The 57,671-nt window shown below is 58.8% G+C and carries 40 protein-coding genes (1 of these 40 running past the window's edge); 17 read left to right on the top strand and 23 right to left on the bottom strand.

Annotation, left to right across the window (positions count from 1 at the left end; all coding sequences use genetic code 11):
- Positions 1-1,057 carry the 3' portion of a GMC family oxidoreductase gene (locus IV01_RS11655; protein WP_032628900.1) on the top strand. Its footprint begins 626 nt before the window's first position, so the window shows 1,057 of its 1,683 coding nt (coding positions 627-1,683); its start codon lies beyond the left edge, outside the window; its stop codon occupies positions 1,055-1,057.
- Positions 1,058-1,195: 138 nt separating this feature from the next.
- Here the strand turns inward: IV01_RS11655 and IV01_RS11660 are convergent, their stop codons facing one another.
- Positions 1,196-2,623, bottom strand: coding sequence for an aldehyde dehydrogenase family protein (locus tag IV01_RS11660; RefSeq protein WP_032628937.1), 1,428 nt, complete (start codon positions 2,621-2,623; stop codon positions 1,196-1,198).
- 139 nt (positions 2,624-2,762) lie between these two features.
- Between IV01_RS11660 and IV01_RS11665 the strand changes: the two genes are divergently transcribed.
- From IV01_RS11665 to IV01_RS11680, 4 genes are all read left to right on the top strand, one after another.
- Entirely contained in the window at positions 2,763-3,710 is a 948-nt protein-coding gene (locus IV01_RS11665; RefSeq protein WP_032628899.1) for a LysR family transcriptional regulator, read from the top strand.
- Positions 3,711-3,852: 142 nt separating this feature from the next.
- Positions 3,853-4,557 carry an HAD-IA family hydrolase gene (locus IV01_RS11670; protein WP_032628898.1) on the top strand — a complete coding sequence of 235 codons (705 nt, stop codon included), beginning with the start codon at positions 3,853-3,855 and terminating at the stop codon, positions 4,555-4,557.
- 117 nt (positions 4,558-4,674) lie between these two features.
- Positions 4,675-5,958, top strand: coding sequence for an NAD(P)/FAD-dependent oxidoreductase (locus tag IV01_RS11675; RefSeq protein ID WP_080290314.1), 1,284 nt, complete (start codon positions 4,675-4,677; stop codon positions 5,956-5,958).
- A 14-nt stretch (positions 5,959-5,972) separates the two neighbouring features.
- Positions 5,973-6,683, top strand: coding sequence for a cupin domain-containing protein (locus IV01_RS11680; RefSeq protein ID WP_032628896.1), 711 nt, complete (start codon positions 5,973-5,975; stop codon positions 6,681-6,683).
- 901 nt (positions 6,684-7,584) lie between these two features.
- Here IV01_RS11680 and IV01_RS11685 read toward each other — a convergent pair.
- The 14 genes from IV01_RS11685 to IV01_RS11750 form a co-directional block, all read right to left on the bottom strand.
- The gene (locus tag IV01_RS11685) at positions 7,585-8,076 is read right to left on the bottom strand and encodes an Lrp/AsnC family transcriptional regulator (RefSeq protein ID WP_032628893.1); all 492 of its coding nucleotides are present in this window, start codon (positions 8,074-8,076) and stop codon (positions 7,585-7,587) included.
- Positions 8,077-8,114: 38 nt separating this feature from the next.
- On the bottom strand, positions 8,115-8,801 hold the full coding sequence (locus IV01_RS11690) for a hypothetical protein (protein ID WP_032628891.1): 687 nt from the start codon (positions 8,799-8,801) through the stop codon (positions 8,115-8,117).
- Positions 8,802-8,912: 111 nt separating this feature from the next.
- Positions 8,913-10,202 (bottom strand): 4-aminobutyrate--2-oxoglutarate transaminase, encoded by a 1,290-nt coding sequence (gene gabT, locus IV01_RS11695; RefSeq protein WP_032628889.1) that lies wholly within the window; start codon positions 10,200-10,202, stop codon positions 8,913-8,915.
- A 288-nt stretch (positions 10,203-10,490) separates the two neighbouring features.
- Positions 10,491-11,576, bottom strand: coding sequence for an ABC transporter ATP-binding protein (locus IV01_RS11700; protein ID WP_032628888.1), 1,086 nt, complete (start codon positions 11,574-11,576; stop codon positions 10,491-10,493).
- Between the two features lie 149 nt (positions 11,577-11,725).
- Positions 11,726-13,186 (bottom strand): NAD-dependent succinate-semialdehyde dehydrogenase, encoded by a 1,461-nt coding sequence (locus tag IV01_RS11705; protein WP_032628886.1) that lies wholly within the window; start codon positions 13,184-13,186, stop codon positions 11,726-11,728.
- Positions 13,187-13,422: 236 nt separating this feature from the next.
- Positions 13,423-14,220 (bottom strand): ABC transporter permease, encoded by a 798-nt coding sequence (locus IV01_RS11710; RefSeq protein ID WP_080290312.1) that lies wholly within the window; start codon positions 14,218-14,220, stop codon positions 13,423-13,425.
- The gene (locus IV01_RS11715) at positions 14,221-15,150 is read right to left on the bottom strand and encodes an ABC transporter permease (RefSeq protein WP_050507622.1); all 930 of its coding nucleotides are present in this window, start codon (positions 15,148-15,150) and stop codon (positions 14,221-14,223) included. It lies immediately after the preceding gene.
- A 325-nt stretch (positions 15,151-15,475) separates the two neighbouring features.
- Entirely contained in the window at positions 15,476-17,116 is a 1,641-nt protein-coding gene (locus IV01_RS11720) for a methyl-accepting chemotaxis protein (protein ID WP_032628884.1), read from the bottom strand.
- 150 nt (positions 17,117-17,266) lie between these two features.
- Entirely contained in the window at positions 17,267-18,319 is a 1,053-nt protein-coding gene (locus IV01_RS11725) for an ABC transporter substrate-binding protein (protein ID WP_032628882.1), read from the bottom strand.
- A gap of 1,262 nt (positions 18,320-19,581) precedes the next feature.
- Positions 19,582-20,370 (bottom strand): ABC transporter ATP-binding protein, encoded by a 789-nt coding sequence (locus tag IV01_RS0125135; RefSeq protein WP_050507617.1) that lies wholly within the window; start codon positions 20,368-20,370, stop codon positions 19,582-19,584.
- The gene (locus tag IV01_RS11735) at positions 20,367-21,470 is read right to left on the bottom strand and encodes a FecCD family ABC transporter permease (protein WP_050507615.1); all 1,104 of its coding nucleotides are present in this window, start codon (positions 21,468-21,470) and stop codon (positions 20,367-20,369) included. The genes IV01_RS0125135 and IV01_RS11735 overlap by 4 nt, the downstream gene beginning before the upstream one ends.
- A gap of 13 nt (positions 21,471-21,483) precedes the next feature.
- On the bottom strand, positions 21,484-22,626 hold the full coding sequence (locus tag IV01_RS11740) for an ABC transporter substrate-binding protein (RefSeq protein ID WP_032628879.1): 1,143 nt from the start codon (positions 22,624-22,626) through the stop codon (positions 21,484-21,486).
- Between the two features lie 247 nt (positions 22,627-22,873).
- Positions 22,874-24,670 carry a methyl-accepting chemotaxis protein gene (locus IV01_RS11745; RefSeq protein WP_032628929.1) on the bottom strand — a complete coding sequence of 599 codons (1,797 nt, stop codon included), beginning with the start codon at positions 24,668-24,670 and terminating at the stop codon, positions 22,874-22,876.
- Positions 24,671-24,818: 148 nt separating this feature from the next.
- Positions 24,819-26,507, bottom strand: a complete 1,689-nt coding sequence (locus tag IV01_RS11750) for a sensor domain-containing diguanylate cyclase (protein ID WP_032628877.1) — start codon at positions 26,505-26,507, stop codon at positions 24,819-24,821.
- 547 nt (positions 26,508-27,054) lie between these two features.
- Here IV01_RS11750 and IV01_RS11755 point away from each other — a divergent pair.
- The 5 genes from IV01_RS11755 (at position 27,055) to pnuC (ending at position 32,972) form a co-directional block, all read left to right on the top strand.
- The gene (locus IV01_RS11755; RefSeq protein WP_032628927.1) at positions 27,055-27,618 is read left to right on the top strand and encodes a TRAP transporter small permease; all 564 of its coding nucleotides are present in this window, start codon (positions 27,055-27,057) and stop codon (positions 27,616-27,618) included.
- Positions 27,615-28,895, top strand: a complete 1,281-nt coding sequence (locus IV01_RS11760; RefSeq protein ID WP_032628876.1) for a TRAP transporter large permease subunit — start codon at positions 27,615-27,617, stop codon at positions 28,893-28,895. The genes IV01_RS11755 and IV01_RS11760 overlap by 4 nt, the downstream gene beginning before the upstream one ends.
- Positions 28,896-28,946: 51 nt before the next feature.
- Positions 28,947-29,966, top strand: a complete 1,020-nt coding sequence (locus IV01_RS11765; protein ID WP_032628874.1) for a TRAP transporter substrate-binding protein — start codon at positions 28,947-28,949, stop codon at positions 29,964-29,966.
- A 208-nt stretch (positions 29,967-30,174) separates the two neighbouring features.
- Positions 30,175-32,376, top strand: coding sequence for a TonB-dependent siderophore receptor (locus IV01_RS11770; protein WP_032628873.1), 2,202 nt, complete (start codon positions 30,175-30,177; stop codon positions 32,374-32,376).
- A 20-nt stretch (positions 32,377-32,396) separates the two neighbouring features.
- Complete coding sequence (gene pnuC, locus IV01_RS11775; RefSeq protein ID WP_032628872.1) at positions 32,397-32,972, top strand: nicotinamide riboside transporter PnuC; 576 nt, start codon at positions 32,397-32,399, stop codon at positions 32,970-32,972.
- 268 nt (positions 32,973-33,240) lie between these two features.
- On the opposite strand, the gene IV01_RS11780 is transcribed toward pnuC, so the two are convergent.
- Genes IV01_RS11780 through IV01_RS11790 form a run of 3 tightly spaced genes read right to left on the bottom strand, consistent with a single transcriptional unit; the run spans position 33,241 to position 37,214 of the window.
- Positions 33,241-35,277 carry an LTA synthase family protein gene (locus IV01_RS11780; protein ID WP_032628870.1) on the bottom strand — a complete coding sequence of 679 codons (2,037 nt, stop codon included), beginning with the start codon at positions 35,275-35,277 and terminating at the stop codon, positions 33,241-33,243.
- 33 nt (positions 35,278-35,310) lie between these two features.
- A complete protein-coding gene (locus tag IV01_RS11785) occupies positions 35,311-35,919 on the bottom strand; it encodes a hypothetical protein (RefSeq protein WP_032628869.1) in 609 nt (202 codons plus the stop codon).
- Positions 35,916-37,214, bottom strand: a complete 1,299-nt coding sequence (locus IV01_RS11790) for a sialidase family protein (protein ID WP_032628868.1) — start codon at positions 37,212-37,214, stop codon at positions 35,916-35,918. Before IV01_RS11790 ends, IV01_RS11785 begins: the two co-directional genes overlap by 4 nt.
- Positions 37,215-37,366: 152 nt before the next feature.
- Here IV01_RS11790 and IV01_RS11795 point away from each other — a divergent pair, with 152 nt between their 5' ends.
- Positions 37,367-38,587, top strand: coding sequence for an MFS transporter (locus IV01_RS11795; protein WP_050507611.1), 1,221 nt, complete (start codon positions 37,367-37,369; stop codon positions 38,585-38,587).
- Between the two features lie 26 nt (positions 38,588-38,613).
- Positions 38,614-39,777, top strand: a complete 1,164-nt coding sequence (locus tag IV01_RS11800) for a glycerate kinase (protein ID WP_032628867.1) — start codon at positions 38,614-38,616, stop codon at positions 39,775-39,777.
- A gap of 30 nt (positions 39,778-39,807) precedes the next feature.
- On the opposite strand, the gene IV01_RS11805 is transcribed toward IV01_RS11800, so the two are convergent.
- Entirely contained in the window at positions 39,808-40,209 is a 402-nt protein-coding gene (locus tag IV01_RS11805; RefSeq protein WP_032628866.1) for a RidA family protein, read from the bottom strand.
- Between the two features lie 140 nt (positions 40,210-40,349).
- On the opposite strand from IV01_RS11805, the gene IV01_RS11810 reads away from it, so the two are divergent.
- The 3 genes from IV01_RS11810 to IV01_RS11815 all read left to right on the top strand — a co-directional run bounded on the left by IV01_RS11810 (position 40,350) and on the right by IV01_RS11815 (position 46,758).
- Positions 40,350-41,285 carry a LysR family transcriptional regulator gene (locus IV01_RS11810; RefSeq protein WP_032628864.1) on the top strand — a complete coding sequence of 312 codons (936 nt, stop codon included), beginning with the start codon at positions 40,350-40,352 and terminating at the stop codon, positions 41,283-41,285.
- A gap of 168 nt (positions 41,286-41,453) precedes the next feature.
- Positions 41,454-42,404, top strand: coding sequence for an ATP-binding protein (locus IV01_RS0125130; RefSeq protein WP_050507608.1), 951 nt, complete (start codon positions 41,454-41,456; stop codon positions 42,402-42,404).
- 109 nt (positions 42,405-42,513) lie between these two features.
- Positions 42,514-46,758, top strand: coding sequence for an EAL domain-containing protein (locus IV01_RS11815; RefSeq protein WP_032628863.1), 4,245 nt, complete (start codon positions 42,514-42,516; stop codon positions 46,756-46,758).
- 98 nt (positions 46,759-46,856) lie between these two features.
- Here the strand turns inward: IV01_RS11815 and ligD are convergent, their stop codons facing one another.
- Positions 46,857-49,517, bottom strand: a complete 2,661-nt coding sequence (gene ligD / locus IV01_RS11820) for a DNA ligase D (RefSeq protein WP_032628862.1) — start codon at positions 49,515-49,517, stop codon at positions 46,857-46,859.
- A gap of 428 nt (positions 49,518-49,945) precedes the next feature.
- On the opposite strand from ligD, the gene IV01_RS11825 reads away from it, so the two are divergent.
- Positions 49,946-50,482: a hypothetical protein gene (locus IV01_RS11825; protein WP_154232225.1), complete on the top strand. Its 537-nt coding sequence runs from the start codon at positions 49,946-49,948 to the stop codon at positions 50,480-50,482.
- 314 nt (positions 50,483-50,796) lie between these two features.
- Complete coding sequence (locus IV01_RS11830) at positions 50,797-51,780, top strand: GlxA family transcriptional regulator (RefSeq protein ID WP_050507628.1); 984 nt, start codon at positions 50,797-50,799, stop codon at positions 51,778-51,780.
- Between the two features lie 183 nt (positions 51,781-51,963).
- On the opposite strand, the gene IV01_RS11835 is transcribed toward IV01_RS11830, so the two are convergent.
- The 3 genes from IV01_RS11835 to IV01_RS11845 are packed head-to-tail and all read right to left on the bottom strand — an operon-like array spanning position 51,964 to position 57,130.
- Positions 51,964-54,336, bottom strand: a complete 2,373-nt coding sequence (locus tag IV01_RS11835) for a hybrid sensor histidine kinase/response regulator (protein ID WP_032628859.1) — start codon at positions 54,334-54,336, stop codon at positions 51,964-51,966.
- Between the two features lie 28 nt (positions 54,337-54,364).
- Positions 54,365-54,826, bottom strand: a complete 462-nt coding sequence (locus IV01_RS11840) for a response regulator (protein ID WP_032628857.1) — start codon at positions 54,824-54,826, stop codon at positions 54,365-54,367.
- A 45-nt stretch (positions 54,827-54,871) separates the two neighbouring features.
- A complete protein-coding gene (locus tag IV01_RS11845) occupies positions 54,872-57,130 on the bottom strand; it encodes an ATP-binding protein (protein ID WP_032628856.1) in 2,259 nt (752 codons plus the stop codon).
- Between the last annotated feature and the right edge of the window lie 541 nt (positions 57,131-57,671).

Here is a 57,671-nt window from a genome sequence, read left to right as displayed (position 1 = left end):
GCGGCGCAGCAATCTGAAGGTGCTGACCGATTGCCTGGTGGAGCGCGTGCTGTTTAAGTCCCGGCACGCCGTTGGCGCGCGGATTATCCAGGCGGATGGCTCCGCGCGGGATGTGCTGGCCCGGGAGGTGATCGTCTGCGCCGGCGCGATCCACAGCCCGGCGCTGCTGATGCGCAGCGGTATCGGTCCTGCGGATGAGCTGCTGCAATTGGGAATTTTCGTCGTGGCGGACCGGCCAGGTGTTGGAGGCAATCTGATGGAACATCCCTCGATTGCGGTTTCTGCCTTACTGAATAAGGCTGGCCGCACGGCGTTTGTAGACGAGCATCACGAGCAGGCCATCGTGCGCTTTTCCTCGAACCTCCCGGACACGGTACCTTGCGATATGCATGGGGCGATTTTGTCGCGTTCAGGATGGCATTCTCTCGGCTACCGGCTGGGAACGATGTTCTTCTGGGTCAACAAGTCCTATTCCCGAGGCCGCTTGCGGCTGGTGTCCAGCGATCCGGCCGTGGAGCCTCAGGTTGAATTCAATATGCTGTCCGAGCCTCGGGATCTGGAGCGGCTGAAGCAGGCGCTGAGGCTTGGCGCCGAGGTCTTGTCAGTGCCGCAACTGGATGCCGAGCGCAGTGTAGTGTTCCCTTCGAGCTACTCCCCCAGAGTGGCAAAAGTCGCGCAGCCCGGACTGATCAATGGCTGGTTGCGAGGCGCGTTGAGTGCCTTGCTGGATATCGCTGGGCCATTGCGGGCATGGCTCATCCACCGCCTGATCACTCAGGGCGTCACCCTGAAAAAGCTATTGGCCGATGATGCCGCGCTGACTGAATTCGTGCGGCGCAATGTCGGCGGTACATGGCACCCGTCCGGCACCTGCCGCATGGGCGCCAGCGACGACCCGCAAGCCGTAACCCTCAGCGATGGACGGGTGATCGGTGTCACCGGGTTACGGGTCTGCGATGCCTCGCTGATGCCGTCGATTCCCTGTGCCAACACCAATGTGCCGACCATCATGATTGCCGAACGGATTGCGGACTTGATCAAGTCTGAATCACCGTGATTGAACCCGTTGGAGCGAGCGGGCGGTGATCCGACTTGCCCGCGAAAAACGATGACGCGGTATACCTGAAAAACCGTGGCGTCTGATTCGCGGGCAAGTCGGATCGCCGCCCGCTCGCTCCAACGGGTTAAACCAATTTCACGGGTAAAACCCCACAATTGCCTTGGTCTCCAGAAACGCTTCCAGCCCCCATTCGGCATATTCCCGGCCATTGCCCGACTGCTTGTAACCCCCGAACGGCGCGCCGGGATTCCACGCCGGGTGGTTGATGGAAACGCCGCCAACACGCAATTGCAAGGCAATGTTCCGAGCTCGTTGCAGGTTTGATGACTGCACGTAACCGGCCAGGCCAAACACGCTGTCATTGGCCAGCGCGACGGCGTGTTCATCATCCTCATAAGGCAAAATCGCCAATACCGGGCCGAAGATTTCCTCACGGGCGATGGTCATCTGCGCGGTGACTCCGGCAAAGACCGTCGGCTTCACGTAATAGCCATGGTCCAGGCCATCCGGGCGATCCAGCCCGCCGCAGACCAGTTGCGCGCCTTCTTCGATGCCAATGGCGATCATGCGTTGAATGGCCTGATATTGCCGTTCGCTGATCACCGGTCCCAACGTGGTTTGCGGATCAGTGGGTGCGCCGACCTGATGGGCAAGGGCGGCCCTGCGGGCGATCTGCACCGCCTGATCATGCAACGTGGCTGGCACCAGCATCCGGGTCGGGGCGTTACAGGATTGCCCGCTGTTACCGAAACAGCTGTTTACTCCAGCGGTCACAGCTTTCTCCAGATCCACATCATCCAGCAGGATATTCGCCGATTTACCGCCCAGCTCCTGGTGCACACGCTTGACCGTCGGCGCTGCCAGCCGGGCGACTTCCACCCCAGCCCGAGTCGAGCCGGTGAACGACACCATGTCTACTTCCGGATGCGCAGCCAGCGCGGCACCCACAGTAGGCCCGTCGCCATTGATGAGGTTGAATACTCCGGCCGGCACTCCGGCTTCGTGCATGACCTCGGCAAACAGCAAGGCATTAAGCGGTGCGATTTCGCTGGGCTTGATGATCATGGTGCAGCCTGCGGCCAGAGCCGGCGCCACTTTGCAAACGATCTGGTTGATGGGCCAATTCCATGGCGTGATCAGCGCGACCACACCTACCGGCTCCAGATTGATCAGGGTATTGCCGTCGGTTTTCTGAAAAGCAAAGGTGTCCAGGGTGCGCAGCAATTGTTGCAGGTGACGTTTGCCGATGCCGGCCTGCCAGTCGTAGGCCAGAGCCTTTGGCGCGCCGACTTCGGCCATGATGATTTCGGCGATTTCGTCATAGCGCTGCATAAAGGCATCGAGCACCTGCTCAAGCAGAACTTTGCGCTCGTGGGGTGATGTGCGGGCAAAGGCCGGAAACGCCCGGCGGGCGGCCATGACGGCAGCATCCACATCGGTCTGGTTACCCATGGCGATCCGGCTGAAGGCCTGTTCGGTGGCCGGGTTCACCACCGCCAGTTGTTCGTCACCAGCGGGCGTTACCCAGCGACCATCGATATAAAACTTCAGGGTGTTTTCCATCATCAGGCAAGTTCTCATCAGGCGGGCACAGGAGGGAAAGTGCCGGGAGAATGAAGTGCAAGGATTCGCTCGCAAGAATAGGCCCGGTTTTTTGCATCCGGCAATTTACTAATAGTTGCGTCAGGCATAAGCTCAGATCATGTCTAACCTTCGTCGCAAGCTCCCCAGTTCGAGTTCTCTCTTCGTCTTCGAGGCGGCCGCACGCTGTGGCAGTTTCACACGGGCGGCGGATGAATTGTGCGTCAGCCAACCTGCCGTCAGCCGGATGTTGTCCCGTCTTGAGGAGCATCTTGGGGTCCAGCTTTTCGAGCGTACTCGAGGCGGTGCACGGCTGACCGAGAGCGGCAGCATTTTGTATCGTCGGGTACAGGAAGGCTTCAGCACCATCGAGTCGGCCATCAGCGAAATCGAATCCCGTGCCACGGGGATCGAGACCGTTACCCTGTCGGTTTCCACGGCATTCACCACCCATTGGCTGATGCCGCGCATGAGTCGCTTCAGTCAGCGGTTTCCCACTGTCGACATGCGTTATCAATTGATGTCCGGCAGGATTGGCGGGCCTTTGGTGGATGTCGATCTCGGGATGCGCTATATCGAATCAGGCAGCCTGAAAGGCACGGAAACCCTGGTTATTCCGGAAGTAACCCTACCAGTCTGCGAGCCGCAATACCTCAAGCAGGTCTTGCAGGGAACAGGCAAGAAACTGCCGCCGACCTTGATCTGCATGGACAGTCAGGATCGCAATTGGGCACAGGATTTCGGAGCGTCAGAGCGTGCGGAAAACCCGCTGATATTCTCCGATTACGCGGTGGTCGTGCAGGCTGCGTTATTGGGGCAGGGCGTAGCGCTGGGCTGGCTGAATGTGGTGTCCAACAGCTTGAGCAAAGGTGAACTGGTGCCCGCAGCGGATCAGGTTCGGGTCGGTTCTCGACACTGTTGCCTGGTCACGCCAGTCAACCGGCCGGTGCGTCCGGTGGTGGAAAGTGTACGGGATTGGATCATTGCCGAAATGCGCGCCGATATCGCTCAAGTCGATGCGCTTTACCCGAATCTGGGGTTGGCGGCAGTGGTCGATCTGGGGGCCTGAGCACAGGTATGCCGTGCAGGGTGAAAAAACCGTAGGTTATGCTCCGAGGTGTGCGCAAAACGGAATATTTCACGAGGGGGCGGGCAGATAATGGACCTACCCACATAGCTTTACCCTCATGAATTATCTTGCGGAGCGCCTTATGTCATTCAAGCAATTCAAAGCCCTGACGTTCGATGTCGTCGGCACCCTCATCGATTTCGAAGCCGGCATTCTCAATCACGTTTGGGAAGTGGCGGGCGAAGCGGGTAAAGCCCATACCGATGACGACATTCTCAAAGCCTATCGCGAAGCCCGTGCGCAGACTGACTCTGGCTGGTGGCCTGATGACCTGGAGCGCTGCTACCACGTGATCGCCAGCAAACTGAATCTGCCGGATAACGATGAATACGCTAAAGGCCTGGCACAGGCGGTGCAGAACTTTCCGGCGTTCCCGGATTCGGTCGAAGCCCTGAAACGTCTACACAAGCATTTCAAACTGGTCGCGACTACCAACTCGCGGATCTGGGCGCTGGATTACATGGCCAAGACTCTGGGCGAACCATTCGATGTGCGCGTGACCGTTGACGATGTACGTTTCGAAAAGCCGGACCCGCAGTTCTTCGCCTACACCCGTGGCGTGCTTTCGACCCAGGGCATTCTCTTCGAAAACATTCTGCACGTAGCCCAGAGTCAGTACCACGACATTGGCGTGGCCATGCGCCTGGGTTATCAGACCTGCTGGATCGAGCGCCGTTTTGCACAAAAAGGCACCGGCGGCACGTTGGAATCCGATCGCGTCGAACCGCATTACCACTTCACTTCGCTGGCGCAACTGGCTGACGCTGTCGAGAAAGAGCTGGGCTGATACTGCTTTAGCTAGCTGCTGCGAGAGCTGCGCTGACTGTTCTTGTGGCTGCGTTAATGACTCTGGCGCTCTGGTTCATCCCGAGCGCCGCACTTCTTTTTTAGCCGGATGCTGACCATGACTGTGCAGAGCTTGTGGGCGGCGACCGCCCAACTTTCCCCCGCACTGCAATCGCTGGAAGGTGATCGCCAGTGCGACGTGGTGATCATCGGCGCGGGTTACACCGGTCTATCGGCCGCTCACCATATCGCGTCGAGTGGTCGCGAGCCGCTGATCCTTGAGGCTCACACCCTGGCCTGGGGCGCCAGCGGGCGTAACGGCGGTGTGGTTTCGCCCAAGTTTCGAGTCGGCTTCCCGACCCTCATGGCGCGCTTTGGTCGTGACACCGCGTTGCAGATGTACCGCACCGGTTACGCGGCAGTAGACAGCGTGGTGGAAATGGTTGAGACCCTGGGTCTGAGCGAAGCGCGCTTGCATATGGGAGGGCACATCGCCGCAGCCCACAACGTGCATGCGCTGAGCGGGCTGGAGTCCACCGCGAACTGGATCAAGCGGGAAACCGGTGGCGAATCCTCGGTGATGATCAGTGCCGAGCAGGTCCGGGAAATGACCGGCTCTACGATTTTCAAAGGCGGTCTGTTGACTCCTAAAGCCGGCGGTATTCATCCGCTCAACTACGCACGGGGCATGGCTCAAAGCCTGAGCGATCGTGGCGTGAAACTGTTCATCAACAGCCCCGCCGAACATGTGCGCAACGAGGGTGGCCGAGTCATCGTGCAGACGCCTCAGGGGCGAATCAGTGCCCGGCAGGTGATCTACGCCACCAATGGTTATTCCGACCAGACCAAGGCCACCGATACCTTGCATCGTCGGCTGATTCCATTCCGTAGCGCGATCATCGCAACCCAGCCGCTGCCAGCCGAGGTGCTGGCGAAAATTATGCCGGGCGGTCAGGTATGCGGTGACACCAAACGTATGCTGCGCTGGTTCCGAGTGGTGGGTGATCGACTGATCTTCGGTGGCCGTGGAGCCTTCGGCAAGAACGACTCCGAGAGCGCCTTCCGCACATTGCAACGCAGCATGGGCGAGGTGTTTCCCGTCCTGCGCGATTACAAACTCGACTATCGCTGGTCAGGTCTGGTGGCCATGACCCTGGATTATCTGCCCCACGCTGGACAGCTCGACGAGCGCAGCTTCTACGCCATCGGCTACAACGGCGGCGGGGTCGCCATGTCGACCTTGATGGGTGAGCGATTGTCGAGAATGACCGCAGGAGAAAAGGTCGATCTGGGCCTGCTCTGCGGTGATAAGTTCAACCCTATTCCCATGCATGCTTTCCGCGCACCAGGCGTTCGTCTGGCGGCGGGGTGGCAGCAATTCCTTGATGTCATCGGCCGATGAGCGAGCGTTAATCCATGCCTGAGATATTGCATTACTCAAACCCTTTCACGGACCGCCAATTGCCCCAGGCGGCCTTTGCCTTGCGCAACGATCCACTGGCGGCGGGTCGAACTGTGCACTTTCACGATCCGGTCCAGAGCTATGCGGTTGGCAGCAGCGAAAGTGTGGGGGCGAATCTGTTGATCGATGATTTTCCGTGGGTCGAGCTGGGTATTGTCGAGGCGGGTGGGCTGACGTTGCAGGGCGAAGATTATCGGCTGGACCTTACGGCCGGCGATTGCTTCGTGGTACCCAGTGGTATCCCGATCCGCTGGCACCATCGCGGGACACTGCGGCGGTTATTCATGGCATTTCCTGGCCTGGCGCGGAGCAAGGATATGCCGACCCGACCGTTGAAGATCGACTTTTCCAGGACGTTGCAGGCGTGCAATCCGCCTGCTGCCAATGTGCTGCTGACTCCATCACCCAGGGCCTGGAGTGAAGAGTTGTTCGCCTGCGCCAATCTGCGAATCGGTCTGTGGCAATGCGAGGCGTATGCTCGCAAGGCGGTCGAACCGAGCTATAGCGAGCTGATGTTTATCCTGGAAGGGGCGGTCACGCTGACGCCTGAGGAAGGGCCGGCTTGTCGTGTGGGTGCGGGGGAAGTGGTGGTGGTGCCGGCTGGCGCGACTACGGCGTGGAGCAGTGAAGAGACGGTGCGTAAGGTTTATTGCATTGTTTCTTGATGGGTTGGTTGGTATAGGTGTTGGTTTTGGGTATCTATCCGTTGCTGCGGTAACGGCTGCTTAGGGTTCCGCTTTTACAGCGGGTCACTTTCGAAAAGCGCGAAAGTAACCAAAGCGCTCTTGCCCCACCACTCGGTCCCTCGCTGGTGCTCGGCATGCCCGTAATCCGACATTGATTCGGCGGGCCGCCGCGAAGGGCCATCCATGGCCTGGGGCGGCTAAGCCGGCATCCATGCAGGTTTGCCCGCCGAATCAAAATCGGATTACGGCCAGCGTGGTTTGACGGGGCGCCAAGATCAAAATCAAAAGCTCGGCGGCCTGAGAGCCGGCCTGGTTGTTTGAACTTACCCCGCTATATTTGTCGTCTGCACCACTGCTTTCGCGAGCAAGCTCGCTCCTACGGAATCGATGACTAGCTGTAGGAGCCGAGCTTGCTCGCGATGAACGAGAACGCGGTGTGTCCGAATCACTGCGTCGAGTGATTCGCGGGCAAGCCTCGCTCCAACAAAGAAACGCGGTCTGCCCGCACAAGCAGGTCGGCTATCAGGCCGCCTCGCGCGCTTTTGATTTTGATCTTGGCGCCCCGTCAAACCACGCTGGCCGGAATTCGATGTTGAGGTGTGGGGCAAGCCGGCAGGGAGCCGGCTAAGCCGCCCCAGGCCATGGATGGCCGTTGGCGGCGGCCCCACACCTCAATGTCGAATTACGGGTATGCCGAGCCTAGGCGAGGGACCGAGTGGTGGGGCACAGCGTTTTTGGTTACTTTTTTGGCGTCTGAAAAAAGTGACCCGCTGTAAGAGCGGAACCATAAGTGGCCGTTACCGAAGAAATGGATATGCATCCAAATAAGTGGCCGTTACCGAAGAAATGGATATGTTCTCAACAGAACGAAAAACGAACCTCAAACCGCCGTAACCAGACTCCGCAACGGCACCGTACTCTTGACCACCGGCGACTTGATCACGATGTAACTGAAGTACTTCTCGATCCCGATGTTCTTATCCAGGATCGACTCCATCAATTCCTGATAATGCTGAATGCTGCTGCACAGGAACCGCACCAGATAGTCATAACCGCCGCTGATCAAATGGCACTCGAGCACTTCATCAATGTTGCGGATGCTGGATTCGAACTTCACAAAGTCGCCGCGTTTGTGGTCCGAGAGTGTGACTTCGGTGAACACCGTCACCGAGTTGGCAAATTTGGCCAGGTTGACGTGGGCTTCGTAACCACTGATATAACCGGCGGACTCAAGACGTTTGACCCGTTGCAAGCAAGGACTGGGGGACAGGCCAACGGCTTCGGCGAGGCTGACGTTGGTCATTCGCCCGTCTTTCTGCAATTGGACCAGGATATTGATATCGATACGATCAAGCTTGGTTGCAGCGTCCATGGTTCAATCCTCGCAGTTCAAAGTCCTGGCTTCACGCGTCAGGCGTGCAGCGCTTTTTGATGGGCGTGGGCGAGGTCTGCCAGGCTTGCGTATTCACAGCGCTTGCCGTCCAGTGCCTGTGGTGAGTGATTCCACGGCTGGCTATGACCCCGTCGTAACGTACATACCGGAAAATCCACCCGCTCGTTCCACGGGTCATCCGTTTCGGTACTACGCACCGGTAACAGTTCCGATCGCTCCAGCTCAAGGTCCAGTAACGCAGCGTCGAGGCTGGTGTGCCAATCGTCGCTGCTGGGTTCGATGACGGCGTCGAACGCCACCGGCAGCCGGCTGGTCAACGAGCGCACATCGATACCCTGAGGTGGAGCAATCAGTATCAATCGGTAAAACTTGCTCAGGTACTGCAATGCACCTGGGACATCCTCGAATATGGGCCATTGGGCAGAGGAGCTACTGAAAGCAACACTCTGATCCCAATCCGCAATGGTATGCAATTGGTGAGCCACACGTTGGTACAGCTGGCCATGAAAAGCGGTGGGGCTAGCCATGGCTGGACTGCTGCTCAGGTCCTGGGCGACGCTTCGATAAGTGTTGAGCAACTGTTCGTCAGTGATGGTCGGATTGCCTTGCACTGCCAGTGGTCGAAGACCTTCAAGAATGCCCCGTTCTCGATCAACCAGTGTTCCAAAGGAAAAACCCAATGCCTTGTACTGGGTGACTTTCATGATTAGCTCCTGAGTTGCACGTATCGGTTCCGTCATGATCCAGCCATGCCTTTTTTGCAGCCCGGCACTGCTGGTTCAGCAGCCCGGGCGCATGCATTGCGACGCGTGGTCTCAGCAGGCGGCGGCCAGCGCGGTGTCGAGCATCTGCAAGGCTTCTGCCACCTGTTCTCTGGTGGTTACCAGCGGTGCCAAAAAGCGCACCACGTTGCGGTACACGCCGCACTTGATCACCAGCAGGCCGGCATTGCGCGCTTCGTCGATGACCTTCTGCGCAAGGGCGGCATCCGGGCTTTGTTTGCTGTCATCAGCGACCATTTCGATGGCCAGCATGAAGCCCAGGCCTCGCACATCGCCGATGCGCGGGTAACGTTTCTGCAAGGCCAGCAGACCTTCGCGCAGTTGCGCGGCCAGTGTCTCGCCTTCGTTCAGCAGATCCTGCTCTTCGAACAGGTCCATGACCGCCAGCGCTGCAGCACAAGCCACCGCATTGCCGCCATAAGTGCCGCCCAGGCCGCCAGGCGTCGGCGCGTCCATGATCTGCGCACGGCCGACCACTGCCGACAGAGGCATACCGCCGGCCAGGCTCTTCGCAACAGTGACCAGATCAGGCTGGATGCCCGCATGCTCGAAGCCGAACATCGTGCCGGTACGGCCGAAACCTGCCTGGATTTCATCGAGGATCAGCACTATGCCGTGTTGTGTGCAGCGTTCGCGCAGGGCTTGGAGGAATTCCTTGGGTGCCGCGATGAAGCCGCCGTCGCCTTGTACCGGCTCGATGATGATGGCAGCGACGCGATCGGGGGCGACATCGGTGGCGAATAGTTCATCCAGCTCGGCCAATGCGTCGTCACTGCTGACACCGCGATAAGCGTTCGGGTAGGTGGCGTGATAGATCTCGGCGGGGAAGGGTCCGAAGTTCTGTTTATAGGGCTGGCTCATGCCGGTCAGCGTGACGCCCAGCAGGGTCCGGCCATGGAAACCACCTCGAAACGAGATCACCGCCGTGCGATTGGTATGGCCACGGGCGATCTTGATCGCGTTCTCCACCGCTTCGGCACCCGAGGTGAACAGCACGCTTTTGTAGTGCTCATCGCCGCCGATCATTTTGTTCAGGCGCGCGGCAACGTTGATGTAGCTTTCGTAAGCCACGACCTGGAAGCTGGCGTGGGAAATTTCACCGACCTGGCGGCGCACTGCTTCAACGACGCGAGGGTGGTTGTGGCCGACATTGAGCACGCCAATGCCACCGACGAAGTCCAGATAGCGCTTGCCGTCCACATCCCACAGCTGTGCACCTTCAGCACGTGCCGCGACAACCGGGTGGGCAGTAATGATGCCGCGTGGGATGTGTTGCTCGCGCAGGGCGAGCAGGCGTTGATTTTCAGTCAGTGCAGAATTCATCTCAATCTCCGTGAACGCCGGGGTGGCTGGTGATGTGATCAGGATAAGCACTGGCCGAAACCACAAGCACTGAAGTTGCCCGGGTCAGTGCTGTGATCGACTGTTTTAGGGGGAGGTTACGGAATATTTCGCTGTGGGGGTGTTGCCGGGAATCCCGAGTAGAGCGCAAATCCTGTGGGAGCGAATTCATTCGCGAAATGGGCCGTAAATCCGACACGATCTCTATCGTTGGGAAATCCGTCTTCGCGAATGAATTCGCTCCCACAGGTTATGGATGGATGTGATCTCTTAAACCACCGCCCTGGGCACCACAATCGTGTCTTCCGGATGCAGGCGCATCAGCATCGGCGAGCCAATCGGCGGCAGGCTGAGGTTGCCTTCGTGGTGGCTTGGCTGGCGCAGGCTGACAGTGGGACCGCCGTCCAGGTCGACGAACACCTTGAGACTTTCGCCCTGGAACACGATGTCGGCAACGCGTCCGCTCAGGCGGTTCCATTCCGGGCCTGAAGCCGGGTTGTCCAGCAGCAGTTTTTCCGATTGCAGAGCCAGGAAGACATCACCGGATGGCGGAATCGGCCGGGTGGTGCGCAGCGCGGTTTTGCCCAGGGTCAGGCCGTTGTCGCCGCGTTGCAGTGGGACCAGAGTGCTTTCGCCGATGAAGCTGGCGACGAAGTCATCGGACGGATGATCGTGCAGACGACGCGGGGTATCGACTTGCACCAGCTGACCGCCACGCATGATCGCAATGCGGTCGCTCATGGTCAGGGCTTCACGCTGGTCGTGGGTCACGTAGATCATGGTCGCGCCCAGGCGTTTGTGCAGGGCGCGCAGCTCGATCTGCATGGTTTCGCGCAGCTGTTTGTCCAGCGCCGAAAGCGGTTCGTCCATCAGGATCAACTTGGGCTCAAAGACAATCGCCCGGGCCAGTGCCACACGCTGGCGCTGACCGCCGGACAGTGCCGCGATTGAGCGGTTTTCATAACCGCTCAGCTCGACCGTCGCCAGTGCCTGTTTGACCCGATCCCGGCTTTTGGCTGCGTTTTCACCTCGGGCGCGCAGTGGGAAGGCCACGTTTTCGCCCACCGTCATATGCGGGAACAGCGCGTAGTTCTGGAACACCACGCCGATCTCACGCTTGTGCGGCGGCATTAACGTGACGTCGCGTTCGCCGAAATAAATGCTGCCGGAACTGACCCGGATGAAACCGCCCAGGATGCTCAACAAAGTTGTTTTGCCCGAACCGGAAGGGCCGAGCAGGGACATGAACTCGCCAGCCTCGACCTTGAGGCTTACGTTATTGAGCGCCTTGAGGCTGCCGTAATCCTTGCATACCTGATTGACGCTGACCGATTCAAAACCTTCAGTGAAATTCATGAAGCATCTCCTGGGCAGGGCACCGAAGCTGTCGGCGTATCTGCTGTCATCTGAACACAGCCGCAAGGCCTGTTCGTGCCGTATTGGTAGGCCGGGCTAACAGGATCTGCTGCGCGGCCAGGTTTTTTCCAGACTGGATCAGATGATGTTCAGCCCAGGCCGCCGATATGCCAGGCCTTGACCTCAAGGAACTCATCCAGGCCGTACTTGGAGCCTTCGCGGCCGGTGCCGGATTGCTTCATGCCGCCAAACGGCGCGACTTCCATGGAGATGATCCCGGTGTTGAGGCCGACCATGCCGAACTCCAGACGCTCGCCCACCCGGAATGCGCGGCGAATGTCCTGGGTGAAGTAGTAGGCACCCAGGCCGTACGGCGTGGCGTTGGCCATGCGCAGGGCCTGTTCTTCATCCTTGAAGCGGAACAGTGGAGCCACCGGACCGAAAGTTTCTTCGCTGGCCAGCAGCATGTCAGTGGTGGCGTCCAGCAACACGGTGGGCTGCACGTACAGACCTTCGCCCTGGGGTTGGCCGCCGATGGCGACGCGGGCACCTTTGTCCAGTGCATCGCTGATGTGATGGCTGACCTTGTCCACGGCAGCGGCGTTGATCAGCGGGCCAATGGTCACGCCTTCGCTCAGACCGTCGCCGACTTTCAGCTGTGCAACCGCTTGGCTCAGTCGTTCGGCGAAGCGCTCGTAGATGCCTTCCTGAACGAGAATACGGTTGGCGCACACGCAGGTTTGTCCGGCGTTGCGGAATTTGCTGACCATGACCCCGGCAATCGCCAGGTCCAGATCGGCGTCATCGAAAACAATGAACGGCGCATTGCCGCCCAGCTCCAGACTCAGGCGCTTGATGGTGCTGGAGCATTGGCTCATCAGCAGCTGGCCGACCCGGGTCGAGCCGGTGAACGACAGTTTGCGCACTGCCGGGTTGCTGGTCATCTCGCCGCCGACACCCGCTGGCAAACCGGTGAGGACGTTGAATACGCCAGCGGGGATGCCTGCACGTTCGGCCAGGACCGCAAGGGCCAGGGCGGACAGTGGAGTCATCTCCGAAGGTTTGACCAGCACCGTGCAACCGGCTGCCAGCGCCGGCGCACATTTGCGGGTGATCATGGCATTGGGGAAATTCCACGGCGTGATAGCCGCGACCACGCCAATGGGCTGCTTGAGGACCACGATGCGGCGGTCGGTGGTCGGTGCTGGAATGGTGTCGCCGTAGATGCGACGGGCCTCTTCGGCAAACCATTTGACGAAGCTGGCACCGTAGCCGATTTCGCCTCGGGATTCGCTCAGGGGCTTACCTTGCTCGGCGGTCATGATCAGGGCCAGGTCTTCCTGGTTCTCCATGATCAGCGCGTACCAGACTTCCAGATAACGGGCGCGCTCTGCTGCTGGAACTTCGCGCCAGGTGGCGAAGCGTGCTTCGGCGGCTTCAATGGCACGTCGGGTTTCAGCTGCCTGCAGCGCAGGCACCTTGGCGATAAGGTCGCCGTTGGCAGGGTTGGTCACTTCGAGGGTCGCGCCGTCATCGGCGGCAATCCACTCGCCATTGACGTAGGCGCGTTCAACGAGAAGAGAAGGGTCACGCAGTGAGTTTTTCAACATGATCAGGGTGCCTTGAGGGTCCGAACGATGGACTCATTGTAAAAATGTCCGGCCAGTGGCCGATGCCGAGATGGCCGCAGGAACGGGTGGTAGATGCTGAATTTGTAGTGCTGGCGGCAGATGTTGCTGGCGCAGAGCATGACCCGTAGGAGCGCGCTTGCCCGCGATTAAGGTGTGTCAGTCGACAGATTTATTGCTGATCTGACGCCATCGCGGGCAAGCGCGCTCCTACAGCATCAGGTTTGTTTATTGCGCCCCGCAATCACCACCAGCAACAGCGACGCCAGGATCAGGATCGAGCTGATGGCCGCGATGGTCGGGTCGATTTCGTCCCGCAAGGCGGTAAACATGCGCTTGGTCAAGGTCTGGTTGTCGCCACCGGAAATGAACAGCGCGACAACGGTTTCATCCAGCGAAGTGATAAACGCGAACAGGGTCGCCGAGACCAGACTCGGCTTGATCTGTGGCAGGGTCACGGCCATGAAAGCCCGGAAGCGATTCATGCCCAGGCTGCGGGCGACCATTTCCTGAGACATGTCGAAATTTCGCAGTCCCGCCAGCAGGGCAATGATCACGTAAGGCAGCGCCAGCATGATGTGCGCCAGAATCAGACCGGTCATGGTGCTGATCAGGCCGATCCGGGCGTACACGAAAAACACCCCGGCGGCGATCAGGATGATCGGCACCATCATCGGCAGTAGGAGGATGATTTGCAGGGTGCGCACCACCTTCAGGCTGGAGCTGTTGATGGCATACGCTGCCGCCATGCCCACGGGCAGGCTGACCACCGTGGTGACCGCCGCCGTGATCAGGCTGACTCGTGCCGCCGACATCCATTCGGCGCTCTGGAAGAACGCTTCATACCAGCGCAGCGACCATTCCTTGGGTGGGAATTGCAGGAAGCGCGCTTCGGAGAACGACATCGGCACCACAATCAACACCGGCAGGATCAGGTACAACAGGATCGCAGCCACCAGCACGGTGAACAGCGCATGGGAAGGGCGGACCTGACGCAAATAGGCAACCAGTTTCATTTAGCGCGCTCCCAGGATGCGTTCGATAGGGATGAACTTGTTGATACCCCAGAAAATCAGGAACACCACCAGCAATAGAACCAGACCCACCGCGCTTGCGGCACCCCAGGCGTGGTAGAGCTCGACGTTGCGCTGCACCAGCATCGACACCAGGATTGTGCGACCGCCGCCCAGCAGTTCCGGGGTGATGAAAAAGCCCAGGCAGATGACGAAGACCAAGATCGAACCGGCCATGATCCCCGGCGCGGCCATGGGCAGGAACACCCGGCGGAAGGTGTAGAAGGGCTTGGCGCCGAGGCTTTCCGAGGCCTGCATCAGGTCCTGGGGGATCTTTTTCATCACTGAATACAGTGGCAGGACCATGAACGGCAGCATCACGTGAAGCGTGCCGATCACCGTGCCAGTGGTGTTGTGCATCAGGTTCAGCGGCTGATCGATGATGCCCAGATCCATCAGCGTCTGATTGACCAGGCCACGGCGCTGCAGCAAGACCAGCCAGGCGTAGGAGCGCACCAGCACACTGGTCCAGAACGGAATGATCACGCAAATCAGAATCAGGTTGGCCCAGAAGCCATGCAGACGCGACGCGGCATAGGCAATAGGGAAGCCGAGGAAAATCGACAGCACGGTGACGATCAGGCTGATCTTGAAGGTCAGCACAAAGGTGTCCCAGTAGATGCGCTCCTCGAAGATGCGCACGTAGTTGGCCAGGGAGAAGCCTTCTTCAGTCTGTACTGACTGGAAAGCCAGCCAGCACATCGGCAGGATCAGCAGCACCACCACCATGAACAGGGCTGGGGTGAGCAACAGCATCATTGAGGTGTTTTCCTTGCGCTCTTCGCGGGCAAGGGCGTCGCTGCTGGTCAAGGGCGGCTGGCGCTGCTCGTTGCCTGCGTCAGGCACGGATTTGGCGAGATAAGCATTGGACATGTCTGTCTCCCGTCACAAGGTCTGGCTGAAGCGCTGGAGGGCGGAATGCGTGAGTGTTGCCATATGGAAGACTCCCGAAGGGTGGGGCAGATACTGAAATCGTGCTTGCTGTTATAAATTCGGGTCGCTCTGCGGGACCGTCTAATCAGTAATGTAACCAGATGCCGGCAAATGAAGCCGCTGAAATGCCCTGCGTCAAAGTGCTTTATTGCGTAATCGGGCAGGCGTACGGCATGTCCTGCGTTGGCCCTTGTAGCTCGGGCCTTGCAGCCCGGGCTGAGCGGCAAGGCACGGTTCATGAGTTCGTTCTCAAGGGCTTTGTCTGCTAGATGCGAAACCTCGCCACTAGCAGATTCAGCGAGTCGGCCAGCCCTGACAGCTCCTTGCTGGAAGCCCCGGTTTGTTCGACACCCGCGGCCGTTTCAGCGGACAGGCCCTGGATGTTGATCAGGTTGCGATCCACTTCACGGGCCACTTGCGCCTGCTGTTCCGAAGCGCTGGCGATCACCTGATTGCGGTCGGAGATCTGCGCGACACCCTCGGCAATGGCTTGCAGGGCGCCACCGGCATCCCGCGCCAGGCCACGGGTCTGGTTGGCCAGGTCCTGAGTGCTATTCATCGCGCCTGCCGCTTGTTGAGCGCTGTGCTGCACGGCACCGATCATCTGCTCGATTTCCCCGGTGGATGCCTGTGTCCGATGTGCCAGTGCCCGGACCTCATCGGCCACCACCGCAAAGCCACGGCCTTGCTCACCGGCCCGAGCCGCTTCGATCGCCGCGTTCAGGGCCAGCAAATTGGTCTGTTCGGCGATGGAGCGAATCACGTCCAGCACGCTGGTAATGGCACGGGTTCGGCTTACCAGATCGCCCACCATGGACGACGACGCGGTCATTTCCAGGACCATGGTTTCGATGGACTCAATAGCCTGCTGGACCTTGGCCTGACCGTTCTGTGTACGGGTGTCGGTTTCCTGAGAGACCTGAGAGGTGGACACCGCATTGCGTGCGACTTCATCTACGGCGGCGGTCATCTGGGTGACCGCCGTGGCCGCCTGCTGGATCTCACCGTTTTGCCGGGTCAGACCGTTGCCGGTGGCCTGAGTGATGTGGCTCAGATCACCTGCGGCAATACCCAGTCGGGTCGACGCATCGCTGATCGCGCCTACTGTGGCTTTGAGGTTGCTCTGCATGGTGTGCAGAGCTTGCAGCAGCTGGCCGGTTTCATCCTTGCCGTCCACCTGGATGTGGAGCGTCAGGTCACCGTCTGCAACTCTTTGTGCGGTCAGAACCGCCCGGGCGATGGGGCGGGTGATCGAGCGAGTGATGAGCATGCCCAGCACCAGTGCCAGGATGAATGCCAGTGCGATTCCGCCAACCATCGATGCATTGAGCAGGCGAATCAGGCTGTTGCCGTCTTGCTCGGCGCTCTTCGCCTGAGCGACGTTGGCGCTGACGATATTGTCGGCATCTTTCTGTATCTGCACGAAACTGATGCGTAATTTCCCGTTAAGAAGTCGCTTCGCCAGGGGATAGTTATCGCCTTTGATCGCGCTGAAAAACTCCTGCACCTGGCTGGTGTATCTATCCCAGTCAGCCTTGAGTTTATCTCTGGCAGCGCTGCCTTCTTCATCCAGGCGCTGGGCCTGGTAGGTGGTGAAAGTGGCGCTGACCGAGGCCTGTCTGGCATTGAGCAGTTCGATGGTTTCAGTCAGGTCGCCATCGCTGGCATTGTCGGCTTTTTGCGAGAGCAGAAAATACAGGGTGCGGTTGTGGAACAATGCGGTATTGAACAGCTCGTTGACGGTGTTGATCGACACGATGGTTTTGCTTTGCAGGTCCTGCATCATGTCGCCGAGTTTCTTGTTACCCGCCATGCCCATCAGACCGATGACCACGGTAATCATCGAAAAGAAAATAAAGGCGAGGGCCAGCTTCGCCGAAAGGCGTAAATTCTTGAAAGTGTTCATGAGCAGTCATCCCCGAAAGCCCTGCCTGTTCATCGAATCCCGCCCAAAGCGGGGTCTGATCAGGTAAATGACACGCGCGCAACGAAGCGTGACCCGAACCAGGGTTCGGGTCAGCGCTGAATCAGAGTGTTTGTTGCGCGAGTCGCCTGATTACTTCTTCTGGACGAAGGCCAACCAGCGCTCTTCGGCTTTTACGCCTTCCGCAGACGCCCACCATTTGGCGGACAGCAATGCCTGGCGGGAGATGTTTTGCGGTGCTGAAGGCAATTTGGCCGCACGCTCGGCAGGGATGGTGCCGGTCTTGAACGCTTCCGGATTGAGCGGGCCGTAATCGATGATCATCGGCAAAGCCGCCTGCAGCTTGGCGCTGATGGCTTCGTTGACGAACTTCATGGCGGCTTCTTTGTGCGGTGTGCCTTTGAGCACGCATAGGGAGTTGGTTTCCAGCACGCCATTACCGTAGTCGAACGCTACCGGTGCGCCATCGGCCTGCACGGCGGTGATTCTGCCGTTCCACGCCTGGATCATGTCCACTTCGCCGTCACTGATCAGCTGCGCCGACTGTCCACCCGAAGTCCACCAAGTGGCAATGTGCGGTTTGATTTCTTCCAGTTTCTTGAAAGCGCGTTCTACATCCAGCGGGTAGAGCTTGTCTGGCGCGACACCATCGGCCATCAAGGCGATTTCCAGGGTTGGGCGCGGCAGATTGCGCAGCGAGCGCTGGCCAGGGAATTTCTTGGTGTCCCAGAAATCTGCCCAAGTCTGCGGGGCGGCTTTGCCCTTGAAGGCATCGGTGCGATAGGCCAGGACCGTCGAGTAGCTGATATAGCCGACGCTGTAATCGTCCTTGAGCTCGGCGGGCAACTGCGCTGCATTGGGGATCAGTGCAAGGTCAAGCTTTTCGAACAGGCCTTCCTCTTCGCCACGGATACAGTCACCGGTAGGCAGATCCACCACGTCCCAGGTGACTTTTCCGCTTTGGATCTGGGTCTTGATGATGGGGTAAGCCTTGGGTGAACTGTCCTGCTTCAAGGTCAGTCCCAGATTCTTCGCTGCGGGTTCCAGAATGGCTTTGCTTTGCGCTTCTTGATAGGCGCCGCCCTGGGACACAAAGGTGATGTCTTCAGCGAACGCCATATTTGCGCTGCTGATGAGAATAGCCAGGCTCGCCAGCCTGAAGGTGCGGATACTGGATGCTGTCATATGAAGGACTCCCGATGGTTGGCAGATTTCTGAAGCGAGCTGGATATTTTTGTTGTAGGTCGCTCTGCAGGACCATGGGCTTAATGTACTGGCAGTTTGATAAACGAAGCGGGCACATATTGGCGGCGTAGAAGTGCTTTATTGCGAAAATGAGGGCGTGGACGGCATGTCCTGCGTCTTTGGGAGCCGCTTATTTTTGTTTACATATCCGTTGCTGCGGTTATGGCGACTTAGGGTTGCGCTTTTACAGCGCCTCACTTTTGATAGAGCCGGAATGCCGGCCCAGTCAAAAGTCAGCAAAACGCTCTTGCCCCACCACTCAGCACCTCGCCTATGCTCGGTGTACCCGACCGCAGACCTTGAACCGTGGGCCGCCGCGAAGGGCCACCCCTGGCCCAGCGCGGCTAACCCGGCGTCTTGCCCCTCTTTTTAATCAAGGGCATCCCACGGTTCAAGCTCAGCGTTCGGCCAGCGTGGTTTAACGGGGCGCCAAGATCAAAAGCGCGCGAGGCGGCCTGAGAACCGACCTGTATTTTGTTTGAGCCTGCCGCACCATTTGCACCATTGCTTTCGCGAATGCATTCGCTGACACAGGTGATGATCTTCTGTGGGAGCCGAGCTTGCTCGCGAAGCAGGCTCCGCGGTGGATCAGATACACCGCGTCATCGCTGATCGCGGGCAAGCGCGCTCCTACGGCGTAACGGTTCTGTTGGAGCGTGTGGGCGGCATTCCGACTTGCCCGCGAATCAGTCGCCTCGGTCTGGCAGGTTTACCGCGTCATCAGTCTTCGCGAGCAAGCTCGGCTCCCACAGCTACGGAGGTTTGCCAGACACACCGCGTCATCGTTCTTCGCGGGCAAGCACCGCTCCCACAGGTTCGGTGTTCGCCCAAAGGAACACGGTATGAACAAGCAGGCCGGCTGTCAGGCCGCCGCGCTTTTGATTTGGCTTTTGATCTTAGGCGCCCCGTTAAACCACGCTGGCCGAACGCAGGCCTTGAACCGTGGGCAACCCGGCAGGACGCCGGGTTGCAGCGCTAGGGCGATGAACTCTTTTTTCAGGCTCATGGCATCTCTCGTATTCCAAGGCATGATGGCTTCCCGGCGAAGTGGGTTCGCTAGAAAGTGTTAACCATGTCCCCGTACACGTGTAAGCGATGTCTCCGGTCTATACACGCTTCTCAAAAGTGAGGCGCTGTAAAAGCGCAACCATAAGCAGCCGTTACCGCAGCAATGGATATGTACCCAAAAAGCGCCACTGCACTCAGCCCGCAACCTTCAACACCGACACCGGATAAATCGCCGTAAACGCCCCGTCATCGACGCTGATTGCCCGGCAGTCGACGCCATACACGTGGGCCAGGTTTTCCGGGGTCAGGGTGCTACGGGTCGGGCCGCTGCAATGCACGTGGCCGTGGTGCAGCATCAGAGTGTCGTCGGCATAACGACTGGCGAGGTTCATGTCGTGGAAGATCGCCAGGGTGACGATGTTTTCCTTGCGGGTATAGGCGTTGACCGCATCGAGGATCTGCAACTGGTTGGCCAAGTCCAGCGCCGACGTCGGCTCATCCAGCAGCAACAGGCGAGGGCTGCGGACCAGCGCCAGGGCCAGGGAAATCATCTGCCGCTCACCGCCGGACAGCTGCCCCGGCTGAGCATCGGCGAAGCGTTGCAAACCCAGCAATTCAAGCATTTCACTGGCCTTGCGTTGCGCATCCTTGCCGGTGGCCCAACTGCGGGCGTTGCCATGTTGCGCAAGAAGCAGCAGCTCGTAGGTGGACAAGCGCACGTCCAGGTGTGCCAGGTCCTGCGCGACATAGCCGATCAACTGGGCGCGGGCGGTGGGCGAAGCACTGAGCAACTCGACCCCGTCGATGGTGGCCGAGCCCTGCGCTTTGGTCAGGCCGCACAGGCCCTTCATGAAGGTCGACTTGCCGGCACCATTGGCGCCCAGCAGCGCCAGCGTCCGGCCTGCAGCAGCATTGACGGCCAGCCCGTCGAGAATCCTCCTGCCGTGAATGTTCACGCGGTAATCAGCAGTGGCAAAGCTCATCGGGCTGTCAGTCTCCGGTCACGCAGGATAAGGATGATGAAGAACGGCAGGCCGATCAGCGACGTGACCATGCCGATGGGCAATACCGCACCGGGTACGATCAATTTGCTGACCAGAGAGGCCAGGGTCACGAAGATGATGCCGCAGGCGATGGTCACGCCGATGGTGAAGCGCTGGTCTTCGCCCACCAGCAACCGCGCCACATGGGGTGCGACCAGTCCGACGAAACCGATGATGCCCACCACCGAGGTCACGGCGCCGGCCAGCAGTGCAGCGAGCATCAGCATTGTGGTGCGAATCCGTCGCACGGGAATGCCGAACACCACGGCCTGTTCACCGAAGCTGCGCAAGGCCGTCAGCGCCCAGGCCTGGACCAGTACCACCGGGATGGCGATGATCGCGATCACTGCGCAAAGCGCGACTTTATTCCAGGTCGCGTGGAGCAACGAGCCCATGAGCCAGAACACGATGCTTTGCAGCTGATCGACACTGGCCACGTATTGCACCAGCCCGAGCAGTGAGCTGAACACGAAGTGCACGGCAATACCCAGCAGGGTGATCGCTTGCAAGCCGACATGGCCACGGGTCAACAGCAGGATGATGCCTACGGTGAGCAACGAGAACAGGAAGGCATTGCCGGTGACCAACAGATCGGCACCGAAGCCTGGCAATGCGTTGCCCAGGGAAAAGTTGAACGCCAGCGCCAGTGATGCACCGAACCCGGCCGCTGACGAGATGCCCAGGGTGAAAGGCTCAGCCAACGGGTTGTCGAGCACTGTTTGCATCATTAACCCGGCCAGTGCCAGACAGGTGCCAGCCAACACAGCCATCAAGGTCATCGGCATACGCAGTTCCCAGAGGATCACTCGGGTACTGGCGTCAACGCTGTCCGGTTGCAGCAAGCCGCTGATTGCCTGGCCGAAGGTCAAGGTGCCAGAGCCGACGATCAGGTCAGCAACGAAGGCCAGCAGGGCGATGACCAGCAGCGCCACCAGCAAGACACTGCGCCGCCACACCGTATTGGCGTAGCGGGTCTGGTAGGTGGCCGCCGCAGGAACGGGTTGAGCCGCATTGATCGGGGTGGTGATCGGGGTTGTCATGGTCGCTCGTCAATCAACGGTTGGCAGGTGCAGGCGCGTAGAGAATCGCCGGCACGGCCTTGATGCCGGTCAGGTCGAACATCGACTTGAGGCTCGCGGCGGGGTCAAGTTGTTTTGCGCTGTCCGGGTAGAACGCCTGATTGAGGTTTTCTAGCGCCAGGATGTTCCAGCTGCTGGCGTAGAACTGGTGATAGATGCCGTACACGCGGCCTTCCTGACTGGCCTTCAACTGCGCGAAGCCCGGGCGCTTCTGCAACAGACTCAAGGATTTGTCGATCGCGGCCTGCTGAACGTTAGCGCCGAAACCGAACGGCGGTGAAACCGAGGTACTGCCCGGGAAGCGGGTGCCGGTCATGACATACACGTCAGGTTGTTTACCCAACACGGTTTCAAGGGTCACGTCGCCGGTTGCCCCCGGCAGCAGGTTGGAGCCCAGGTTCACGCCACCAGCGGCTTGAACCAGCTTGCCCCAATACACGTCGCCATGGGTGAAGCAGCAGGCAGTCGCGCCGCCCTGGCCCGCTTTGGCCTCGACGAACACCAGTGGTTTTTTCTGATGCTGGGCGGTGATGGCTTCGATCTGGGTCAAACGGCTTTTATAGAAGCCGACATAGGCCTTGGCCTCGGTTTCGCGGTTGAGCACCTGACCCAGCAGGGTCACGGTCTTCTGGCTGTTCACCACCGGATCCAGATCGCTGTCAACGAACAGCACGGGAATGTTCAGCGCTGCGAGCTTCTGGGCGACTCCAGCGTTTTCCAGCGATGCGCGGGCGCGGGTCTGAAAGATCAGCAGGTCAGGACGGGCGGCGACCACTGCTTCAAGGTTCAGGTCGCCATCGTCGCCGAACTTCATGTCGGTTGCCTGATTAGCCGTCTTGGGCCACTGGCTTTCAAAGACCTGCCAGGTGTTGGGATCCGAGCGCTTGACGATGTTGTTCCAGGCCACGATGCGCTGAAACGGGTCAGCGCGGTCGAGCAGGGCGAGTGTGAACAGGTCGCGGCCGTCTTGCAGAACGATGCGCTTGGGCTCCTGCTTGATCTCGACCTGACGATTGGAAAGGTCAGTAACGGTGAGCGGGTAGGTGGTGGCGTGAGCCAGCGTCTGGCCTGCCAGCATCAGGGAGATGCCGGCCACGAGGTGCTTGAGTAGGTGCATGTGTGGGCCCGTTCCAGATGGATAAGGGCGAATCGGTCGAGACTGGCACGACAAAACCGCCATAAAAAATGTGCGGCTAGGGTAGCGGAATTATTCTCATTCGTCAGGTTTTAGCATTTGCGAGGGGAGCGGCCTGTAGGAGCGCTTGCCCGCGATGGCGCCGTGTCAGTCAACATTCCTGTCGATTGACACGACGCCATCGCGGGCAAGCGCGCTCCTACAGAAGCTGGAACTTGCTAAAGCCCTTTTACTTAGCCAACAACACCGCCGCATCAAACCCCATGCGCAAGTTGCCCCAGTGGCGGCCTTCGAAGAAGAACGGCACGTCGATCTCGGTCATGATTTCCCCGGTGTCGCGCAGGTAGGTCTGTAGCAGGAAGCGCTGGGTATTGCTGGCCGCTCGCAGGCCTATGGGATCGGAGAACATGCGTTTGTTGCGGCACACTGGCAGGTCAGTGGCGCGGTCACCCGTAGGTTTTTTCGACACCCAGCTGTTGTTGACCGGGCAATAGCCTTTGTTGTCGACGATAAAACTCACGATGCCACCGGTGGTTGCCTTCGTGAGTTTGTCGCACTCTTCCTGGCAGATCTGCGCAAAGCGTTCGGTATAGCTGGTGAGGTATTGCTTGGGATCTGTGTTGGGGATCAATTTATAACTTTGATCAAACAGATTCAGGCCTTCGCGCTGCGCGGCTGCCAGGCGTACTTGCAAAACGTCCCGGCATTGGCTGGCGCGGGTAATGGCTGCGTCCAGTGCGCCATGGCCCAGCACGAACTTGCCCAGCAGTGTCTGCACCCGCTCGGCGACCCCTGAAAGATCGCGAGTGGCAGCAGCCGAATGCTGCATGCGTTGATCAATGGACTGGCTGTCGGCGTAGATTCGGGTCACGCGCTGATTGATGCCGGTATTGGTGTCCGCAAACTGCTGGATATGTCCGGCGATGTCGGCGAGCTTGCCGTTGGTGGACTCGAAGTCGACGATCATGCTCTCGAAGTGGCCGGACGCACGCTCCACCACTTTTTGGGTTTCCTGGGCGCTCTGGCTGATCTGGGTGGTCTGTTCGTGGGTTGAACTGACTTCCAGCAGCATGGCGTCGATGTTCTGTGAAATATCATCGGTGGCACGGCTCACGTTCTGAGCCAGGGTGCGCACTTCATCGGCAACCACGGCAAAGCCTCGGCCGCTTTCACCCGCCCGGGCAGCTTCGATGGCGGCGTTGAGCGCCAACAGGTTGGTCTGCGAGGAAATCTGCTGGATCAGCCCGACAATCGACTTGATGCTCGACGAGCGCTGGTTCAAGGCCGAAACCAGAGTGCCGAACTCACCCAGGCTGCGGGAGATTTCGCTGATGTTGCCAGTGACTTCCAGCAACTCGGCATAGGAGTCGCGCGCCATGCTCAGGTTTTGCGCGGTGGTGCTGGAAATACCCTGGGTCTGGTGCGAGACCTCTTCGATACGGCCGACCGCCGTGTTGCTCTCGTCCATCACTTCCTTTGCGAAGCGGGCCTGATGCGTGGCGCTGTCGCTGGAGTCGCTGATGTTTTTCAGCGAACGTGCCGACTCCACGGCGATATGCACCGTCAGGGCCTGAACGTTGCTGATGATCTCCCGTTGCTTGGCCAGGAAGCGGTTACAGGTGCTGGCCAGGGTGCGAATCTCGTCGTGAGTCAGTAGCGGCAGGTCCTTGGAGAGGTCGCCTTCACCGTTGGCGATTTCCTCAAGCGCCTGGGTCATGTAAGTCACCGGCCTGACGATCAGGTGGCGAAAGTACAGGATCATGAAACTGACCAGGCCCAGGGTGAACAGCGTGCTGAACAGAATGGCGGCGTTGAGGGTGTCCAGCTTGGCCTCGATCAACCCCGAGACCTGCGGATCGAGCTGGGCATTGCGCAATTGCAGCGCGATATCGGCGCGAATGCTCAGGGCAATCCAGTACAACAATGCGCTGACGATCACCAACAGAAACAGGCTGGACAGCTTTTTCGTCAGCGTATTGAAGAATTGCCGCTCGATTGAATCGTATAAAGCCTTTACCGCGTCCATGCCGCTGCCCCCTTGGAAAGTAAAAAGATTCATTTAATGCGCGGTCCTGTAGGAGTGAGCTTGCTCGCGATAGCGTCAGGTCAGACAACGATTTATCGTCAGAAATACCGCATCGCGAGCAAGCTCACTCCTACAGATTCGCGTTGGTTCACGACACCCCATCGCCTACACGAACATTGCACGCAACCCGATTTCTTCCCGATGATTTTGCGTGGTACAGCTGCTGATCGGCGCGTTTGGTCAGTGCTGTGGTATTGCCGTCCGAGGCTTCAGCCATCCCAATACCGATGCTGACCGTTACCTGGCCGGCCAAGGGGAAGCTGGCGTTGGCGACGCTGGCCCGGATGTTCTCTGCGACTATCGCCGCGCTGCGCTCGTCCTCGATTTCCGGCAGCAGTACCGCAAATTCCTCGCCACCGTAACGGGCAACGAAGTCAGTCAGGCGCACGCTGTCCTGAATCAGCCGGGCCAGTTGGTGAAGCACTTCATCACCGGTGGCGTGGCCGAAGGTATCGTTGATCCGCTTGAAATGATCGGCGTCGATGAATAGCAGGGCGAAGGCCCGTCCGGTGCGTTCAAACAGCAGACTGCATTCGCCGAGCTTCTCGTCAAAACGCCGCCGATTATAAACACCGGTCAGCGCGTCGTGCGTTGCCAGTTTCAAAAGCTCCGCATTGGCTTGGGTGAGTGCTGCGGTGCGTTGCGTCACGGTGACTTCCAGGGAGGCGTTGGCATCCTGAAGTTCGCGCTCCTTGCCAAGCAGCGATTCAGTCATGCTCTGTATGGACTGCCCGAGCTGCGCGATTTCAAGGACTGAATGCTGCTGGGGGAAGGTCACACCTTGGTGCTTCGCCTGAACCCTCTTTGCGGACTGGGCGAGCAGCTCAATCGGACGACTCAAGCGCTGCGCCAGAAAGTACGCAACCGCTGCCAATCCCAAGGCAGCCAGTACACCCAGGGCCAGCAGCTTGTAGAGCAGAATATGTGCCGGATACAGCGCGCTGTTCAGGGGTTGCCGGACGATGATGTACCAGGACAGCCCGGCAGCGGGCGGGGTCGGCACCGCGAGCACACTGCTGACATAACCATCGGCAACTGACCAGCCCTGAGCGCTCGGGCTGTGCTGCAGCTGGGCAAGCAGCTCGGGCCGCTGTTGGCCTGTCATCTGCTGCGGATAAAGCACGTCACCCGCGCCATTGACGATCAGCACTTCTACATCGGCGGTTACGCCTTCGCGAGAGATGGCGGATTCCACGATCCGGGTCATCCAGTTCCAGTGCACGTGCGCGCTGAGTACACCGGCCACGCGGCCATCAGCGGTGTGGATGGGCGCAGCGAAATCAATAAAGCGCAACAGCTCGCCACTGGCGTTGGCTGGCAGCAGTTTGGCTAATAGAACAGCTTCATGAGGATCGCCTGTATAGGAACCCAACAGGCCAGCCTTGAACCACGGCCGCTCCTTTACAGACTGGTTGACCAGCAGACCATTGACCGCCTGACGCACGCGGCCCTCGGTGTCGGCCACGCCCATCCAGGCGTATTCGGAATGCGACTGGGTGCGTAGCTCCATTGACGGCAAGATGTCCGGGTCGTCGAGGTTGCCGCGTACCAGATGGGGTTCCCTGCTGAGCAGGAAGATCTCGAGCTGTCGTTCGCGCAGTTGCGTGGCCAACATCGTCGCGGCTGATTTGGCCGTGCTGGCCAGCGCAGTACCGCTGGCCTGTTTGACCTGCCCGGTTGCGATGTGCCCGACGTAGAGGCCCACGCTCACCAGGGCCAGCAACGACACGCCTGCAAACCAGAGGGTCAGGTGACTACGCAGGCTGGCTGTCATCATGGAAATTATCTGCTGATCTGAATGGTGGCATATTAGGCTTCATGCTGCTCTGGCCGCCAGCAATGCTTGTCGTACGACGCAGTAAACGCACTTAATCAAAGTAATGACCTGGCCGATAATCGCACGCTTTATTCAGCTAAATATCCGAATAGCAAGGGCATTTCTTGTTGCTACTGCCTATTTTTCCGCTCGATTGATGCGTTTTTTGCGCGGCGAGGTGGTTTTCCAGCAACCGTGTTTACATCTTTTTTGCTCCCGCACGTGTTTAGATATTGACCGAATTAACTGGTTAGTACATTTTCTCGCTAGCAGAACTGGCCGATGTCGCCAGCAAAACAATAAAAACAACATGGAGTTACTCCACATGCAGCAGCCCTTGCTCGCTCTTGATCCTGTCTGTCCGGCCATGCGTTATCGCTGGCTGACGACGGCCTCGCTTTGTCGATCACTCGCACGTATTTCCTGAGTCACTCAATCGGGTTGTGCATCTGTGCACGCATTGCGTGATGCACCGGTCGGCTTTTCCGACAACAGCGAGGTATCGAAAATGACAACAATCGTCGGCTTGTACTTCAAATTACTGAAGCTGCTGATCGTGCTCTGCATGGTCGCCATGGTCGTGCTGGTGTTCGGCAACGTGGTGCTGCGCTATGCCTTTAACTCCGGGATCAGCGTGTCCGAGGAATTGTCGCGCTGGTTCTTCGTCTGGATGATTTTCCTTGGGTCGCTAGTGGCCTTGAAGGAGCGTGCACACATGGGCCTGGACAGCCTGGTCAAGCGGCTGTCGCCCACCGGCAAGCGCGCATGCCTGGTTATTGGCCATCTGCTGATGCTTTACATCTGCTGGCTGGTGTTCAGCGGCAGTTGGCAGCAGGCGGTGATCAACTGGGATGTGGTCGCCCCGGCGTCGGGGCTGTCCATGGCGTTGTTTTACGCCGCCGGATTGGTGTTCGGCGCTAGCGCCGCCGCGATCCTGATCTACGAGCTCTACCTGGTGCTGTGCGGCAAGCTGGGTGATGACGAGCTGGTCATGGTCAAAGACAGCGATGCAGATTTTGAAATCGAACATGCCCAGGCACCCCGCACGAACAATGAGAGGTCCCGACCATGACCCTGGCCATCTTTCTCGGTTCGTTGATTGGCACCATGGCGCTGGGCATCCCGATTGCCTTCGCCTTGTTGTTGGTCAGTGTGGCGCTGATGCTGCATCTGGACATGTTCGATGCGCAGATCATTGCCCAGAACCTGCTCAATGGCGCTGACAGCTTTCCGCTGATGGCAGTGCCGTTTTTCATGCTGGCGGGGGAAATCATGAACGCCGGCGGGCTGTCCAAACGCATTGTGGACATCGCCATGGCCCTGGTGGGGCACAAGCGCGGCGGGTTGGGTTACGTGGCGATCATTGCGTCATGCCTGCTGGCGTCGCTGTCCGGCTCGGCGGTGGCGGATGCAGCGGCGCTGGCGGCTCTGCTGGTGCCCATGATGATTCAGGCCGGTCATAACCGCGCCAATTCAGCCGGGTTGATTGCCGCAGGCGGAATCATTGCGCCCATTATTCCGCCGAGCATCGGTTTTATCGTGTTTGGCGTGGCGTCTGGCGTGTCCATTTCCAAGCTGTTTCTGGCGGGAATCGTGCCCGGCCTGATGCTTGGCGTTTCACTGGCCGTGGCCTGGTGGTTTGTTTCGCGCCGGGAGAATGTCGCAACCCCAGCCAAACGCAGCCTCGCCGAAGTGCTGCGCACACTGCTGGACGGCGCCTGGGCCCTGGGCCTGCCGTTGATCATTGTGTTCGGCCTCAAGTTCGGGATATTCACACCCACTGAAGCGGCAGTGGTTGCGGCGGTTTACGCCTTGTTTGTGGCCGTGGTGATCTACCGCGAACTCAAAATCAGTCAGCTCTACGATCTGGTGCTGTCGTCGGCCAAAACCACCTCGGTGGTGATGTTGCTGGTGGCGGCGGCCATGGTTTCCTCCTGGCTGGTCACCGTCGCCGAGCTGCCTGAGCAATTGGTGGGCTTGCTCGAGCCGTTCATGGATAACCAGACCATGCTGCTGATTGTGATCATGCTGCTGGTGATTCTGGTGGGAACGGCGATGGACATGACACCGACCATCCTGCTGCTGACGCCGGTCCTGATGCCTGCCGTGGTCATGGCGGGGATCGATCCGGTGTATTTCGGCGTGCTGTTTCTCATCAACTGCGCCATCGGCCTGATCACCCCGCCGGTGGGCACGGTGCTCAACGTGGTGTGCGGTGTTTCGAAAATCAGCATGGACGAGATCATTCGGGGTGTGTGGCCGTTCATGCTGGCGCAGTTTGTAGTGCTGTTTCTGTTGGTGCTGTTCCCTTCGCTGGTGCTTGTACCCCTGAAGTTTTTCACCGGTTAATCGCCGGTAGCTCGACTCACTCGACCTCTAAAAACAACATCGGAGCGTGACATGAAAAAACTGATCAAAACCCTGCTCGCAGGCGCCTGCGCGACGGGCCTGTTGTTCGCCAGTATGAGCAGCCAGGCGGCAGACATCCGCGAGCGGACCCTGCGATTTGCCTTCCAGAACGTTAAGGACCACCCGCAAGGGCAGGGTGCGCAGAAGTTTGCGGACCTGTTGGCCGAAAGCAGCGGCGGCAAGATCAAGGTCCGGCTGTTTCCTGGCGGAACGCTGGGCGGGGATTTGCAAACGGTCTCTGCGCTGCAGGGTGGCACGCTGGACATCACTGTTCTCAACTCAGGGATTCTCGCGGCCCAGGCACCGGACTTTGCCATGCTGGATTTCCCGTTTCTGTTTAACAACGTCGAAGAGGCGCACGCCGTGATCGACGGGGCGGTTGGCCAGAAGCTCGCTGCGCAACTGGACAGCAAAGGATTGGTCAGCCTCGGCTACTGGGATCTGGGTTTTCGTCACCTGACCAACAGCAAGCATCCGGTGACAAAGATCGAGGACATGCAGGGTTTGAAGGTTCGCGTCATTCAGTCGCCGATCTACCTGGAAACCTTCAGCGCGCTGGGTGCCAACCCGGTGGCCATGGCGTTCCCGGAGGTTTACACCGGGCTTGAACAGCGCACCATCGACGGTCAGGAAAACCCGTTTACGGTGATCGAAGGCAACAAGTTTTACGAGGTGCAGAAATACCTGTCCGTGACAGGCCACATCTTCAATCCGCAATCGCTCATCATTGGCCAGAAGACCTGGAACCGGTTGAACGACGATGAAAAAGCCCTGATCCGCGACGCCGCGACCAAGGCACAGGAATACCAGCGTAAAGTCACCGCCGAGAGCATGGACAAGGCCCGTAGCAACTTGGCCGAGCACATCGCAATCAACGACATTTCACCTGCGGAAATGGATCGTTTCCGCGAGAAGGTGAAGTCCGTCGTCGACAAATTTTCCCAGACTGTCGATGCCGGTTTGGTGAAGACGATGTACGAAGAAATCGCCAAGGTGCGTGCAGCACAGTGAGGTTTCATCAGGACTGGCCGTAGGAACCGGCTTGGCCGCGATGAATACCACGAGGTGATTCAAACGCACCGCGTTATCGATCATCGCGGGCAAGCGCTCCTGCAGAAATAGCAACGGCACTTATATTGTTCGGTCCGGCGGACGTCTTCATTTATGATGGCGCCCCTCGAACAGGCACCCAATCGCCGCGCTTTATTCAGGAGCTTCAATGGTCAGGTTTTATCGGGCATCCAGGCTGTCGTCAGTTGCCAACCGTTTCGCCCCGAACCTGCTGCGGATGAGTTTCGCTGTGAGCTGTGGGGTAGGCGGCACGGCATGGGCGGCTGATTCGGCCAGTATTCAGCTCGATGCGACCACGGTTGTTGGCGAACAGGATGTGGGCTATCGGGCGGACAAGGCCTCCGTTGGCGGGTTCGAACCTGCGGCGCTGATTGATACTCCAGCGTCGATCACCGTGATCAACGAGCAACTGATCAAGGATCAGCAAGCGCGCCTGCTCAGTGAAGTGCTGCGCAATGATGCGTCGGTGGGCGAGAGCTATGCGCCGGTGGGTTACTACGAGAACTTCGCGATCCGTGGTTTTACCCTCGACTCCGCCAGCAGTTACAAAATCAACGGCCGCACCATCACCGGTGAACAGAACGTTGCCCTGGAAAACAAACAACAGGTTGAAGTTCTCAAGGGCCTGGCAGGTTTGCAAAGTGGTGTCGCCGAGCCTGGCGGGTTGATCAACTACGTGACCAAGCGCCCGGAAGATGTGCGCTCGGTGACGCTGTCTACCGATGATCGTGGCAGTGGCTACGTGGCCACCGATGTGGGTAGTTTTTTCGGCAGCGAGCGGCAATTCGGTCTACGCGCCAACCTCGCCCACGAAGACATCAACTCCTACGTCGAGCATGCAGATGGTCAGCGTGATTTCGCTTCCCTGGCGTTTGACTGGAACATCAGCCCGGACGCGCTGCTGCAACTGGACGTGGAATATCAGAACAAGGAGCAGCGCTCCTCGCCAGGTTATCAATTGCTCGGCGGCAATGAACTGCCTCACCACGCTTCGCCGAAGACCAAGCTGGGGCATCAGGGCTGGTCGAAGCCGGTGGGCATCGATTCGCTCAATCTCAGTGGCAAGTTTGAGTATCGCTTCAGCGACACCTGGAAGGGCAGCCTGAGTGCCTCGCGCAGCAAAGTGGTGATTGACGACTACAGCGCTTTTGCCTGGGGCTGTTACGGATCGGCCAGTTGCGCCTCGACGGCGGTGCCCAATCACTTCAGTGCCGAGGGTGATTACGACATCTATGACTTCCGCAGCCCCGACGACACGCGCCGTAATGACGAAGTTCAGGCGGCGCTGGCCGGAGCGTTCGACACCGGTTCGCTCAAGCATGAGCTGACCTTCGGCACCAGTGCCCTGCGCCGGGTGATCGACAAGCGTGACGATATCAATGAGTGGGTCGGCAGCAGCAATCTGGACGCCGCACCGCTGGACTTCGAGCCATTCCCGGGTGAATCCGGCCCGTCCTACCGCCGCCTGGATAGCCGCCAGTATGGGTTATTTGCCAGTGACCGGATCAGCTTCAACGAGCACTGGCAAACGGTGCTGGGCGGGCGTGAAGTACGTCTGGATGAGAAGACCTTCGACAGCGCAGGCAATACCACGCGCCACACTCAACGTTATGTTTTCCTGCCGCAAGCGGCGCTGATCTACAAGCCGGTGGAGAATCTGTCGCTGTACACCAGCTACAGCAAGGGACTGTCCCTGGGCGGTGAAGCGGCCTGGTTTACCAACAACGCGTTCGAGATTCTGCCGCCGACGGTCTCCCGGCAGATAGAAGCGGGCATCAAGTATGACTGGCAGCGCATCAGCCTTGCCGCTGCGTTGTTCCAGACCCGCCAGGCTTATCAGTATTCACAACCTCAGGGCGACGGCACCTTCAACTACGTGCAAAGCGGCGAGCAGAAAAATACCGGTCTGGAATTGTCCGCCAATGGCTGGGCCACCTCGCGTTTGCAGGTTTCCGCCAGCGTAGCGGCCATTCGTGCGCGGGTCAGCGGGACCGGAACGCCTGAGTATGAGGGGCACCAATCGTTGAATGTGCCCAAGTTGCGCGCCAGTCTGTATGCCGATTACAGCCTGCCGTGGGTCGATGGCCTGGCGTTGCTCGGTGGCGTGCAATACAGCGGCAGCAAAGCCGCCAATCGTGAGGGCAGCGTCAAGGTCGGCGATTATGCGGTCTTCAACGCTGGTAGCCGCTACACCACGAAGATTGAGGGCTACCAGACGGTGTTTCGCCTGAGTGTCGATAACCTGTTCGACAAACGCTATTGGCGCGATGCCGGCGACTATATCGGCGATGGTTACCTGTTCCAGGGCGCACCACTGACCGCAAGGCTCAGCGCCAGCGTGAATTTCTGATTGTTGTTTGAGGGTTGACCATGTCCACGCTTGAAATTATTGCTGTGATCGTCAATGTGCTGGGTGTCTGGCTGACGGCCCGGCGGATCCGCTGGTGTTGGCCGGTGAGTGTGGTGGCGGTGTTGTTGTATGCGTGGATTTTCTACGACGCCAAACTTTATTCGGACATGCTCTTGCAGGTGCTGTTTGCCTTTTTGCAGGGTTATGGCTGGTGGCGCTGGAGTACCGGCGGGCTGGATCACGGCAAAGTGCATGTCGGACAACTGGCGCTGGGCGAGGCGGCACTCGGTTTGATCGTCGGCGCGCTCGGCGCGGTCCTGCTCGGCAGCCTGATGGCGACCTTTACTGACGCTGCAGTGCCCTGGCTGGATGCTTCATTGACGGCGTTCAGCCTGGTAGCCAGCGTCTGGGCCGCACGCAAATACGTCGCCAGTTGGTGGTTATGGATTGTGCTGGATGTGGTTTACGTCGGTATGTACCTGTTCAAGGACTTGCACCTCACGGCAGGTTTGTACGCCGGTTTCATCCTCCTGGCGTTGTATGGCTGGCGCGAGTGGCGGCGGGACTTTCAGGTGCAGCAGTCTGCTGTGAGCTGACTGAATGCCTGTAGGCGCGACCGGGTGGAACGATGACGCGTTGTAACTGAAAGACCGCAGCGCCTGATTCGCGGGCAAGCCCGGCTCCAACAGGTTTCCGCTTAGTCTGTAGGAGCCGAGTTTGCTCGCGATGAACGATGACGCGTTGCGTCTGGCAGACCGAGATGCCCTTATCGCGGGCCAGCACCGCTCCCACAGGGTTCGGTGCCATTCTTTTGGAATGTTTGGGCCGCAGCTAGCGTGGTATGCCTGAAGCCGACCCTAGCGCCTATTTGCGCACGTTCTGATACAGCATCAATCGCGACGTTTCGTGCATGCCTCTGGTCAGCTCAACCAGCCGCTTGAACTCTTGCGGGTTCTGTTCTGCCACGTTGTCCAGTGGTGTCATGGACGCCAGGTCGTGGAGGGTGGGGGAGCTGCCGTCGTGTTCCATTTGCACCATGTAGTGCTGGGTCACCCCGGCGATGAGCGGGAAGGTGCCTTCACGCAAAACCAGCGGCACAACGCGTTCGCCTTCAGGGGCAGGCTGTTGAATGTCGCGGCCCATGCCGCTGTTGCGGAATTCGATGCCAGCCATGCCTGCCACGGTTGGCAACAGGTCCACCAGACCGACCGCTTCCTTGACGTTACGGGTCCCCAGCAACGCCGGGGCATGAATCAGCATCGGCACAGCGTTGCTTTCCAGGCCCAGCTGTTCATAAGCGGGCGGCAGGAAGGGGATTTGTGCGATGCGCGTGTTGTGGTCGCCAAACAACACGAAGATGGTGTTCTCGTACCAGCCGCCAGCCTTGGCAATTTCCATCAGGCGCCCGATGTTGAAGTCGAGCAGGCGCACGGCGTTGTACTGTTCGACGCTGCGCGAACCTGCGGCCTGTACTTCGGCCAGCGTTGGGTGCTTGACCTCGAAGCCGTCATTGCTTTTGGGAATGGTGAAGGGGCGATGGTTACCCGCAGTCTGCACATAGGCAAAGAATGGTTTGTCTTTAGGCATTGCCTGCACGATCTGGTCGGTTTCCTTGAACAGGTCCAGATCGGAAATACCCCAGACGTCCACCACCGGGGATTTCCAGTCGCGCTCTTCGTATAGACGCACACCGTCGATGCTCTGGCGAATCAGGGCGTTCATGTTGGCCCAGCCAGAATTGCCGCCGATGGTGTAAATCTTCTCGTAACCGGTGAAGGCGTTGATCAGGGTGTGTTGCTGGGTGATCAGCGGATTGCGGGTTGCGGTTTCCTGGCGGGTGACGTCGGGGACGCCGCTGATGCTGGCCCAGACGGTTTTCGCGGTGCCAGTCACCGGCACATAGAAATGCTCGAAGAACCAGCTCTGCCGCGCCAGCCGATCAATGTAGGGAGTGGGGTTGATCGGGTTGCCATAGGCACCCACGGCGCTGGTGCCCAGTGACTCAAGCATCACGAACATCACATTCGGTGGCCGCGAGCCGGTTGTCTTGTAGGGTTGCGGTGCCTGATGGCGGACAAAGTTCAAGGTTTGAGGATCGGGCTTGTCGACACCCAGATACTTGGCCATCACCGCGTAATGCTGGCGGACCTGATCTTCGTCGTAACGCGACTGGCCGACCTTGAGTGTGTCATAGAGGAATATGACCGGATTCAAGCCGGTGGCGGCGATCTGGTTGTTGCCTGAGAAGAACGCATCACTCCAGCGCAGGGGCACCGGGTTTTCCAGGTTCATGTTTTCAACGCGACCAAGAATGCCCAACAGAACCGCCACTACCATCACAGCAGCGCCCCAGGTTGCCGACAGGGGATGAATGGCGCGCCGTGGGCGGTCCAGCGTTACCCGTTCCAGGCGCACCAGTGCTACCAGTACCAGACCTACGGTTGCCAGCCAGCCCAGCGTGATCCAGATCACTGGGTAAGTCTGCCAGACCATATCGCGAGAGATTTGCGCGTCTTCGATAAAGCGCAGCACCGTGGCGTTGATGCGCACGCCCAGATAGGCGTAATGACCGAAATCGATGATGTAGATCAGCAACATGACGCTCAACGCCGCCAGCAGATATCCCCGGGCCAGCCAGCGCAACATGCGGCTGCCCAACAGGTTCCAGCGCGGCAGCCAGGCGAGCAGAGCGACTGGCAGCATCAGCAGAATCGCTAGCCTCAAGTCAAAACGAAAGCCGATGCCGAGGGTTTCCAGCAGCGCGCTTTCGGTACTCAGTGATTGCGCGCTAAAACCGGAGAACCCGAAAAAGAACACCACCCGCAGTAAGGCAAACAGCGCAAAGGCTAATGCCGTCGCACCCAGCCAATAATGCAAACGTCTCGACTGCAGCCAACCCATCCCTCTTCCCCTGTCAATAATTGTCGCCAAATCTCAAGCGGATCTGGTTGCGTTGTTGCGTGTCGTGCTCAGCCACGTGATGAGCCGCCGTGCCGCGGCGATCAGTAGCGCTACGCAGCAGTACAGGCCCAACGGCGGATCTATCAGGTAATCCCAATAGTTCTGTGACTGTTTGATTCCCAGCATGAACGCCAGCGTTGCACCCGCCAGCATCGCCACGCCCAGCCCGTTGCGCTGGTAGAACAGGCCAATCGTCAGCAGGGCAATCCCGATCAGCATCGGCCTTGGACTGTAGCCGAAGCGATAGGGATCCAGATCGCTCAGGCCCAAGGTCGCCGGGTAGAGTGCCAGTGCTAGCACGGCGAAGGTCACCAAAACCGAGGTTTTATCCTGCGGGGCAGGCCCCAGGATATTCAGCCGCCTCAGGCAGCCCCAGGCCATGAACACCAGCGTGGTCAGTGCAAGGTCGTCGATGTAACTACGCAGGTGAGCGGCCAGCGACAGCCCGCCCACAGGCAGGAAGCTGGCGGCCAGCAACACGCCCAGCAGCGCGACTCTGGGCCAGCGAGGCAAGCCGAAAGCCGGCAACAACAAGAAAGCCAGCATCGCGAAACTGACATGAGCCTGCCACAGGTTGATCATTTGACACGCTCCGCCAGCCAGGCATCGTTGAAACTGACGTGCTTGATGAAAGTGTTATTCCACGAATACACCAGGTGATACATGCCGTCGGGACTGCGGATGAAATACGGATATTCGTATTCAAATTCACAGCCACGAGCCGAGCACACACGGGTGTCGAGGTTGCTCAGGAACTGGGCCTCAAGAGGCTGGCGTAGGGTGCCGCTGGAGCCACGGAATTCGTTGCCCATGATTTCCTTGAAAGCCTCGGGGGAGAACGGACCGCCCAGTGGATCCGGTGACTTATCCAGATCGCGTACCGAATACCAGTTATCCATTTTGGCATCGGTGCCATAAAGGCTGAGTTTGAAGCGGCCGTCCCGCAGGTCGTTGAGGGCGACCAGCAAACCCTGCTCCGGTGTCGCGACGGCGGCCAGCGAGGAATTGGGATTCGACGGGTCCAGTGGGTAGGGCTCACTCCAGGTTTGGCCGGCGTCCTCAGTGCGCGTGGCCAGCACCCGATGATGGGTGTTGCCGGCATAACGCAGTAAAGCAATGCCTCGCTGCCCATCCAGCGGCACCACGGTGGGTTGCAGCGAGTTGTTGCCGTGACTGATACGAAATTTATCGATCACGTTACCGTCTGCGCTCAGGTACAGGTACTCGGCAAATTTGCCTAGAAACTCGTGGTAAACCGGCAGCCCGATTGAACCGTCGGCGTGAAATACCGGAGCCGAGCGCACCAGGGTGCTGATATTGAGGAAGGGCGAGGTGATCAACTGGCGCGGCGTTGACCAGTTGCGCCCGAAATCGTCCGAGACCATGACATTGACCGCGCTGCCTGCCCAGCCACCCATGGACACCGAAACGTAAAACAGCCAGAGGCGTTTGTCTGGTGCCAGTGCTACCACCGGGTTGCCCAGCTTGCGAATGAATTTCTGAGTGCCCTGTTGGGTAGAGGCCCGGGTCGCCAATACTTGCTCCGCGCCCCATTCGCCGGTACTGGCATCAAAGCGCGCAGCCCGCACCTGCACGTCGGCGGCGCCTTCTCGGGAGCCAGCAAACCAGACGGTCATCAAGCTGCCGTCAGGCAAGGCAGTCACGGCAGACGAGTGAACGAAGTCCACCAGGCCTGAAGAGGCGAAACGGCTGGTATAGATCGGCTTGGCCACCTGCCCGGCAACTGCCAGCACGGGGTTCATGAGCGCGAAAGAGGAGTGCGGTGTAGCGGGGTTGGCAAACCATGCGGCGCCGAACAGGCAAGACAGTGCAAGGTAAGCGCAGAAGGCGGACAGACGGGGTCGTTTGATGCGCATGATTGTAAATTGAGCATCCAGTGGCCAGATCAAGCGCCGTAACCTAACACCCACCGCTGTTGAAACGTTTTTTAACCTCAGGCTGTTTTGTAAGCAATTGTTTTTGCTGTAGGTTGACCGGTCTTGCCCAACCTGAATATCGGAGCCTCTTTGTGAGTTCTCGCAGTACCGTTACCCGCAACGCCTCCAATACCCACAGCCAGGCGCAGGAACCTGCCTCATGGTGGGCCATTCTCTGCGTAGCCCTCGGCGCATTCGCCACCGTCACGTCTGAATTCCTTCCCGTCGGCTTGTTGCCGGTCATGGCTCGGGATCTGGGCGTCAGCGTCAGCCATGCCGGTCTGATGATGGCCGTTCCCGGGGTTCTGGCGGCCCTCTCTGCTCCGACCTGTATCGCGCTGTTCAGCCAGGTGGACCGCAAACGCTTGCTGTTGGGGCTGTTGGTAATGTTCTTCTGCTCCAATCTGGTAGTGGCGTTTGCCGAACAGTTCTGGCTGACCCTGGCGGGTCGCGTACTGCTGGGTTTCGCCCTGGGTGGTTTCTGGACCATCGCGGGCTCCCTCGGCCCCAGGCTACGTCCCGGCAAAGACGGTGTGCGTGCGACCGCTTATATTCTGGCGGGCGTTTCACTGGGCACTGTTGCAGGCATCCCGGTGGGCACCTTGCTGGGCGAGGCCTTCGGCTGGAGGAGTGCTTTCCAGGCAGCGGCGGGTCTGACGGTAGTTGTCGCTGTGCTGATCACGCTGTGCCTGCCATCGTTGCCCGGTCAACGGAGTGCCGGGCTTGCCCAGATGCTGTCGCTGGTCAGCGATCAAGGCATGCGTCGGCGCTTTGCCGCTGCACTGCTGATTTGCGTCGGCCACTTTGCGGCCTATACCTTTCTCGCCCCGTTCGTTCAGGAAGTCGCCGGGATCAGCGGACAGACCTTGGGCACCTTGCTGTTCGCCTTCGGCCTGGCATCGGTGGTCGGCAACCTGGCAGGCGGCGCACTGGCCGCCAGAGATCCGGCGACCGCAGTGTTGACCATGACCGTCCTGATGTTCGCCGCCCTGGCTGCATTGCTGGCCTTTGGCAGCAGCGCGTGGTTGCTTTGGCCCGTCGTGCTGGTCTGGGGGTTTGCATTCGGCATGGTGCCGATCACGATCCAGATCTGGTGCTTCGACGCATCCAATGGCCGCATTGAAGGTGTTCAAGCGCTGATAGTCTGCGTGATCAATCTGTCGATTGGCGGTGGCGCATTTCTGGGTGGCGTCGTCGCCGACTATGCTGGCTTCGGGTCGGTCATAACGCTCGGCGCGCTGTGTGCTTCGTTGTCGGTGGTGACTGTTCTATTGTTGATCATCAGGCAGCGACATGTTGTTTGTGAAAGCTGACCACACCTACCCGCCGGAGAGCGTTCATGAAAATTGTCATCGCCCCTGATTCGTTCAAGGACAGCCTCAGCGCCGAAGGCGTCGCTCGCGCGATAGCCGAGGGCTTGAAAGTGATACTGCCCGATGCGGAGCTCGTGCAGTGCCCCATGGCTGACGGTGGCGAAGGCACCGTGGATGCAATTCTGGCGGTGATCAGCGGCGACCGGCGCGAAGCGCCTGTCAGCGGTCCGCTGGGTGTAGAGGTGACGGCCCGTTGGGGATGGTTGCCGGAATCGCGCACGGCAATCATCGAAATGGCCGAAGCCAGTGGTTTGCAGTTGATCGCTCTGGAACAGCGGGATGCCTGCCGCAGCTCTTCTTATGGCACCGGTCAACTGATTGTTGCTGCGCTGGATGCTGGCGCCGAAAAGATCATCCTGACCATCGGCGGCAGCGCCACCAATGACGGTGGTGCCGGGATGCTGACTGCGCTGGGGGCCAGATTTTACGATACAGCTTCGAACCATCTGCCAGCGGGCGGTCTGGCGTTGGCGGATCTGGCACGCATTGACTTGCAAGGCCTGGACCCGCGCTTGAAGTCGGTGAGTGTCGAGGTGGCGGCTGATGTCGACAATCCGTTATGCGGTCCACACGGCGCTTCCTTTATCTTCGGCCGGCAGAAGGGCGCCACCCCCGCGCAGATCGAATCGCTCGACAGGGCCCTGGAGCACTTTGCCGATTGCTGTGCAGCGGTACTCGATCGCGATGTTCGGGAGGAGCCGGGTTCAGGTGCTGCGGGTGGAATGGGATTTGCCGCGAAAGCGTTCCTGGATGCTGGTTTTCGCCCCGGCGTTGAAGTGGTTGCCGAGTTGGTCGGCCTGGCGGACAAGGTCAAAGGTGCGGATCTGGTCATTACCGGGGAGGGCCGTTGTGATATTCAGACCCTGCGCGGCAAAACCCCTATGGGTGTGGCCCGTGTTGCCCGTCAGCAGGGTGTGCCGGTGGTGATCATCGCCGGAACGCTGGGCGAGGGGTATGAGGGTTTGTACGAGCATGGTATCGATGCGGCATTTGCTGTCGTTTCAGGCCCGATGAGTCTTGCCGATGCCTGCCAACAGGCTCCGCGATTGTTGCAGGAGCGGGCAAGGGATATTGCCAGGCTTTGGCAGTTGGGGCGCTCTGCCCAAGGCGGCGAAAAACGATGTGACTGACCCACCGCTGTTCGCAGCCTTCGGCAGGTCCTACACAGCGGCATCCGGCAATCTGGCAATCACCTTGATCTCGAAATCAAAGCCATACAGCCAGGTTACGCCCACCGCCGTCAGTGTCGGATGAGGGGCGGTGCCCCAGAACTCCGGCACGACTTTCCAGATGGTCTCGAACTTCGATTGCGGATCGACCATGAACACCGTCACGTCAATCACGTCGTCGAAACTGCAGCCCGCTGTTTCCAGGATCGAGTTGAGGTTGGTGAAAGCCTGCCGAACCTGGGCTTCCAGATCGGGTTCGGGGGAGCCGTCTTCGGTGCTGCCCACTTGCCCGGAAACGAACAGGAAACCATTGGAGCGAATGGCCGGCGAGTAGCGGTTGCGCTCGTACAGCGCTCGACGGCCGGCGGGGAAAACAACGTCACGTACTGTCATGTCCTGCTCCTTTAACGGGATCTAGCGTGATCCCGTGAACGATGACCGGACTTTAAGGGGCTTGCGTGGGCGCGATAAACAGGCAACTGTAGTTATCACTGTTTGCAATTCCCAAACAATCAACTGTTCTTGAGGCAACAATGGACCGTTTTGATGCCATGCAGGCATTTGCCCGAGTCGTGGAAACCGGCAGTTTCACCAAGGCTGCTGAAACCTTGCACATGAGCAAGACCAGCGTGACCCAGTTAGTGCAACAGCTGGAGGCCAGGCTGCGGGTCAAGTTGCTTAACCGCACCACGCGCAAGGTCAATGTCACGGCTGACGGTGCGGTGTACTACGAGCGTGTGATACGCCTGCTGGCAGATCTGGACGACGCCGAGACAAGCCTGTCAGGCGCGGCAAGTCTGCCCAGGGGCAGGCTGCGGGTCGACGTGCCCAGCCCGTTGGCTGCGCTGATCCTGGTGCCTGCCTTACCTGAGTTTCATGCCCGATATCCCGACATCCAGATCGACCTTGGGGTGAGCGACCGCATGGTAGATCTGATCGGCGATAACGTGGATTGCGTAGTGCGCGGCGGTGAAATGACAGACCAGTCCCTGATTGCCCGGCGGCTCGGCGACCTGCAGCTGGGGGTTTATGCTGCGCCGGATTATCTTCAGCGTTTGGGCGTCCCTGAACATCCGGGTGAGCTGGAAGTCTCCCAGCATCGCATCGTCGGTTTCCTCTGGGCACGCACCGGCAAGGCCATGCCCTATGCCATGCGCAGAGGCGGTGAAAGCGTGCGTATCCAAGGCCGCTACGTGTTGGCGGTTGATGACGGCAACGCTTATATCGCGGCCGGTATTGCAGGCCTCGGCGTGCTCTGGTTGCCGGATTACATGGCCAGGCCCCATCTGGCGTCGGGAGCGTTGGTGAAAGTGTTCGAAGATTGGCAGCTTGATCCGATGCCGCTGTACGTCGCGTTTCCGCCGAACCGGCATATCAGTTTGAAGCTGCGAGTATTCATTGACTGGATCATTGAACTGATGGCGCAATATGCGCCGCTGTCTGTGCACAACAGTTCGGGAACATCTTGATTGAACGAAATATATTTACTGCTCGCTATCACCCGAGTGCCAGGTTTATTTATCTTCGGATAGCACTCAAATGAGTGCATACTAAATTTAACGGCCTTTCATAGGGTGTTTTTCAATAAAGCACCGTGTGCCAACAGCCCTTATGCATTGTATTTAAAGGGAATAACTATGGAAGGTGGCAAAGTCTTTTCCCTCGGTGCCGTGATTGAGCCTGGCGATCCCGAGACAGTGGTCAACGAACCGCTGGACGCCGCGTTACGTGCACTTGGGGCCAAGCAGGCAGAACAGGCGTCTCTGGTCAGTAAACTCGAAAAAGCTCAGGTGCAGCTGCTGCAGTCAGAACGCCTGGCCACGATTGGACAACTGGCTGCCGGCGTCGCTCATGAAATCAATAACCCGGTGGGTTATGTATTTTCCAATCTCAAAACCCTTGCCGGTTATGTGGACGATCTGCTCCGGATAATTGATGCAGTGGACAGCGTCGCCACTCTTGATGAACTGCGCCAACTCAAACTCAGCCTGGAATATGACTACATTCGCAATGATGTGGAGGCCTTGATTGTCGAGTCAGAAGACGGCATTGAGCGGGTGAAGAAAATTATCACTGCGCTCAAGGACTTTTCTCATATTGAAGAAGAAGAGTTTGTTCAGGCCGATCTGTTGCGAGGTCTGGAGTCGACGTTGAACATGGTCAATAACGAGCTCAAATACAAGGCTGAGGTAGTCAGAGAGTTCGCAGATCTGCCGCCGGTTGAGTGCATTGCGTCACAGATCAATCAGATAGTGATGAACCTGCTGATAAATGCTGCTCACGCCATTGTGCAATTCGGGGTCATAACGTTGCGTTGTGGCCACGAAGGCGCGTGGGTCTGGATTGAGGTTGAAGACACCGGTAGAGGAATCGATCCTGACATCCTCAAGCGCGTCTATGACCCGTTCTTCACCACCAAACCAGTCGGGCAGGGCACGGGCCTGGGTCTGACCCTGTCGTACAACATCCTGCAAAAACATCATGGCCGTTTCGACGTGGTAAGTAAGCCCGGCCAGGGTTCGCGGTTTCGTTTCTGGCTGCCGGTTCGTCAGCCCGGGGTGTATGTGGACAGCACGGCAAACTTGTAGGGGCTGAGAATGCAGTGGTTCCTTGCACCGCCATTCGCAGCCTGCGGTAGCTACTGCAGCCAGCTTCTATAAGTCATCGGGTTTCAGTGTTCATGAGGCTAGGCAAGCAATGAAAAATGGTCATGTAGTCAGCCAGATCTATATACATCTGGTGGCGTTTGCCTTGGTCGCGTTCAGCGTGGTCGGGTTGTATGGCTACCTGTTCATCGACTCAGCCAGTCGCCTGAAGGTGCAGAGCCTGTCGGATGTGGCCGTGGCAGGCCTGCTGATTGCCGCGGGGCTGCTTAGCGCCGCACACAATCGACATCGGCTTGGCACCTTGTTTGCTGGCCTGCTGCTGGGTTTATGTATCTACACCCTAGTGCACAACCTGGCGGCGCCGAGCCTGGAGCGGGGCACATCGTGGGCCACCGGGCTGCTTCGAATGCGCAGTCCACTGGCCGCCTTGCTGGCGCTGACCGGTCTGGTCATGGCCTGTGCGCATCGAGGCTTGCCGGGCAAATATCTTGCTCAGAGCTGCGGCGCCGGGCTGGTGGTTGCCATCGTCATCGCCCATGTCAGCTCGTGGTTGCCAGGGCTGAGTATTCAGCAGATCGGCTTCCGCATCGAACTCAACTACATCGTCCATCTGTCCCTGATATTCATTGGCGGGGCATTGATGCTGTTGCCACGGCTGCCTGATAACCGCGGCCTGCTGATGGATCGCCTGACCGTCGCGGCCGGTGTGTGCGGGACGTTCATTACCGTCATCACCTGGTTTTTGCTTAATCAGCAGCATCTGGTCAATCAAGATCCAGCCGACAGTTTTGCCGTGACCTATCTGCCCAATCTGATTCTTATTCTGGGTCTGATCTTCAGTTTTCTGATCATGACTAGTCAGAGGCTGGCACGCCTGGCAGTCAAGCATGCTGAACACCTGGTCCTGGCCAATCATGCGCTGCAAGCCAGCCTGCGCGAGCAAGCCAGCCTTCAGGCGCTCAACCAGCGCATCGTGGAGTTTTCCGAAGACATTCTTTGTGCTCTGGACGAACACCTGCGCTTCACCCAACTGAGCCCTTCGACCCTCATCGTGTTGGGCTATCGACCGGAGGAAATGCTCGGTCAGTCAATATTCGACTATCTGCTGGCCGAGGATCGTGGCCCCACCCATTCCACGTTGCGGGCCATGATCGAGAGTGGGGAGCGGCATCATTTCCGCTGCAGTTTCCGTCGTGAAGACGGCCTGGTGGTCCACTTGCACTGGACCGGCCGCTGGTCGGCCAGCGAGCGCACCTTGTTTGCCATGGCCCATGACGTGACGCCCCTGGCGGGGAGTGAAAGTTTCTACCGCTCGCTGTTCACCTTCAATCCTGATCCGGTGTTCTCGTTTGACCTGGCAGGGCGCTTCACCAGCGTGAATCGGGCGGGCTGCGCGCTGGCCGATTACAACGAAGAAGAGTTGTTGGGTGAGCATTTGTCGATGCTGGTGCACAACGAAGATCCGTCCAAACTGGCGGACTACATCAGCACGGCCATTACCGGTGGCTCGCTGCGTGCTGATGGAGTGCTGCGCACCCGCAGCGGGCAAATGATCGAGGTCGGTCTGACTCATTTACCAATCATCATTGATGAGAAAGTGGTGGGCGGTTTTGGCATTGCCAAGGACTTCAGTGAGCGCAATCGTACCCTGAGGGCGCTGCGTGAAGCGTTGCAGCATTCCGAGCATCAGGCTGAGCTGCTGGGCGGACTGAGTGAGACGGCCGTCAACATCAACAGCATCATCAATAGCCACACTAAAAACGACACCTTGCTCGACTACATGGCCGAACGTTTGCGCCTGCTGCTTGGCGCTCACCAGTCCGTCATCCACTTGAGCCCCACGGCACAAGGTGCGCCAGCGATCTACTCGGCCTCGCTGTCGAGCAAATATTCCGACTGGCCTGACGACCAGTTAGCCAGCCATGAACCGGAGTTCAGCGCCAAGATTCGTGACACCAATCAGCCGATCCTGCTGACCCGGGATGAATTGGACAATCATTCCCGCTGGTACAACAAAGGTGCCATGGCCAGTGCTGCCCCGGCCAAGTGTGGTTGGCTGGCGGTACCCCTTAAAGATCATGACGGTACCAACCTGGGCCTGTTACAGCTCTCTGACAAGTACGAGGGCGACTTCGATCAGGATGATCTGGCCATCGCCCAGCAGTTCGCGCAAATGGCCGTTGCCGTGATGAAAAACAGCCAGCTGGTGCAAGTGGTACTGGCGGGCGAACGCCGCTTGAAAACTCAGCTTGAGTTCACCTCGGCCATCACCAACAGCGTCAGCGAAGGCCTGTTGGCGGTGGATCGGCAAGGGCTGCTGACTTTCATCAATCCGATAGCAGCGTCGCTTCTCAATCAGTCGGCGGAGCAGATGGTGGGCCAGGCCTTGGCGCAATACTTGCCGCTGGCGTTAAGCGACAGTGAACACAGCGCGCGCACCAGTAGCTATCACGGGGAGGTCAGTTATGGCCTGCTGCCGCCAGGTGAGCGCTATCTGGCTTTCGACAGTGCACCGCTCATAAACGACGAAGGTCCCCAAGGCTGGGTCGTGGCACTGCGGGATATCTCCGAGCAGAAGCGCTTCGAGTCGGAGCTGGCGTACAGCGCCAGCCACGATGTACTGACCGGTTTGCCAAACCGCGCGTTGCTGGAAGACCGTCTGGCCCAGGGCTGCGCGTTCAGCGTGCGTTACAAGCGCACCCTGGCAGTGATGTTCATTGACCTGGATGGCTTCAAACCCATCAATGACAGCCTGGGGCACAGCGTAGGCGACCTGATCCTGATCGAAGTGGCGCGGCGTATGGAGTTGCAGGTCAGGCCGGGTGACACGGTGGCGCGCATGGGCGGCGATGAATTCGTGATCATCCTGCCGGACCTGGCCAAGGATGAGGACGTGCTGTTGGTGGCCAACCGTCTGATTGAAAACATCGCCCGGGTCTACACCATCGACGGCACCGAATTGCAGGTGACTGCGAGCATGGGCATCACGCTGAGCGACGGCCGGATCGAGCAACCCATGCACCTGATTCAGCAAGCCGATCTGGCGATGTACAAAGCCAAACAGCAAGGCAAAAACAATTTCCAGTGGTACACCGAGGACCTCAACCAGAAGGTCAGCGAACGGGTCTATCTGCGCAACGAATTGCAAAAAGCCATTGAAGCCCAGAGCCTGCAGCTGTATTACCAGCCGCAGGTCGACGCACGTAGCGGCCGAGTCACCGGGTATGAAGCCTTGATGCGCTGGCAGCACGCCGAGCGCGGTTTCATTCCGCCGATGCAGTTCATTCCAGTGGCCGAAGACACCGGGCAGATCATACCCATGAGTGAGTGGGCGATCACCACGGCCTGTCAGCAGGCGCGACTGTTGTTCGACCAGGGCTGGAAAGATCAGGTCATGGCCGTGAACATCTCGCCGATGCAGTTTCAACGGGTCAACTTCGTCGACTTTGTAAAAGCCACCCTCGAACAGACCCGGTTGCCCGCGGAGCTGCTAGAGCTGGAAATCACCGAGTCGGTGCTGATGGACAACGCAGAGAAGGCCATCGCGACTCTGCATGAGCTCAAGGACATCGGCGTGCATATCGCCATCGATGACTTTGGCACCGGGTTCTCGAGCCTCAACTATCTGAAACGCCTGCCCATCGACAAGGTCAAGATTGATCGGTCCTTCGTCGGCGAGATCATCAGTGACCGCAGCGATGCGGCCATTGCCCAAGGCATCATTTCCATGGCTCACCACCTGGGGTTGCAAGTGATCGCTGAGGGCGTGGAGAACGAGCCTCAGGTCGATTTCCTGAAGAGAAACCACTGCGACACCTTCCAGGGTTACTACTTTGCCAAGCCGATGCCGTTCAAGGATCTGGAGGTGTTCCTGCTTGAACAGCAGGTGAGGTTGCAGGTGCTGCGACCCTCGAGAAGCATCCATGCCGGTGAGCGAACGCTGCTGTTGCTCGACGATGAAGTGAACATCCTGCGTGCGCTCAGCAGGGTTCTGCGCCGAGACGGGTATCAGATCCTGGTCGCTCGCAACGCCCATGATGCCTTCGCCTTGCTGGCCAAACATGACGTACACGTGATCCTCTCTGACCAGCGCATGCCGGAGATGAACGGCACCGAGTTCCTGCGCCGGGTCAAAGACCTGCACCCCAACACCGTGCGCATCGTGCTTTCAGGCTATACCGATCTGAAGTCAGTGACGGATGCGATCAACCAGGGCGCGATCTTCAAGTTTCTGACCAAACCCTGGGATGACAAAGAGCTGCGCAGCACCGTGGCCCAGGCTTTCCAGCATCATGATTTGATTAAACACAAACAAAATCTGCCTGCGGCAACCTGAGCTGTGCGAGCTGCCAAAGCCTTCGAACGGCGGTGTATCAGATAGATCGCCTTCGCGGCCGTCGTGACCTCCGGCGGCTCCTACAGACAAGGTAGTTGTTACAGCCCCACCCGCTTGCGCATCTGCGCGGTGATGGTCTGTCGGGTTTTCGCCATGTCGGCCCAAGGGTCGCTGTCCAGTTCGGCCAAGCGCTCATGAACGTTGTTGATGGTCCAAAGGTTGGCGCCTTTGATCTCCTTGATCTCCTCGCGAAAGATCGGCACCGATACCGGCAAACCTTCCCGGGTGCGGGGGGCGTAGGCACAAATCGTGGTGGCGCCGAGGCCGTTGCGCAGGTAATCGATGAAGATTTTGCCAACCCGATTTTTCGGGCCCGACACCGCTGAAAACCGGTCAGGCAAGAGCTTGGCGATATGTTTGACGATGGCGTGGCTGAAATCCTTGACCGACTCCCAGTCGGCCTTCGGGGTCAGCGGCACGACCAAGTGAATGCCTTTGCCACCGCTGGTCTTGAGGAAGGATTTCAGGCCAAGCTCATCCAGTACGGTCAGGGTCAGTTGAGTGGCCTCCACCATGCTTTTCCAGGGCAGGGCGGGGTCAGGGTCCAGATCAAGAATGAAGCGATCCGGATGTTCCAGATCTTTGGACACCGCGTTCCAGGTGTGCAGTTCGATAGTGCTCATCTGCACCGCGCCGATCAGCGCCTCGAGGTTATTGATCAGCATCATCGGGTGGCCGGTGTATTCCTTGCCCATGGTCTCGATGCCGGGAATGGCCAATCGCTCGGCGTTTTTCTGAAAGAACAACTCGCCCGTGATGCCTTCCGGCGCCCGAACCAGGGCCACGGGCCTGTTTTTCAACTGTGGCAGCAGCCAATCCGACATGCGGATGCAGTAATCCGCCAGATCCCGTTTGGTGGCGCCGCTGACCGGATCAATAACCCGCTCCGGGTGGGTGAGTCTGATTTTTCCGGATGTCGGGGTTTCAATGGTTTTAGGTTCTTTGGTATTGGTCGTGGCTGATTGAGCCGCCGTCTTGCGGGTTTTCTTCTCAGCGGCCGGAGCAGGGCGTTCCTCGGTGATGGATTTAGCGGGCTTGTCCGTGCGCATCCCATGAAACACCGCATGCCGCACCGAGCCTTCCTTGGTGATCTCGGCAAAGGCGACCTCCGCCAGCAGCTCGGGTTTCAACCAGTGCACACCTTTGGCTTCAAAGCCGGTGGGTGGATTGACCACAGCAGCTTTTTTTACCTCCAGGGGCGTCAATTGGTCGTGGATGCTGCTCAAGGTCGCCTCATTGAAACCGGTGCCGACCTTGCCCGCGTAACGCAGCTCACCACTGTCTGCGTCGTGCAGTCCCAGCAGCAGCGCACCAAACTTGCTGCGTGCGCCCTTGGGCTCGGTGTAGCCCACAACCACGAACTCCTGGCGGCGTTTGCATTTGAGTTTGATCCAGTCACCGCTACGCCGGGACACGTAACTGCTACCGACCCGCTTACCGATCAGCCCTTCCATCTGCATCTGGCACGCCGTATTGAGCAGGGCGTCGGGGGTTTCAGCAAAGTCGTCAGAGAAACGCAGCACCTCATCCTCGCTCCGCTCCAGCACCTTTGCCAGCGCAGCGCGGCGTTGCTCGACCGGTACCTGACGCAGATCCATGCCATTGAGGTAGGGCATGTCGAACAGGTAATAAGTGATGGCGTCACTGCTACCGGCCTCGAAGGCGTTCTGCAACGCCTGGAAGTCCGGTACCCCTTGGGCATTGGCCACCACCATTTCACCGTCCAGCCAGGCAGAGTCCAGAGCCAGACTGGCCAGCGCTTCGGCTTGGCGGGGCAACTTGTGAGTCCAGTCGTGACCGTTGCGAGTGAAGAGCTGGACCTTGCCGTCGTTGATCTTCGCCATGATCCGATAGCCGTCGAATTTGATCTCGTAGCGCCAGTCGCCTTCAGGGGCAGTATCCACGAGGGTGGCCAGTTCCGGTTTGATGCTCTCCGGGATATCCGCTGGCTCGGCATTGCTCAGCGGTGTATTGCCAGAGCTCTTGGCTTTGGAGGTGCTTTTTGAAGAGGTTTTTTTGGGCGCGGATTTCGCAGCGACAGATTTGACGGGCTTAGGCTCCACGGCCTTGGCGGCTCTTTTCTTTGCGGTCTTCTTTGTCGTCTGTTTTGGAATCAGGGTGCGCTCGCTCAGCACGCTGTGAGGCTCGGCTTCGACTACATCGTAATCGCTCGCTGGGCGGGCAAACTCGTCCTGATGTTTGATAAGGAACCACTGTTCCTGTTTTCCCGGCATATGGGTCCTGACCAGATTCCATACCCCACCGAGTTTTTCACCCACCAGTTCAAATTTGAGCCGACCTTTGGCATAGGCTTCAGCGGGGTCCGACAGCGGGTTCCATACACCTCGGTCCCAGACGATGACATCACCAGCACCGTAGTGGCCTTCGGGGATGCTGCCTTCGAACGTGGCGTAACTGATGGGGTGATCTTCGACGTGAACTGCCAGACGCTTGACCTTGGGGTCCAGAGACGGGCCTTTTGGTACAGCCCAGCTTTTCAAAGTGCCATCAAGCTCCAGGCGAAAGTCGTAATGCAGGCGGGAAGCGTCATGCTTCTGAATGCAGAACTGCAGGGCTTGCGCTGGCGCGACGGCCTTTTTGGATCTGCCAGTGGCGCGTTTGGCTTTTGCTGCGCCGGAGGGCTCGGGGGTAGCGTCAAAGTCCCGCTTGCGGTTGTATTCGTCCAGTGCCGCGCTCATGACAGGTCTCCGTGCTGTGATATGCAGCAGAACGCGACCGGCAAAGGGAGTTCCGGCACCGGGATAACCGGTCTTGATCGCCGTGCTGTGTCAATTTGAAGGCGGCACGTTCAGTTCAGGGTATGGCGAAAGGCTTACATGGGAATCAGTGAATGTGCCGTTTACATCCCCCGCGCCGAGGCTCAATCTAGAGCCATCAACTGAAGCACAGGAAGGGCTTCAGCGGTCAAGGATGATCACCATGGCTTGGATTGCCACCGACAGGATGTTGGAATGGTTTTGATGAAAAATAACCCGCTTCGGCGGGTTTTTTATTGCGCGTCATTTTTATCCGGCTTGTATAAGCCGGTGGTCCGCGTGACGGGATTGACGGTGAACTTGGCGCGGCGGGGAGCTTCTAAGGTTCAACTGAATGCCGAGAGGTCACCGTGTCTAAGATAATCACGTCTCCTGAGGCTTTCCATGAGGAGAGCGAGCAGGAGATCAGGATATTTGCTTCTGCCAAAGAGCGACTGGACTTCTATCGCAACGAAATTCATTTCGAAACTACTAACTTGTCCAGCCGAACCAATGCCTACCTGTCCGCCCAAGCCTTTCTAGTCATCGCCTATGCGTCGAGTATGGCCAACCTCAATCCACAATGGGGTGTCATCTTCACACTGGTAGTGCCAGTAATGCTGGCGATTTTTGGTGTGGTCAGTTCACTCATGGCCTGGCCTGGGATCAAGGCAGCCTGCGACATCATCGACCATTGGTATCTCAAACAGAGTGGACTGCTCAGAAGTGATCCCGTGATCGGGCAAGCCTACGATGATTCGCCGTTGTTCAGCAGTTGGGAGTCCACCGACATAGGCCACAAAACTGCGCTGCTGTTTTCCAAGCGCACACCCTGGATGTTTTTCGTATTCTGGCTGTGCCTGGGGGTATTTGCCGTCCTGGTGCACTTCATTTATCCAGTCGTTTGAGCACGGGACGAGCATCTGCAGTGCAGCGGTGATGGCAGCGCGATGTCTCGCGGCAAACCACGACCTGTGGGACCGGATTCATCCGGGAAGGCTGTATTCCTGACAATAATAATGTGGGGGATGTACTGGCCTCTTCCCGGATGAATCCGGTCCCACGGGTTCGCTTCTCCTCCAGACATTTATGCATTGTTTACGCGAGCCAACGTGTTGTGTAGCGCCTATAGTGGCGTTTTCAGCACTCTGCTTGTCAGCAGCGCCCGCTAAACAAACATGAGAGACAACGATTGATCGAACGCCGTCAATTCAGTGGCTGCATGAAGGGCAAAAACCTTCGGTATGTGGGTGACAGTCCACAAGAGCGGGTGCGGCAAACCCATGCAGGGTTCGTGCTGCTTGAGCATTTCTCGCTGCCGGCCTTCACCCAGGCCCTGGACACTATCGTCACTGCAAACTTGCTGCGCCCTGAATTATTCAGCACGCGGATTTTTGGCCTGCAAGATACCGAGGTGGTGAGCGATCTGGGGCTGGTGATTCGTCCTGATGCGCAGATCGACCTGCGAGCCCTTCAGCAACTGGACCTGCTGATTATTTGTGGGGGTTATCGGACCGAGCTTCACGCCAGCGATGAATTTATCAGTCTGCTCAGGGCGGCCGCTGATGCCGGAATCACCTTGGCCGGATTGTGGAACGGTGCCTGGTTTCTCGGGGTGGCGGGCCTGCTGGAAGGCTACCGCTGCGCGATTCATCCAGAGCATCGACCCGCACTGGCGGAGATCTGCAAGGCGACACATGTCACCAGCGAGCCGTATGTGGTGGATCGGGATCGACTGAGCGCTGCGAGCCCCTCGGGCGCCTTTCATATGGCGCTGGAATGGATCAAGGCGCTGCATGACAAAGCGTTAGTGGAAGGCATCGAGGATATTCTTTCGTTCGAGGAATCCCGTTATCGACGCGTCAAACCGTCCCGACACCTATCCGTGAGTGCGCCGTTGCGCGAGGTGGTCAAGCTGATGGATGCCAATCTTGAAGAGCCCCTTGAGATGGAACAGCTTGCGGCCTATGCCGGGCGCTCTCGTCGTCAGGTGGAGCGTCTGTTTCGTGAGCAGCTGGGCACCACGCCGCAGCGCTATTACCTGGAGCTGCGCATTACCGAAGCGCGGCGACTGCTGCAGCATACCGAGATGTCTCAGGTCGAGGTCCTGGTGGCCTGTGGTTTTGTGTCTCCCAGTCACTTCAGCAAATGCTACAGCTCGTTTTTCGGCTATCGGCCTTCCAAGGAGAAGAGGTTGGTGGGGTAGGTTTTTGCGGTTCTACGGTGGACCCTGTAGGAGCGCGCTTGCCCGCGATGGCGTCAAATCAGGCAAAAGATTTTTCGCTGAGACAACGCATCGCGGGCAAGCGCGCTCCTACACATCGATCAAGCCCGTAGCATCGGCTTTTGCCGGGCGAGCGCATCATCTAACAGCAAAGTGAGCGTCGGCTCAGGTATGGCTCAGCGCCTGATGCAACTTGCTCATCAAATCGCTTTCACTGAATGGCTTCTGGACCACTGACGAGCCTTCCAGGCCCAGCACGTCGATATCCGCGTAGCCGGTGAGGAACAGGATCGGCATGTTCGGATATTTGTGATGCACCAAGGTCGCCAGTTCGCTGCCGGTCATTCCGGGCATGGCGAAGTCGGTGAGCACCAGATCAACATCGGGGCCGAGCATTTCCAGGGCTTGCAGCCCGCTGCCCGCCTGTTTGACGGTGTAGCCCAGCGACTGCAGCATTTGCAGGGTGACTGAGCGGACGGCAGGGTCATCATCAACCAGCAGAATGGTTCGCGAGCCCACCGGGTGTGCCACATGCGCTACGGGCAATTCTTGATCGTCCACGGTCTGGGGTTTGCCGACGCTGGGCAGGTAAACCATCACCTTGGTGCCGACCCCCAATTCGCTTTCAATCATCACGCCACCGCCGGATTGTTTTGCGAAGCCGAACACCTGGGCCAACCCCAGCCCCGAACCTTTGCCGACTTCCTTGGTGGTATAGAACGGTTCGAAGGCGCGCGCCAATGTTTCCGGGCTCATCCCGCTGCCCGAGTCACTGATGGCGAGCACGGCGTATTTGCCGGGCTCCGGGTCTTCCGGGCGAATCGCGGGTTGAGCGATCTCGGCATTGAATGTGGAAAAACACAACGAGCCACCCATCTCCATTGCATCCCTGGCGTTGATGGCAAGGTTGAGGATGATCATTTCAGTCTGAGTCGGATCGCCCATCGCGTACCACAGGTCGGCGGCCAGATCGGTCTTGATCCAGATACTGCCGCCCAGCGCCCGAGCGAGCAGGGTGCCCATGTTTCTGACGGTATCGTTCAGGCTGATGGCGGTCGGTTGCAGACGCTGACGGCGCGAGAACGACAATAACTGGGCGGTGAGCTTCGCCCCGCGCTCGCCGGCGTCCTTGACGTTTTGCAGGCGGTTGACGGTCTTCTCCAGCGTGCCGCGCTCGATATCACGAATAGCGAACGTGGTGCTGGTCAGGATCACCGTCAGCAGGTTGTTGAAGTCATGGGCCACGCCGGCAGTCAATTGCCCGACCACTTCCAGGCGTTGCATTTGCTGCAGGTCGGCTTCGATTCGCTCGCGTTCGCTGATCTGCGCCCGCAGACGCTGGTTCGCTGCGGCGAGTTCGTCAATGACGGCGCGCTCTTCCGTGATGTCGCGCACGGCGGCATACATCAGCTCGCCCTCGGGGACGATGGTCCAGGACAGCCAGCGATAATCCCCGGAGCGGTGCTTCATGCGATTGACGAATCGAGTCGAAATATTGCCCCGGGCGATGCTCTCCATTTCATGGACGGTCATGCCAACGTCTGCCGGGTGGATCAGTTCCCACAGGCGCATCTGGCTGATCTGTTCGTTAGACCAGCCCAGTGTCGCTTCCCAGGCCGGGTTGAAAGAGATCGGCGTCATGTCCAGGCGCAAAACAGCCAGCAACTCTCTGGACAACTCCCAGGTACGGTCCCGCTCCCGGGTACGCAGCTCGATGCGCGCGCCCAGTGCCTCGTTCAGTTCCACCAATTCGCGGGTGGCCTGCTTGCGCTCGGTGATGTCCTGCATCACGCCGGTAAAACGTACACATTTGCCCTTTTCGAAGACCGAGCGGCCGTTGGAGAACAGCCAGCGCGACCGACCGTTGGGCATCAAGGCCCGATACTCGATCTGGTAGTCACCTTCGCGGCTCAGCGCTTCGTTGATTCTCGACTCCAGCAGCGCTCGATCATTCGGATGGCAGCGGGCCAGCAGAAAAGGCAAGTCCACATGGCTGTTAGGAAGGATTTCGTACAACGCATTGCAGCGTTCATCCCAGAGCATCCTGCCCAGCGCCGGTTGAAACTCCCAGACGCCCATCATGGCCGCTTCGATGGCCAGCCGCGCACGGACTTCGACCTCTTGCAATGCTGTTTCGGCCGCCCGACGCTTGGCCCGCTCGCGGACTTCTGAGACCGCGCGCTTGACCGCCTTGGGCAGCATCTTGAGGTTTTGCTTGAGGACGTAATCCACCGCCCCCAGACGCATCATTTCCACGGCCTGCTGCTCGCCGAAGATGCCGGAAAGGAAAATGAACGGGGTTTCCGGCGCCAGTTCCCGGGAAATCTTCAGCACATCGGCGCCGGAGGAACCTGGCAGCAGGAAGTCACAGAGCACGGCGTCAAATGCCTGCTCGCTCAATGCCTGAGCGGCACCCCGGTGGTTGTGAACCAGGGTTGAATCCACTTCTATACCGCTGGCCTCCAGGGACAAAAGCGTCAGCTCCGCATCGTGCGGGCTGTCTTCAATCAGCAGGATCTTGAGTTCTTTGAATGGCATTAAGACGACTGCGCTCTATCTTTACAGGTCAGGAACTAGGACGACGCTGAGCTCTGACCGAGCCAGGCGGCGGTTCGTTCAGCACGGCCCAGAAAATCCCCAGGTCGGAAATTGCGCTGACAAACTCCTTGAACTCCACCGGCTTGACCACGTAAGCGTTGACGCCAAGCTGATAGGCCCGGGACAAGTCCAGCTCTTCACGGGAAGACGTCAGCATGACCACCGGGATACTGCGCAGGTCGTCGGATTGTCTAATTGCATCCAGCACCTGCAAGCCGTCGACTTTGGGCAGCTTCAGGTCCAGTAGCAGCACTGCCGGATTGCCGTCGACACGGTCCGCATAAGCGCCTCGGCGGAACAGGTAATCCAGCGCTTCGGCGCCATCGCGCAGGACGATGACTTCATTGGCAAGCTGACTGCGCTCCAGTGCGACGAGGGTCAGCTCCAGATCATTGGGGTTGTCTTCAACCAGCAAAATTGGCTTAAGCATGTATTTATCTCCGCACGCTTTAATCCCGAGCGCCTTTTTTCGGGCTCAGTTGACTTTGTTCAAAAGTTTGGTGGGCAGCGTGAATGAAAACGTCGCGCCCTGGTTCAGCACACCGTGGGCCTGGACCGTGCCACCATGACGCTCGATGATGCGTCGCACGTTAGCCAGGCCGATGCCGGTGCCTTCAAATTCTTCCATCCGGTGCAGACGCTGAAATACCCCGAACAGCTTGCCGGCATACTGCATGTCAAAGCCCACGCCATTGTCGCGCACGCTCACTACCACAGTGTCAGCATTGATTTGCGCATCGATTTCGATGACCGCGACGGCCTCGTTGCGGGTGTATTTGATCGCGTTGGCCAGCAGGTTGCGCATGGCCAGATGCAGGAACGCCGGGTCAGCGCTGATGATGGGCAGATCGCGAACTATCCACTCGATGTTCCGGCCTTCATAGTCAGGTTTCATTTCGCGCTGGATCTGATCAACCATGGCAGTCAGGTTGACGTCGGACTGGCGCATCGCCGAGCGTCCCATCTGCGAGAAGCTCAGCAGGTTGTCCACCAGAGTCCCAGCGAACTTGGCCGATTCACCAATGGTGTCGAGAAAACGCTGCCCGCGTTCAGAAAGGTTGCCCTGTTCCATATCCCCCAGCAGCTCGGCATAACCGGCAATATGCCGTAGCGGGGCGCGTAAATCGTGGGAGACGCTGTAGGAAAACGCTTCCAGCTCTTTATTGCTGCGTTTGAGTTCCGTCGCCAGTTGGGCCATTTCTTCAGCCTTGCGCAGTACGATGCCCAGCACCGCGAGACGCAATTCAGCGACACCTTCCAGCTCGGTGTCCTGCCAGGGCGTGGAAAAACCCTGAACCGTCTGCTTCCACAGATCGAAGCTGCGTCGAGGCGACAGGGAGCCGCTTTCATCGACGGCTTTTTCGGGGCGGCCTGCCCAATTGACGACCTGGGTCTGTTCCGGTTTGAACCAGATCAGGTAGTTGGAATGCAGCTCGGAAATGGACACCGCCAGTGCGCCACTGACTGATTTTGCCAAGGCAGGCAAATGTGGGATGTCTTGCCCGACATTGTCGGTCTGGAACAACTCGCCGCCGCTGCGTCTGGACAGCCAGGCAGCCAGGGCCCGAACTTGCTTCTCAGGCGGCGTCTGGCCGAACAGCAGGCATTCCTCGTCAGACACCACCGCGGCACCACTGGCCCCGACAAAGCTTATGAAGGTATCCGGTAGCGCCTTGAGGCCCTTGAATACGCTGTCATGATCGGCCATGGCGGCCAGCATGTGTACGATGTCCCTTCTCAGGCTCAGCATCCGCTGATTGCGCAGATGCGCTTCTTTGGTTTCCACCTGAAGCGACAGCACCCGGCCAAGCAGCTCGCATGCTGAGCGGGTCTGGAAACTGACCGCGTGAGGTGCTGTGTTGTGACAGGAAACCAGTCCCCACAAATGGCCATCCACCACGATCGAAATCGACATCGAGGCACCGGTGCCCATGTTGCGCATGTACTGCAAATGCACGGGCGACACGCTGCGCAAGGTGGCGTAACTGAGGTCCAGTGGGCGCTGAGTGACGGGATTGTTTGCGGGGATGATCAGCGAGGGGGTGTAGTCGGCGTCGGCAATGATCCGGATCCGATTGGCGCAGTACAGCTCACGGGCCTGGGCGGGGATGTCCGAGGCCGGAAAACATAAACCCAGATAACTCGGGTAGCCTGCGTCGGCGGCCTCTGCGTTGACGATACCGTTGCCGTCTTTATCGAACCGATAGGAATTCACCCGGCCGAAGCCGGTAATGCGCTTGATGAAACGCACGGAGCGATCACACAGTTCGTCAACGCTTTCGTCTTCACGCATCTGGCTGATGAACGAGCGGACCAGTGGGTACAGCTGACCGTGGGCAGTGACCGTGTCGCTTGCTGGTTCGAACTCGGCGATCAGTAGGCCGGCATGACGATGCAGCATCATTGCCACAGGCTGAGCGCCGCGTTCGCCCTTGATAAAGGTCACGTCGCCAACATGGAAAGGCTGGGTTTGTTCCTCCTCCAGTTCACCTAGCTGAGCGATGAATGCCGATCCATTGTTGACCAGTGCGTCCAGCTCACACCCCAGCAAGGCGCTGGACTCGACATTCAGCCACTGAGCAATGTTTTCGCTGATCTGAACAATGGTCATCGATGGTTCGTCGATAACGATCAGAAAACCTTGAGGCTGAATGCTGCCGGGAATCCGGATAGGTTCGCGCGCGCAGTTATCGATGGCCGCTTGCAGCGATGCGTGAGTGTCGGTAGCGGTCAAAACTTCCCCCTTGTGAGGCTTCTGAGACGGGTTAATGCGCGCTCAGGTAGTGAGTTCACACTCTTGGAGTGGCGTTCGCCTCGAAAAATCCGGTGACACAGTATCAAATTATGGGAAAGCAAACTGCCACCGTTAGACTGGTGGGCGTTTTTTTCGTAGGAAAAACAGAGGGGATCCGGCTTTTGCATGGACGGTCGGGAGGGCGAATCGAGCTGGCTTAGCTAAACCGCGTTATCGTTCATCGCGGGCAAGCACCGCTCCCACAGGAGAGCCCGTTCGTTGTTGGAGCCGGGCTTGCCCGCGAAACAGGCGCCTCGGTTTGTCGGTAATACCGCGTCATCGTTCTTCGCGGCCGAGCACCGCAGGCAGGTTCGCTGATCATCCGTGGGAGCGAGCTTGCTCGCGAAGAGGGCAGTACAACCGAAACATATTTGGAGTCTTCACAATTGCCTTCGCAAGCAAGCTTGCTCCCACAGGAATCAACGAATGAAGTGCGCCCCAAAAGTTGGACACCCGTCCAACCTCTGGGGTGTTTTTCATG

Source organism: Pseudomonas syringae, from assembly GCF_000737245.1.
Classification (GTDB): Bacteria; Pseudomonadota; Gammaproteobacteria; order Pseudomonadales; family Pseudomonadaceae; genus Aquipseudomonas; species Aquipseudomonas syringae_J.
Note: the sequence above shows the minus strand (reverse complement) of the source record. Positions and strands in the feature narration are given on the sequence as shown.

Bases quoted from the DNA above. Each gene is read 5' to 3' on its own strand.
- IV01_RS11660 (WP_032628937.1), bottom strand. From the start codon at position 2,623: ATGGAAAACACCCTGAAGTTTTATATCGATGGTCGCTGGGTAACGCCC.
- IV01_RS11665 (WP_032628899.1), top strand. From the start codon at position 2,763: ATGTCTAACCTTCGTCGCAAGCTCCCCAGTTCGAGTTCTCTCTTCGTC.
- IV01_RS11670 (WP_032628898.1), top strand. From the start codon at position 3,853: ATGTCATTCAAGCAATTCAAAGCCCTGACGTTCGATGTCGTCGGCACC.
- IV01_RS11675 (WP_080290314.1), top strand. From the start codon at position 4,675: ATGACTGTGCAGAGCTTGTGGGCGGCGACCGCCCAACTTTCCCCCGCA.
- IV01_RS11680 (WP_032628896.1), top strand. From the start codon at position 5,973: ATGCCTGAGATATTGCATTACTCAAACCCTTTCACGGACCGCCAATTG.
- IV01_RS11685 (WP_032628893.1), bottom strand. From the start codon at position 8,076: ATGGACGCTGCAACCAAGCTTGATCGTATCGATATCAATATCCTGGTC.
- IV01_RS11690 (WP_032628891.1), bottom strand. From the start codon at position 8,801: ATGAAAGTCACCCAGTACAAGGCATTGGGTTTTTCCTTTGGAACACTG.
- gabT (WP_032628889.1), bottom strand. From the start codon at position 10,202: ATGAATTCTGCACTGACTGAAAATCAACGCCTGCTCGCCCTGCGCGAG.
- IV01_RS11700 (WP_032628888.1), bottom strand. From the start codon at position 11,576: ATGAATTTCACTGAAGGTTTTGAATCGGTCAGCGTCAATCAGGTATGC.
- IV01_RS11705 (WP_032628886.1), bottom strand. From the start codon at position 13,186: ATGTTGAAAAACTCACTGCGTGACCCTTCTCTTCTCGTTGAACGCGCC.
- IV01_RS11710 (WP_080290312.1), bottom strand. From the start codon at position 14,220: ATGAAACTGGTTGCCTATTTGCGTCAGGTCCGCCCTTCCCATGCGCTG.
- IV01_RS11715 (WP_050507622.1), bottom strand. From the start codon at position 15,150: ATGTCCAATGCTTATCTCGCCAAATCCGTGCCTGACGCAGGCAACGAG.
- IV01_RS11720 (WP_032628884.1), bottom strand. From the start codon at position 17,116: ATGAACACTTTCAAGAATTTACGCCTTTCGGCGAAGCTGGCCCTCGCC.
- IV01_RS11725 (WP_032628882.1), bottom strand. From the start codon at position 18,319: ATGACAGCATCCAGTATCCGCACCTTCAGGCTGGCGAGCCTGGCTATT.
- IV01_RS0125135 (WP_050507617.1), bottom strand. From the start codon at position 20,370: ATGAGCTTTGCCACTGCTGATTACCGCGTGAACATTCACGGCAGGAGG.
- IV01_RS11735 (WP_050507615.1), bottom strand. From the start codon at position 21,470: ATGACAACCCCGATCACCACCCCGATCAATGCGGCTCAACCCGTTCCT.
- IV01_RS11740 (WP_032628879.1), bottom strand. From the start codon at position 22,626: ATGCACCTACTCAAGCACCTCGTGGCCGGCATCTCCCTGATGCTGGCA.
- IV01_RS11745 (WP_032628929.1), bottom strand. From the start codon at position 24,670: ATGGACGCGGTAAAGGCTTTATACGATTCAATCGAGCGGCAATTCTTC.
- IV01_RS11750 (WP_032628877.1), bottom strand. From the start codon at position 26,507: ATGATGACAGCCAGCCTGCGTAGTCACCTGACCCTCTGGTTTGCAGGC.
- IV01_RS11755 (WP_032628927.1), top strand. From the start codon at position 27,055: ATGACAACAATCGTCGGCTTGTACTTCAAATTACTGAAGCTGCTGATC.
- IV01_RS11760 (WP_032628876.1), top strand. From the start codon at position 27,615: ATGACCCTGGCCATCTTTCTCGGTTCGTTGATTGGCACCATGGCGCTG.
- IV01_RS11765 (WP_032628874.1), top strand. From the start codon at position 28,947: ATGAAAAAACTGATCAAAACCCTGCTCGCAGGCGCCTGCGCGACGGGC.
- IV01_RS11770 (WP_032628873.1), top strand. From the start codon at position 30,175: ATGGTCAGGTTTTATCGGGCATCCAGGCTGTCGTCAGTTGCCAACCGT.
- pnuC (WP_032628872.1), top strand. From the start codon at position 32,397: ATGTCCACGCTTGAAATTATTGCTGTGATCGTCAATGTGCTGGGTGTC.
- IV01_RS11780 (WP_032628870.1), bottom strand. From the start codon at position 35,277: ATGGGTTGGCTGCAGTCGAGACGTTTGCATTATTGGCTGGGTGCGACG.
- IV01_RS11785 (WP_032628869.1), bottom strand. From the start codon at position 35,919: ATGATCAACCTGTGGCAGGCTCATGTCAGTTTCGCGATGCTGGCTTTC.
- IV01_RS11790 (WP_032628868.1), bottom strand. From the start codon at position 37,214: ATGCGCATCAAACGACCCCGTCTGTCCGCCTTCTGCGCTTACCTTGCA.
- IV01_RS11800 (WP_032628867.1), top strand. From the start codon at position 38,614: ATGAAAATTGTCATCGCCCCTGATTCGTTCAAGGACAGCCTCAGCGCC.
- IV01_RS11805 (WP_032628866.1), bottom strand. From the start codon at position 40,209: ATGACAGTACGTGACGTTGTTTTCCCCGCCGGCCGTCGAGCGCTGTAC.
- IV01_RS11810 (WP_032628864.1), top strand. From the start codon at position 40,350: ATGGACCGTTTTGATGCCATGCAGGCATTTGCCCGAGTCGTGGAAACC.
- IV01_RS0125130 (WP_050507608.1), top strand. From the start codon at position 41,454: ATGGAAGGTGGCAAAGTCTTTTCCCTCGGTGCCGTGATTGAGCCTGGC.
- IV01_RS11815 (WP_032628863.1), top strand. From the start codon at position 42,514: ATGAAAAATGGTCATGTAGTCAGCCAGATCTATATACATCTGGTGGCG.
- ligD (WP_032628862.1), bottom strand. From the start codon at position 49,517: ATGAGCGCGGCACTGGACGAATACAACCGCAAGCGGGACTTTGACGCT.
- IV01_RS11830 (WP_050507628.1), top strand. From the start codon at position 50,797: ATGAAGGGCAAAAACCTTCGGTATGTGGGTGACAGTCCACAAGAGCGG.
- IV01_RS11835 (WP_032628859.1), bottom strand. From the start codon at position 54,336: ATGCCATTCAAAGAACTCAAGATCCTGCTGATTGAAGACAGCCCGCAC.
- IV01_RS11840 (WP_032628857.1), bottom strand. From the start codon at position 54,826: ATGCTTAAGCCAATTTTGCTGGTTGAAGACAACCCCAATGATCTGGAG.